Origin of the sequence: Janthinobacterium sp. CG_23.4 (assembly GCF_029892305.1) — a bacterium.
In the GTDB taxonomy this organism is placed as follows: Bacteria; Pseudomonadota; Gammaproteobacteria; order Burkholderiales; family Burkholderiaceae_D; genus Janthinobacterium; species Janthinobacterium lividum_D.
The window spans coordinates 4,769,718-4,825,532 of record NZ_JARXUX010000001.1; the positions used below are offsets into that span (position 1 = coordinate 4,769,718).

The following is a 55,815-nucleotide window of genomic DNA, read 5'->3' on the forward strand; positions in this document are numbered from 1 at the left end:
CCGCCCTCGACCAGGTCGAGCAGCGAGTGGCGGTACATGATGATGAAGTTGGGGCCGACGGCGGCGCGGATGCGGCGCACGATCTCCACCGGCAGGCGCATGCGGTTCTCGATCGTGCCGCCCCAGCGGTCCTGGCGCAGATTCGTGCGCGCACAGAGGAACTGGTTCAGCAGATAGCCCTCGCTGCCCATCACTTCGATGCCGTCGTAACCGGCCTTTTGCGCCAGGCGCGCGCAGCGCACATAGTCGCAGATGGTGCGCTCGATGCCCCGTTCGCTCAAGGGACGCGGGCGGAACGGGGAAATTGGCGATTTTTTCGCCGACGCCGAGACGACAAACGGCTGATAGCCATAGCGACCCGCATGCAGGATCTGCATGACGATCTTGCCGCCCTCCTCGTGCACGGCGCGCGTTACCTTGCGGTGATTCGGCACGTCGCCGAGGAAATTCAAGGTGCCGCCGAACGGCAGCAGCCAGCCCTGGCGGTTTGGCGAGATGCCACCTGTGACAATCAGGCCCACGCCGCCGCGTGCCCGCTCGCGGTAAAACGCGGCCAGCTTGCCATAATGATAGAAGCGGTCTTCCAGGCCCGTATGCATGGACCCCATGATGACGCGGTTGCGCAAGGTGGTGAAGCCCAGGTCGAGCGGGGCCAGCAAATGGGGATAGGCAGTCATGGTCGGTCCGATAGGTAATGGTATGCAAGCCGTACGGTAACAAGCATTGCTGGCCACCGCAGTGTATTTCTCTAGACCGGGAGTTCTAAATCGCCAGTCGCGCTCGCCGGCGATGCGTACCGCTTGTGCCGGGCGCCAGTTTCCCGTAGCCTAGGTAGCATGACGCGACTCTTCCTCTGCCTACTGATGTTATGCGCCGTCCCCGCCAGCGCGCTGGCACAGACGGTACGCCAGGAGAAGCTGAAGGTCGAGGTCAAGCGCATCGAGATCGACGGGCAGCGCATGTATGAAGTCGATGCCAGCGGCAGCGTGCAGGCGCCGCCGGCCTCCGTCTGGAAGACGCTGACCACCTATGAACGCATGCATGAATTCGTGCCCGACCTCAGCTCTTGCCGCGTGCTGTCGCGCAACGGCAATGAAGTCATCATCGAGCAGCAGGGCATGGCGCGCTTCCTATTCATGAACTACGCCATCCACCTGGTGGTGCGGGCCACGGAAACGCCATCCACCAGCATCGACATCGCCCTCATTTCCGGCGACATGCGCCATTACGAAGCACGCTGGAATGTGTATCCCGTCACCGAGACGGGCGGCACGCGCATCGTCTTTTCCAGCCGGCTGATGCCGGGTTTCTATGTGCCCGACATGCTGGGCACGAGCATGATACGCGGCGATATCGAACGCATGATGGCGGCCGTGCTGGCCCGCATCGACAGCCATCAGGGCGGAAATCAGGCTAAGTAGGTATCGCGGTCGCGGATTTCCGCAAAGTTTTCCAGGCTGCCCAGTTTTACCGTGACGGGGTTCAGGCTGGCCTGCGGCTGCATCGAGCGCCAGGCGAACAGCCATTCCTGCTCGGGCGCTTCGGCGCGCGTCTTGGTAAAGGCGGCGCCCAGGGCCGCCCGCTGGCCATACTCGACGACGCCGTCGATGCCGGCCCAACTGGGTAAGGTGCGCTGCACGGCGCGGTGCAGACGTTCGCCGAATTCTTCCGTATTGTGGATGATCAAACAGGCATCGGCCGGGGCGAATAGGTCGAACAGTTGCTTATCCCACACTTGCGAAAAGCTGAGGGTCAAGCAATTGCCCGCTGGCACCAGACGGAACTGGCCCAGGCTCAGCGCCAGTTCAAGTTCGCTGCGCTGGCCGTAGCGGTGCAGGGTGGGGGGACGTTTGTAATCGTGCATGCTGGACTCGTTCTTCAATGGTAGGGTAAACCGGCGCGCCGCTTAACGTGGCGGGCGGATATGGCGCCGGATGCGCTGGGCCGTCGCGGCCAGGTAAATTTCGCGCAGTAAGTAAATAAAACAGCCGATCAGGCAAATCACGGCCAGCACAAAGAACACGGCGATGTATTTGTCCAGGGTCAGGTTCAAAATGTCACCCAAAAACAGCATGGCGATGATGACGCAGACAAAGAAACCGCAGGCCGTGCTGAGCGAAATCGAGTAATTGATCAAATGGGTACGCCGATACAAGGTATCGAGCTCATCCATATAGAAATCGTTGTAGCCAATGTCGAGCCGGTCTTCCAGCACGCGCGTGCGGTCGATGATGCGGCCCAGGCGGTTGGTCAGCACCACCAGCATGGTGCCGATACCGGTCAGCAGGAAAACCGGCGCAATCGCCAGCTGGATGATATGGCCGATGTCGCCGATCTGTATATTCATGGATAAAAAGTCGTGGGTTCACTCCGGCGCCCGACCCTGGCGCCAGCACAGGCCATAGTGTAGCAGGTGGCGCACGCCGGCTGGCCGCTTTGCCGACCAGCAAGGTTTGACGTCATGCGAAGCCACGCCCGGGCACGAAGCGCTGAGTGGCGCGCACCAGCGCCGAAGCGATGCCATGCTCGAGCGCGCCATGGCCCGCGTCCGGGATCATTTCCAGCTGCGCGCCGGGCCAGGCTTGCTGCAGGCGGTAAGCCGACAGGGGCGGGCAGATGGCATCGTAGCGTCCCTGCACGATGACGGCCGGCAAATGCGCGATGCGCGCCATATTGCGTATCAGCTGGTCTTCCTCGAAGAAACCGAGATTGGCCATGTAATGCGATTCGAGCCGGCCCACGCCCAGGTCCAGCGCATCGTTGGGCGCCTCTTCCGGCTGCGGCATCAGATACACGCGACGGCCCTCGAAACGGCTCCAGGCGCGCGCGGCCGGCCAGTACACGGCAGGATCGCTGCTGAGGATGCGTTTCACGTAGGCCGCCAGCAGATCGCCCCGTTCTTCGAGCGGGATGGGGGCGGCAAAGGCGTCGTACAGTTCCGGATAGAACCAGCGCACGCCTTCGATGAACCAGTCGATTTCCGCCTGCGTACAGAGGAAAATGCCACGCAGCACGAAACCGAGACAGGCTTCGGGGTGCGCCTGGCCATACGCCAGCGCCAGGGTCGAGCCCCAGGAACCGCCAAACACCAGCCATTGATCGATGCCGAACTGGGTGCGCAAGCGTTCGATATCCTCGATCAGCAACTGCGTCGTATTGTTGCGCCATTCGCCCAGCGGCGTGGACTTGCCCGCGCCGCGCTGGTCGAACAGGATCACGCGATAGCGCTGCGGATCGAAAAAGCGGCGGTGCTGCGGCGACAGGCCCGCGCCGGGGCCACCATGCAGAAACAGCACGGGAATGCCGTCGGGATTGCCACACTCTTCCCAGTAAATGCTGTGGATGTCATCGACCGCCAGCATGCCGTGCCGGCGTGGCGTCAGGGCGGGAAACAGCGGCGACAGGGGCGACAGGGAGTCAGGCATGGCGGTCCTCGTAGACAGTCTGGAGGCCAGGCAGCGGCTGCCTGGCAAAGACCCAATTATAGTGCGCCGCCGGCGCCTCAGGCCAGCGGCAAGGGCAAGCGGTTTGACGACTTGATTTCGCGCATCGACAGGCTGGACTGGATTTCCGCCACGCCAGGCAGGCGGCGCAGTACGGTCGATACGAACTCGCCATACGCTTCCAGATCGCGCGCCACCACTTGCAGGAAATAATCGGCTTCGCCTGCCACATTGTGGCACGACAAGATCTCGGGTATCGTCGCAATCGCTTGCTCGAACTGCGACGGCTGCTCGCCGCCATGGTTGGCAAACACGACGCGTACAAACGCCACCAGGCCGATGCCCAGTTTCTTGCGGTTGAGCAAAGCCTGGTAGCCGGTAATAAAACCTTCCTCTTCCAGGCGACGCAAGCGGCGCCAGACGGGAGTTTCACTGAGCTTCAAACGCTCGGCCAGGCGCGCATTCGACAGCCGTCCTTCATCCTGCAGCAGCCTGAGTATCTGCAAATCGGTGGCATCGAGGCTAACTTCTGAAATTTTCATCTATTTTTTGTTTTTATAGGAGTGGAATCTACCTAAATACTAGGGCATGGAGGGCAGGAAAAGCAAGCACATTTCATCACAGCAAGAACATAATGGTGCCCGGCGAGCAAGCTGCACGGTGCGCGTGCTCCCACTTTCCTTTTCGACTGAGCCATGTCCGATTCTACCTTCCTGATGTACCTGCTGGCACTGGCTGGCGCCTTTTTATTGCCGGGCCCGGACATGGCACTGGTGCTGGCGACGGGCGCGGCGCGCGGCGTGACGACGGCGCTGGTGACGGCAGTGGGCATCGCCGGCGCCCGCGCGGTGCATGTGGCGCTGTCAGGCGCCGGCCTGGCGGCGCTGATGGTGACGCATCCGCAAGCCTTGCAATGGGTCAAATGGGCGGGTGCCGCGTATCTGTTATACCTGGCGCTGCGCCTGCTGCAGTCGGCCCTGTCGAAGAAAACGGCGCAGGAAGATGCCGCTCCCGCCACGGCGCACAGCGCCCGCGCCAGCCTGGTACGTGGTTTCCTGACAAATCTGCTCAATCCGAAGGCACTGCTGTTTTGCAGCATGTTCCTGCCGCAATTCGTCACCGGCAGCGACAGTGTCGGCATGCAGTACCTGCGCCTGGGTGCCGTCCTGGTGCTGTTGGGCCTGCTGTTCGACGCCGTGTACGCCGTGCTGGCCGCACGCCTGGCACGCCGTCTGCGCGGCAAACCTTCGCCTTACGGCAAGTTCGTGCTGCCCTCCGTCTTCGTGCTGCTGGCCGGACGGCTGGTGCTGGGCTAAGCTTCCAGCCGCAGCGATGGCGCCATGGCCCACCTCGCATGCCAGCGGCACCAGGCATGCGACACACCGAATTGCCCCCGCAAGGCCTCGCCCGGATCCTGCTACCCGGCCCGCCCGTTTTGCTTGCACCATAAAAAAAGACAGCCGCAGCTGTCTCTTTGTTGTACCTGGGTAGCGATTACGACATGTGCTGGCCGCCGTTGATCGAGATATTCGCGCCCGTGACGAACGCTGCCTCGTCGGAGGCAAGGTAGGCTACCAGGCCGGCCACTTCTTCCGGCTTGCCCAGGCGCGCCATCGGAATTTGCGGGATGATTTTGCTGTCGAGCACTTCCTGTGGAATCGCCATGACCATCTTGGTGCCGATGTAGCCTGGCGAAATGGTGTTGACGGTAACGTTCTTGCGCGCCACTTCCAGCGCCAGCGACTTGGTGAAACCGTGCATGCCCGCTTTCGCAGCCGAATAGTTGGTCTGGCCGAAGGCGCCCTTCTGGCCATTGACGGACGAGATATTGATGATGCGGCCCCAGCCGCGTTCCACCATGCCGTCACAGACGGGCTTGGTCATATTGAAGACGGAATCAAGGTTGGTGCCCATCACGGCGTCCCAGTTCGGCTTGTCCATCTTCTTGAACGTCATGTCGCGCGTGATGCCGGCGTTATTCACCAGCACGTCGACAGGACCGATTTCCGCTTGCACCGCCGCCACGCAGGCAGCGGCCGAATCGTAGTCGGCGACGTCGCACGGATACGCCTTGAAGTCATAGCCCATGTCCTTGGTCGTCGCCAGCCACTCCGCGACCTTCTGATTGCCTGGAGAATAGGTCGTGACCACGCGATAGCCGAGCGCCGCCAGCTTGAAACAAACCGCTTCGCCCAAACCGCCCATGCCACCAGTTACCAATGCAACTCTTGCCATTTTTATCCCCTCAGTATCGTTCTATTTCTAAAAAGTTAATAATTTAATTGCAGTTGTCCAGCATCGCCGCGTGATAACGGCAAACCGCAGCGAACCCCGGCGTCACGTAGCGCACGCAACGACCTGGGTTCAGCGTCAGCGATTAATCGCGTTCGATGGCTAAAGCGACGCCCATGCCGCCGCCGATGCACAGCGCAGCCAAGCCTTTCTTGGCGTCGCGGCGTATCATTTCGTGGATCAGGGTGACCAGGATGCGCGCGCCGGAGGCGCCGATAGGGTGGCCGATGGCAATCGCGCCGCCATTCACGTTGATCTTGCTGGTATCCCAGCCCATTTCCTTGTTGACGGCAATCGCTTGCGCGGCAAACGCTTCGTTAATTTCCATCAAGTCCAGTTCTTCATGCGTCCAGCCGGCTTTTTTCAAGCACAAGCGCGAAGCGGAGACGGGGCCCATGCCCATCAGGGCCGGGTCCAGGCCTGACGAAGCGTAAGCCTTGATGCGTGCCAGCGGCTTCAAGCCCAGTTCTTTCGCTTGCGTAGCGGACATCATGATGACGGCGGCGGCGCCATCGTTCAGGCCGGAAGCATTGCCGGCGGTGACGGTGCCATCCTTGGCGAACGCGGGACGCAGACCGGTCAGCGATTCCAGAGTCGAGCCGGGCTTGATGTATTCGTCGCTGTCGAAGACCACCGTGCCTTTTTTGTTGGCGATTTCCAACGGCAGGATTTCATCCTTGAACTTGCCGGCCTTTTGCGCCGCTTCCGCCTTCAGTTGCGACTGCAGCGCGAATGCATCCTGCTCGGCACGCGTGACTTCGTATTTCTTGGCGACGTTTTCAGCCGTGATGCCCATGTGATACTGGTTGTACACGTCCCACAGACCGTCGACGATCATGGTATCGATCATCTTGAAGTCGCCCATGCGGAAACCGTCGCGCGAGCCGTTCATGGCGTGCGGCGAAGCACTCATGTTCTCCTGGCCGCCGGCAATGATGATGTTGGCGTCGCCGCACTTGATCGCTTGCGCCGCCAGGTGCGTGGCCTTCAGGCCGCTGCCGCATACCTTGTTGATGGTGAATGCCGGGATGGAACTGGGCAAGCCAGCCTTGATGACAGCCTGGCGCGCGGCGTTCTGCCCAACGCCGGCCGTCAGCACCTGGCCCAGGATCGCTTCGCCGATCAGGTTCGGGTCGATGCCGGTTTGAGCCAGCAAGCCCTTGATTACATGCGCGCCCAGGTCGGACGCAGCAATCTTGGCCAGACTACCACCGAATTTGCCGACTGCGGTACGGCCGGCGGCCACGATTACGACATCATCCATTTATTTCTCCGATAAGCAGGCCACGAAGGCCAAGGTCAAGGTCAAGGTATTAATACAATCCAATGAATCCGTGAAGACATAGCAAGCTGTCATTCATTCTAGCGTGGCATGCGCCGCAGTTCCAGCGCCGCACCGCAGGCGGCGAGACAGCCGGCCTGGCGCGGCGGATAAGCGCTCACTAGCCGCAAGGCACCTGTGTTTGACGAGCGGCACACGTGTTTTTATTTTTATCATACCCTTCATCGGCGCCGCCGAAAGTGCTTTTTAGAAAATTATTAAAGGGAATAATCAGAGGCAAGGGCGTTTGCTTTACCACCTGCAGTAGCTCGCCAATTTTTTGATGCGACGCAGCAAACTCACCCTTTGTCACAGTATCGAATTTCTCTTGGGTTTCTTGGACAACATCCTTTGCCTGACGGCCATATGCGCCGATGCGTTCGATGGCCAGTTGCGACTGCGTGCGCGACAGGTGCAGCAGTGCTTGTGGGTCTTTCACGGACAACAGCTGATTGCCCGCTACCGTAGCGGCGGCCAGCGCCGCGCGGGCGGCATCGAGCTGCCAATCGAGCACGCTGGCACCGCTGTCGACTGTGGCCTCGGCATATGCTTGCACACTGATCAACTGTGCTTCCAGCACGGCCTTGCCGGCGCGTGCCCATTGTTCGGAAAATGAAAACATGTCCTTCCTCCCCAAGAGTAGACGGCGCCATGTTGCGCCGCACAGTACTCGACTGTAAGCGGTGGTTCATTACTGAACCTTGATATTTATCAAGCTTTCCTATTGGTTTGTTTCCAACTCAACGTTGATCAGGACAACAACTTGATACCGTCCAGCGAGGCCGCGCACTGCTCGCGTATCACGCTGACGAAATCGCGCACATACGCCTTGTCTTGCAACGGCTTCGGCACGGACACATACAGATCGCTCCACAAGCCGTGTTCGCCCACCGGGCGCGCCACCACATAATCGTAATCGACGTAATTCTTGATGGCCCAGTTGGGCAAGGCGGCAATGCCGCGCCGGCTCGCCACCAATTGCAGCACGGCCACCGTCAATTCGGCCGTGCGGCGCTCGAACTCGATGCCGGCGGGCTTCAGCACTTCACGGATCAGGTCGATGCGCTCTTCCGGCACCGGATAGGTGATCAGGGTCTCGCCCGTAAAGTCGGCCGCCACCAGCCGGCGCTGTGCCTGCAGCCGGTGCTTCTGCGCCATCACCACCAGCATTTCAAAGCGAAACAGCGGAAACACGGTGAAATCGGGGCCATAAGGCGAACCGATCACGAGATCGGCCTCGCCCGAGCGCAGCAAGTCCGCCGGTTCGCTGTGAAAGCCTGACACCAGGTCGATTTCCACTTCCGGCCAGCGCTGGCGGAACGCATCCATCACCGGCATGAGCCAGTCAAAGCAGGTATGGCATTCGAGCGCCACGCGCAACTGCCCCTTGTCGCCCTGCGACAGGCGCGCCACGTCGCGCTCGGCCAGCTCGATCTCGGGCAAAAGTTTATCGGCCAGCTCCAGCAGGCGGCTGCCCGTGGCAGTAAAGGCGATCGGCATCGACTTGCGCTCGAACAAGGGCGCCTGGTAACGCTCTTCGAGCAAACGGATCTGGTGCGATAGCGCCGACTGGGTCAAATTGAGCAGCTGCGCGGCGCGCACCAGGCTGCCGGAGGAACGCAAGGCACTCAGGGTGCGCAGGTGGCGAATTTCTAGCATCGGGAAATAGGGGTATGCACGTGAAATATTTTCATGTTATTCGGCAAAATGTTTCGTTTTGATTATAGATCAAGTAGCCGCACACTTTAGCGCATTCACATTAAATCTCGATGACATCATGACCATTCGTACGCACATCCTTGGCTTTCCCCGTATCGGCGCCGCGCGCGAACTGACATTGGCGCTGGAAAGTCACTGGGCTGGCGAACTATCCGAGGCTGCGCTGGAAGAGACAGGCCAGCAATTACGCGCGCGCCACTGGGCGCAGCAACGCGACGCCGGGCTCGACTACGTCAGCGTGGGCGACTTCGCTTTTTACGACCAGATGGCCAACCATATCCAGTTGCTGGGCTGCGAACCGGCGCGTTTCAATTTCGCGCCAGAGCAATCGCCGCTGTCGCGCTATTTCACGATGGCGCGCGGCCACCATCATGCACAGCATACGGACAGCGCCAGCAAGCCCGCGCTGGAAATGCGCCCCTGGTTTGACAGCAATTACCATTACCTGGTGCCCGAATTGTCGCCGCAGACCCAGTTTTCGCTCGCTTGCGAGCGCCTGCTGGCGGAAGTGGCCGAGGCGCAGGCGCTCGGCCACCAAGTCAAGGCGGCCCTGATCGGCCCCCTCACCTTCCTCTGGCTGGGCCAGGAAAAGACAGCGGGCGAGTCGGGCTTCGACCGCCTGGACTTGCTGGAACAATTGCTGCCCGTCTACGGCGCCCTGCTCGACCGCCTCAAGCAGCAAGGCGTGACGTGGGTGCAGGTGGATGAACCGATCCTGGGCCTGGACTTGCCCAACGCCTGGCGTAGCGCCTTCGAGAGCGCCTACTGGCAGTTGAACCAGGTGGGTGTCAACATCTTGCTGGCCACGTATTTCTCGCCGCTGGAAGAAAACCTCAGCTTGAGCTGCCGCCTGCCCGTGGCCGGCTTGCACGTGGACGGCATCTGCGCGGCGCATGAATTGATCAGCGTGACGGACTGGCTGCCCGCGCATAAAGTCTTGTCGATCGGCATCGTCGACGGGCGCAACATCTGGCGCACCGACCTCGACGCGGCCCTCGCCGTGCTGCAGCCGCTGGCCGCGAAACGCCAGGGCCACCTGTGGCTGGCGCCGTCGTGCTCCTTGCTGCACACACCGTTCAGCCTGGAAGCGGAAATGGCGCTCGACGGAGAAATCCGCAGCTGGCTGGCGTTTGCGACGGAAAAGCTGGTGGAACTGTCCGGGCTCAAGGGGGCACTGGCAGGCCAGTCCGACGCCGCCGCGCTAGCCGCGCTGGCAATGTCTCGTCTGGCCATCGCAGGGCGGCGCGCCAGCCCACGCGTACACCGCTCCCCGGTCACGCAGCGCCTGCAAGCGCTCACGCCCACCGTCGACCGCCGCGACTCGAGCTTCCCGCAGCGCCAGGCCGTACAGCGCGCGCGCCTGCAACTACCGGACTTTCCGACAACGAGCATCGGTGCCTTCCCACAGACGACGGCCACCCGCGCCGCCCGCGCCAGCTATCGGCGGGGCGAACTGGCAAGCGCAGAGTATACAAAGCAGATGCACGCCGACATCGCCCACGCCGTAGAGCGCCAGGAAGCGCTGGGCCTGGACCTGCTGGTGCATGGCGAAGCGGAACGCGACGATATGCTCGACTACCTCGGCGAGCAACTCGACGGGTTCGCCTTCACGCGCCTGGGCTGGGTGCAAACGTACGGCGCGCACTGCGTCAAGCCGCCCATCGTCTACGGCGACGTACAGCGCCCGGCCGCCATGACGGTAGCCTGGACGGTGCACGCGCAAAGCCTGACGCAAAAACCCGTGAAGGCCATGCTGACGGGCCCCGTCACAATCTTGCAATGGTCGTTCGTGCGCGACGACCAGCCGCGCGCCACGACGGCGCTGCAGCTGGCGCTGGCCATCCGCGACGAGGTGCAAGACCTGGAAACGGCCGGCATTGGCATCATCGAGATCGATGAGCCGGCCATCCGCGCAGGCTTGCCGCTGCGCCGCGGCAAGTGCGACGCCTACCTGGACTGGGCCACGCGCGCCTTCCGCATCGCCGCCTGCGTGGTCAGCGACACGACGCAGATCCACACGCACATCTGCCATGCGCAGCGGCACGACATCTTGCCGCAGATCGCCGCCATGGACGCCGACGTGGTCACGCTCAAAACGTGCCGCTCGGAGATGGCGTTGCTGGCAGACTTTGGCCCATTCCAGTATCGGCACGAAATTTGCCCCGGCGTCTATCACATCGACTCGCCGCGCATGCCCTCAACCGTCGACATGCTGAAATTACGGCAAAAAGCCAGCGCCGTGATGGCACCAGCGAAGTTATCGGGCTATCCCGACTGCGCCCTGAAGGCGCGCGCTCGGGTGGCAACGGAAACGGCCTTGAAAAATACGCTGGCAGCGGCACAGCAGATGCGCGCGGCTTAATCCAGGACAACAGCGTCAGGGCGCATGTCCGGCTGCTTTCAGGGCGGCGCACCGGTTTTCCGGGGCGCCGCCCTGGTTTTTTGAGAAGAAGTCACTGTTGCCCTGCGGAACAGCACACGCCAGGCCCCTGACGGTGATTTTTTTGCAGTAGAATGCAAGAAATTTACTGCTCCCCATTGTTGCCGTACGGAACAGTTGGCCTGCCGCAGTTTCACTTTGATAAATTTTTATGCCCAAAAGCCCGTCGCAGAAGCCTATCGAAATCAAGATTTCCACCGTCGTCGCTGTCTCCGCCATTGTGCATAGTGCCGATACGCAGGCACTCGATGCCGCCTTGCGCGACATGACGGGAGGCGTGGCAGACTTTTTCGAGGACGACTTGGCCGTGCTGGACGTGGCCGCCTTGCCTCCAGGCAGCGTACCGGTCGACTGGGCCGCCCTGGTGGCCCTGCTGAAAAAATACCGTTTGAATGTCGTCGCCGTGCGCAATGCGTCGGCCGAAATGCATGCCGCCATCCTGGCGCAAGGCTTGAGCCTCGACAGCGGCAAGACGCGCGACGATGCACCGCCCAAGGATGGCCTGAAGGATAGCGCCACGGCCGCCGCCCAGGCCGGTGCCGAAGCGCAAGTGATGGTGATCGACACGCCAGTGCGAGCCGGCCAGCGCATTTATGCGCGCGGCTGCGACCTGATCATCACGGCCGTCGTCAACAATGGCGCCGAAATCATCGCCGATGGCAGTATCCACGTATATTCCTCGCTGTACGGCCGCGCGCTGGCGGGCGCCTCGGGCAACGCCCAGGCACGTATCTTCGCGCTTTCCATGGAACCGGAGCTGGTCTCGATCGCCGGCGTATACCGCACGTTCGAGGATGGTTTTCCAGTAGAAATGGCGCGCGGACCATCGCAAATTCGTTTGGCTGGAGACAGAATCGATATACACTCTGTCAATCCGGTCACTCCCGTGAACCGCTCTTAAGCTGCACAATTCAAGAGATATCTGAAAAGGATTATTTGTGGCAAGAATTATTGTTGTGACGTCCGGCAAGGGCGGTGTCGGCAAGACGACCTCTAGCGCCAGTTTTTCCACTGGCCTGGCCATGCGCGGCCACAAGACAGCCGTGCTCGACTTCGACGTGGGCCTGCGCAATCTCGACCTGATCATGGGTTGCGAGCGCCGCGTCGTGTATGACCTGATCAATGTGATCAATAAAGAAGCGACCCTGAACCAGGCCTTGATCAAGGACAAGCACTGCGACAACCTGTTCATTCTGCCTGCCTCGCAGACGCGCGACAAGGATGCCTTGTCGGAAGAGGGCGTGGAACGCGTGTTGAACGACCTGATCAACATGGGCTTCGAATTCATCATCTGCGATTCGCCGGCCGGTATCGAGCATGGCGCGCTGATGGCACTGACGTTTGCCGACGAAGCCATCATCGTCACCAACCCGGAAGTGTCGTCGGTGCGCGATTCAGACCGCATCCTGGGCATCTTGCAAGCCAAGTCGCGCCGCGCGCAGACGGGCGGCGAGCCGGTCAAGGAACATTTGCTGATTACCCGCTATTCGCCGAAACGCGTGGAATCGGATGAAATGCTGTCTTACCAGGACGTGCAGGAAATCCTGCGCATCCCGTTGGTGGGCATCATTCCCGAATCGGAACAAGTGCTGGCCGCCTCGAACCAGGGCAATCCCGCCATTCATTTCAAAGGCACGGACGTGGCGCAAGCCTATGAAGACGTGGTCTCGCGTTTCCTCGGCGAAGAGGTCGAGTTGCGCTTTACCAACTATGAAAAGCCTGGATTACTTCAGCGCATTTTTGGGGCGAAGTGATATGGCCTTGCTTTCTTTCCTGTTTCCCCCCAAGCCTAAGACGGCCACCGCGGCCAAGGAACGCCTGCAAATTATCATCGCCCGCGAACGTAGCGGACGCGACGGTCCGGACTTCCTGCCCGCCCTGCACAAGGAATTGATCGCCGTCATTTCCAAGTACACCAAGGTCAATGCCGAAGACATCAAAATTTCCTTGGACCGCCAGGGTAACCTGGAGGTGCTCGACGTCAACGTGGTGCTGCCGGACGCATAAGAGCCTGTTCCAGTAGATCAATACATCCCCTGCTGGGGTAGACTCCGGGTCTACTCCGGCCTGACCGTGAGCAATTCCTGCGCCACTGCGGCGCAGGCATTCACGTGCTGGTTGCCGATCTGGCGGAACACGGCGTAGCCGATGACGGCAGCCACCGCCTGGCCGGCGAACGGCACGAAGCGCGCCACCTGCTTGCTGGCGATCTTGACGCCACTGTGCTTGAGCAGCTGGAGTATCAGTTCGCGCGACACCAGTTTTCCCACCAGCATGCCCCCCATGCCGACCGCAGCGCGGTAGGCCATCATCTTGAACTGCGGATTGAGACGCTCGATCTGCTCGGGCGTCAGGCCGAATGCATGATTGATATCGTTGATCAGCATGGAAAACAGCCCAACATCGGACATCAGGTCGATGCCGGGAATGGGAATGGCCGAAGCGCCCGCCGACAGCATGGCACGCCGCTGCACCAGGTGCCGACAACGCTCGCGCACTTGCTCGATTTCGGCGCGACTGGCCGGTATCAGGGTCCAATCGGTGCTGCTCTTGTCTGTCATGACCATTTCTCCGCGGTAAGGGCTAGGTGAAGCAGTGTAACGTAACGGGCCGGCCCTCCGATTTCACTGGACACAGTTGCAATCTCTGTTATATTTCACTTCAGCATTCCTTAACATTACGATAAGCAGATCGAACCGTCTGTTTGTTGCTACACATTCCAGCCCATTATGCGAATTGCCGTACTCGATAGCGACCATAGCCAGGCAGAACTGATCTGCCAGGTGCTCACCGCAGCCGGCCACGCTTGCCACGAGTTTCAGAGTGGCAAGGAAATGCTGGGGCAACTGCGCAAGGACAGTTGCGACATGCTCATCCTCGACTGGCATGTAAGCGATCTGGACGGTGCCGAAGTATTGCGCCGTGCCCGGGAAAAACTGGCGCCGAAGGCACCCGTGTTGTTTATGACCAACAGCTCGGGCGAAGACGATGTCGTGGCCGGTATGACGGCTGGGGCCGACGACTATATGATCAAGCCCTTGCGGCGCAGTGAGCTGACCTTGCGCACCCAGGCGCTGCTGCGCGTGGCCTACCCGGCGCAAAATGGCGCCGAGTACTTGCAATTTGGTCATTATACGTTTGAAACTCGCCCCGCCCGCCTGCTCAAGGATGGCGCAGTGCTGGACGTGACGCACAAGGAATTCGCCCTCGCGCTGCTGTTTTTCCGCAACCTGGGCCGTCCCCTGTCGCGCGCCTACATCCACGAAGCCGTGTGGCAGCGCGACACGGCCCTGCCCTCGCGCACCATGGATACTCACGTCTCGCGCGTGCGCAACAAGTTGCAGCTGAAACCGGAACACGGTTACCGCCTCGTGCCCGTCTACAGTTACGGCTATCGCCTGGAAAAACTGGGCGGCTGAAGCCCACCGAGCCGCAGCAAAACAGGCGGACTGCTCAAAGAGCGGGCACAAGGCGTTATAATGTGGCATAAGAATTCCCAACAGCCCTGAAATGCAACTGCTCGCCGTCGGCCTCAACCATACCACTGCTCCAGTGTCGCTCCGCGAACAGCTGGCGTTTGCGCCTGAGCAACTGGGCCAGGCGGTGATGGCGGCGCGTTCCTGGTTCCAGCGCATCGACCTGCGCGACAACGACGAAGCGGCCATCCTCTCGACATGCAACCGTACCGAGCTGTATGCGGCCAGCCGTGTGCCTAACCCGCTCGACGCGGGCGCGCATTTCCTGGCCGATTATCACAAGCTCAATTACAGTGAGCTGCGGCCCCATCTGTATATGCTGCCGCAGCACGATGCGGTGCGCCACACCTTCCGTGTCGCCTCCGGGCTCGACTCGATGGTGCTGGGCGAAACCCAGATCCTGGGACAAATCAAGGATGCCATCCGCACGGCCGACGAAGCGGGTGGCCTGGGCACGTATCTGCACCAATTGTTCCAGCGCAGTTTTTCCGTCGCCAAGGAAGTACGCAGCAGCACGGAAATCGGTGCCCACAGCGTTTCCATGGCGGCCGCCGCCGTGCGCCTGTCGCAGCGCATCTTCGACAAGATTGCCGAGCAGAATGTACTATTCATCGGTGCCGGCGAAATGATCGAATTATGCGCCACGCACTTTGCCGCGCAAAACCCGAAAAGCATCACCATTGCCAACCGCACCATGGAACGCGGCGAGGAACTGGCGCACCGCTTCAATGGCAAGGCCATCCGCCTGGCGGACCTGCCGGAGCAACTGCACCAGTTCGACATCGTCATCTCATGCACGGCGTCATCGTTGCCGCTACTGGGCCTGGGCCTGGTCGAGCGCGCCATCAAGGCGCGCCGCCACAAGCCCATGTTCATGGTCGACCTGGCCGTGCCGCGCGACATCGAATCGGAAGTGGGCCGCCTGAACGACGTTTTCCTGTACACGGTCGACGATCTGGGCAAGGTCGTGCAGACGGGCCTGGAAAGCCGGCAAGCGGCCGTGGCGCAAGCCGAAGCCATCATCGAGACGCGCGTGCAATCGTTCATGAGCTGGGTCGATGACCGCGCCATGGTGCCCGTCATCCAGCATTTGCATGAAAACAGCGAAGCGCTACGCCTGATGGAAGTGGAACGGGCGCGCAAGATGCTGGCCAAAGGCGCCGACATCGATGCCGTACTGGAAGCGCTGTCGAAAGGCTTGACGGCCAAGTTCCTGCACGGTCCGCAACAGGCGCTGCACCATGCGCAGGGCGACGAGCGCAAGCAACTCGTTAGCCTGCTGCCGAAACTGTTCCGCCCCCGCCGTTAGCGCAGCCCCGCTGGCCGCCCGCGCGGCCGCCCCCTGCCCGCCTGCCGGGCTTGCCGTAGCCCTACCATCCCTACACTCTTTTACCGCGAATCGCTATGAAACCATCCATGCTGGCCAAACTCGATCAACTGGCGAACCGCCTGGTCGAACTCGACGAACTGTTGATGCACCCGGACGCCACCTCGAACATGGACAGCTACCGCAAGATGACGCGCGAGCACGCCGAGCTGGGCCCGCTGGTGGCACTCTACCGTTGCTACCAGGAAGCGGGCGACGATATTACGACAGCGCAAGAGATGCTGGGCGATCCGGACATGAAGCAATTCGCGCAAGAAGAAATCGAAGCGGCGAAAGCGACCATGGCGCGCCTGGAACGCGAATTGCAAACCATGCTGCTGCCGAAGGATGTCAATGACGAACGCAATATCTTCCTGGAAATTCGCGCCGGCACGGGCGGCGACGAATCGGCCCTGTTCGCCGGCGATTTATTGCGCATGTACTCACGCTTTGCCGAGCGCAACCGCTGGCAGGTCGAACTGGTCTCGTCGTCGGACTCTGACCTGGGCGGCTATCGCGAAGTGATCGTGCGCGTGGTTGGCAATGGCGCGTATTCGAAACTGAAATTCGAGTCGGGCGGCCACCGCGTGCAGCGCGTGCCGGCCACGGAAACGCAAGGCCGCATCCACACCTCGGCCTGTACGGTGGCGGTGATGCCGGAAGCCGATGAAGTCGAAGACGTCAACATCAATCCGGCCGACTTGCGCATCGACACCTACCGCGCCTCGGGCGCGGGCGGACAGCACATCAACAAGACCGATTCGGCCGTGCGCATCACCCACTTGCCGACCGGCATCGTGGTCGAATGCCAGGATGACCGCAGCCAGCACAAGAACAAGGCGCAAGCGATGAAAGTGCTGGCCGCGCGCATCAAGGACGTGCAATTGCGCGAACAGCAGTCGAAGGAAGCGGCCACCCGCAAGAGCCTGATCGGCTCGGGCGACCGCAGCGAACGTATCCGCACTTACAACTTCCCGCAGGGTCGACTGACGGATCACCGCATCAATTTGACGTTATACAAACTTGATTTCATCATGGATGGGGATTTGACGGAATTGACGAATGCGTTGGCGGCAGAACACCAGGCGGAGCTACTTGCAGCGCTGGGCGATTAAGTAACCCAAAGCAAGGACTGGGGTCGGACCCTAAGGGTCCGACCCCGGATTCTGCCTTTGGGTTTAAGTAGCGGCTAAGCAATAAATATCCGGCCTTGTGCGAGAATGCGTAGCCCGATTCCATCCACCTCACCGTGTCGCCCATGAAAAATTCACGTACCGTCCTCCTGTTGATCGCCGCCCTGTGTTTCCTGATGCTCGGTGTGGCCATGTATTTGCAGCATGCCATGAACATGGCGCCATGCCCGCTGTGCGTGATCCAGCGCTACCTGTTCCTCGCCATCGGCATCGCCTGCCTGGCGGGCGCGGTGGCCAAGCAGCCGAAAATCGGCGCCGGCATCGGCCTGCTCGCGGCCCTGGGCGGCCTGGGCGTGGGCGCCAAGCATTTGTACGTGCTGGCCCATCCCGGCTTCTCGTGCGGCATCGACCCGGTGGAAACGGCACTCAACAAGATTTTCACGGCACAAGTCATGCCCTTCATGTTTGAAGCGTATGGCGCCTGCGAAGACGCCGGCGCGCCGTTTTTCGGCCTGTCGATCCCGCAATGGGCGTTCGTCTGGTTCGCCCTTTTTACCGTAGGCCTGCTGTGGACACTGCTGCGCCGCAAAAAATAATAGACTATTCATGCCAGAAACATTGATCCCCGCCGGCAGCACTGTCGGCGCCCTGCAAATGCGTCCGCTACTCGACCCGCTCGACAATCGCATCCTGCTGGGCCACGCGCTGGGCCTGTCGCGCGTCTCGCTGATCACGCAATCGGAGCGTGTGCTGACGAACGACGAAGCAGCATGCCTGTCGGGCTTGCTGGCGCGCCGCCTGCGCGGCGAGCCGATCGCCTACATCGTCGGCCAGCGCGAATTTTTCGGCTTGCCATTCGAAGTGAACGATGCCGTGCTGATTCCCCGTCCCGACACCGAAGTGCTGGTGGAACTGGCGCTTGAACGCCTGCCCCCTGGCGGACGGGTACTCGACATGGGCACGGGCAGCGGCGCCATCGCCGTGGCGCTCGCCTACACGCGGCCCGACGCCGTCGTCACGGCCCTGGACGTCAGCAGCACCGCCCTGGCCGTAGCGCGCCGCAACGCCAGCGCCAACGGCGTCAACGTGACCTTCATGGCCAGCGACTGGTTCGAAGCGCTGGGCACGGAAAAGTTCGACCTGATCGTCTCCAATCCCCCCTACATCGCCAGCGGCGACCATCACCTGGCCGAAGGCGACCTGCGTTTTGAACCCACCGGCGCGCTGACCGACCACGCGGACGGCCTGTCGGCCTTGCGCACCATCGTCGCTGGTGCCGCGCGCCACCTGGCGTCAGGCGCCTGGCTGCTGCTGGAACACGGCTATGACCAGGCAGTGTCCGTGCGCGGCTTGCTGGCCGAGGCCGGCTACAGCAAAGTACAAAGCTGGCGCGACTTGGCCGGCATCGAAAGAGTCAGCGGCGCCCGCCTGGGCTGACCCCCTCGACGCGCGCGTTGCTTGATCCAGCAACGCGCCAGATCTCCCGCAGTTTGTTAAAATATCAAGCGAATTCCTGACCGAAGCGCCGTCCCCGTTCACCAGGGCGAACGCTGGCAACGCGGCGTTTTTTTGGCCGGTGCCGACGCATTTGCCAAAATTCGGTTAATCTCAGCACAAATAATTTATCTGCTGCACAAGAAAGGAAGCTCCAATTGCCCAACCTGTTGACTCGCCGCCTGGCATTGCTGACTAAAGATGCCAACCGCGCGCTGCTGGGCGGCTTGCGCGGCATCGAGCGTGAAACCCTGCGCGTCGACCATGCCGGCCATCTGGCTTCCACGCCCCATCCCGCCGCCCTGGGCTCGGCGCTGACGCACCCTGAAATCACCACCGACTACGCCGAAGCGCTGCTCGAATTCATCACGCCGGCTGAAAGCGACATCGCCACGACATTAAGCAAGCTCGATACCGTGCACCGCCATGCCTACAGCCGCCTCGGCGACGAGTTGCTGTGGAGCCAGTCGATGCCTTGCCAGCTGCCGCCCGAAGCGCAGATCGCCATCGCCAACTATGGCAGCTCGAACATGGGCATGCTCAAGCACGTCTATCGGCGCGGCCTGGCCTTGCGTTACGGCAAGGCCATGCAATGCATCGCCGGCATCCACTACAACTATTCGCTCGACGAGCAGCTCTGGCAGGTATTGCACAGCAATACCGCTACCAGCGCGCAACATGGGACGGCGACGCCGAAGGATGTGCAATCAGAAAGCTACCTGGCGACGATCCGCAATTTCCGCCGCTACAGCTGGCTGCTGATGTATCTGTTCGGCGCCTCGCCGGCCCTGTCCGCCGGCTTCCTGCGTGGCCGCGCGCACAAGCTCGACACCTTGTCCGACGACACCCTGTTCCTACCCTATGCCACCAGCCTGCGCATGAGCGACCTCGGTTACCAGAACGATGCCCAGTCCGGTCTGCGCCCGCATGAAAATAGCCTGGAAGACTACGTCAACGCCCTCACGCACGCCGTCAACGACCCATACCCACCGTATGCGGCGCTGGGCACAAAGAAAGATGGCGAGTGGATACAGCTATCGAGCAACGTGCTGCAGATCGAAAATGAATACTATTCGACCATCCGCCCGAAGCGCGTGATCCGCACGGGCGAGCGGCCCATCCAGGCGCTGTGCCTGCGCGGCGTGCAATACATCGAAGTACGCTGCATGGATGTCGACCCATTCGAACCGGTCGGCATCAGCCTGGAAACAGCCCGCTTCCTCGACGCCTTTTTGCTGTTTTGCGCGCTCGACGACAGCGCGCCCATCTCGGCCGAGGAAAGCGCCTGCTACACCAATAATTTCGCCCGCACCGTCAAGGAAGGCCGCACGCCGGGCTTGCGCCTGCGCCACAATGGCGAAGACATCACCCTGCAAGCCTGGGGCGAACAATTGCTGGCGCGCATCGCACCTGTAGCGGCTTTGCTCGACGCGCGCGAGCAAGGCAGCGCACATGCGGACAGCCTGGCGGCGCAAGCGGTCAAACTGGCCGACCCGGACGCCACGCCATCGGCCAAGGTATTGGCCGAGCTGCACGCCAACGGCGGCTCGTTTGCCGCCTTCGGCCTGCGCCAGAGTGAACGCCACGCCGCCTACTTCCGCGCGCAGCCGCCGACGCAGGAACAAAGCGCGTATTTCGAGCAGTTGGCGAGCAGCTCGCTGGCCGAGCAGCATGCCATGGAAGCGGCGCCCGCCGGCAGCTTCGACGATTTCGTCGCTGCCTACCGCGCCAGCACCCTGTGCCCGCACACCTGACCTTGCGCAAAGTGCCCCGATGCTGACCTTCTACAACGAATTGCACAGCCAGCACCGGGGCCGCTACGAAATGTTTCGCGGTGCCATCGTGCCCTGCTTCGAGACGCCCGAGCGGGCCGACATGGTGGTGGCCGAGCTGGCACGGCGCAACCTGGGCCGCATCGTCACGCCGCACGGCGTGCCGCTGACGTCACTCGAACGCATCCACACGCCGCGTTACCTGCATTTTTTGCGCCACGCCTGGCACGACTGGCTGGCGCTCGACCCCGACAACGCGGGCAAGGACGCGCTGCCGTCCGTGTGGCCCGTGCGTACCTTGCGCCACGACATCGAACCGGACAACTTCACGGCCAAGCTGGGGCTGTATTCGATGGACAATGGCACGCCGCTGACGGCCGGCACCTGGACGGCAGCCAAGACGGGCGCCGACTGCGCCGTCAACGCGGCGCATGCGCTGCGCCTGGGTGAACGGGCCACGTTTGCCCTGACGCGCCCACCGGGCCACCATGCGGGCAGCGATTTCTTTGGTGGCTACTGCTTCCTGAACAACGCGGCCCTGGCGGCGCAGCATTTGCTCGACGACGGCGCCCGCAGGGTCGCCATCCTTGATATCGATTATCACCACGGCAACGGCACGCAAAGCATTTTCTATGCGCGCGACGACGTGCTGTTCGCCTCGATCCATGCCGATCCGCGCAGCGAGTACCCGTTTTACCTCGGGCACGCCGATGAAACGGGCAGCGGTGCCGGTCTTGGCTACAACGTCAACCTGCCGCTACCGGCCGGCAGTTCCACGGCCAACTGGTTCGCGGCGCTGGAAACGGCCTGCCTGCGCATCAATATGTACGCGCCGGACGCACTGGTGGTGTCGCTCGGCGTCGATACCTTCGTCGGTGATCCGCTCTCGCACTTCGCCCTGCAAAGCGGCGACTACCTGCGCGTGGGCGAACGCCTGGCCCATCTGGGCCTACCCACCGCCTTCATCCTCGAAGGGGGCTATGCTGTCAAGGAATTGGGCATCAATGTGGTAAACGTGCTCGAAGGTTTTGAGACGGCTGAGTAAGTCTGGGGTCAGAATTCTGGGGTCAGACCCTCAACACCGCTAACGTCAAGCTCAGTGCCAACACAAACGAGGGTCTGACCCCGGCTTTATTGGGGGCTGACCCCGGCTTTAGCAGCTCTACATATTGCGAAACAAACTCATGAACGGCTGGCTCACGGCGAGGATCTCCCGGCGTGTTTTCAGGCGCAAGGCACCGCGCCCCACCTCGTCGCGCGTGACCGACGCCACCATCTTCATGTTGACGATGGTGGAGCGGTGGATCTGCTTGAAAATGGCCGGATCTAGCACGTCGAGCAATTCGCGTATCGGCTTGCGCAACAGCGCCTCGCCGTCCGCCGTCATGACGGCCGTGTACTTGGTGTCGGACTGAAAGTAGGCAATATCTTCCACCATGATCAGGCGCGTATCCTTGCCGCTGCTGGCCGTCAGCCACACCAGCGGCGGCGACTTGGCCGCCGCCGGCAAGGCGCTGCGCAATTGCTGCAGCAGGCCGGCCAACGCGCCATCGCCCGCCGTCACCTTGCCGGCACGCGCCTGGACGCGCTGCAAGGTCGCTTGCAGGCGCTCGCGGCCGATAGGTTTCAATAAGTAATCGACGGCACCCTTGTCAAAGGCATCGATCGCGTACTGGTCGTAGGCGGTGACGAACACCACTTGCGTGCCGGGACTGGCCTCGAGCGCGCCGGCCGCCACTTCCAGCCCCGTCAGACCCGGCATGCGAATATCGAGGAAGGCGACATCGGGCTGCAAGGTGGCGATGGCGTCGAGTGCCGTGCCGCCATCGTCGCAAGCGGCGACGATGCGCAGCGACGGCCACGCTTCAGCCAGCAAAGCCACCAGCGCATCGCGCAACAGGGTTTCGTCTTCGGCAATGACGCAAGTCATCTCAGGCTGATGCATACGCCCCTCCTTGCGCCGTGCCGTCCGGCAACGTGATGGTCGCCGTCACGCCATCAGGGAAATTGGCAACAATGGCAAACGCGGCGGCATTGCCATAGATCAGGCGCAGGCGTTCGCGCACATTGCGCAGGCCGATGCCCGTGCCAGCGCCGTCGTCACTGAAACCCTTGCCATCGTCGGCCACCGTGACAATCACCGTGCCGTTGCCGCTGCGCGCCATGATCCACACAGTGCCGCCGCCGCTCTTCGGCTCCAGGCCATGCTTGATGGCGTTTTCCACCAAGGTTTGCAGCATCATTGGCGGCAGCTCCACCTGGCGCAGGTATGGCGGTACCTCAATTTGCAGGTTCAGGCGCGCACCCATGCGGATTTTCAAAATATCGAGGTAGGCGCGCGCCCGTTCCAGCTCCGTGCCCAGGGTCGACATGGCTTGCTCGGTGCGCGGCAGCGAGTGGCGCAGGTACAAAATCAGGTTGCCCAGCATCTCGTCGGCGCGCACCGGGTCGCTGCGCGTGAGCAACTGCGCGCTGGCCAGGGTGTTGTACAGGAAGTGCGGTTCGACCTGCGCGTGCAGCAGGCTCAGCTTGGCCACCGTGAGTTCCTTTTCCGTCACCGTCTGGCGCGCCTCGGCCTGCTCGCCGCGCCGGCGCTGCGCCACCCGGCGCGTCATCGCCCGCGTCACCGCTTCCGCATTTTCCAGGTTGCTGCCATGGTCGACGAGAAACCAGTCGGTCCACGCACTGCGCGCCGGCTCGCAGATCAGGGTCACGCTGCCCGCCTCGCCATTCGGCGTGACGGTGGCGAGGATCTGGTTCGGCCGCGGCTCGATGAATCCCAGCAAGCGCATGCGCGGCAAGCCCGTGTGCGTGTACGGCGCCGCGCGGCGCACGCAGGCCTGCACCTGCAAGCTGTCGCGCGCGCTTTCGACCACTTCGCTGCCCGGCAATTCACGGATGGCCGCGTCGATCATGTCGAACACCTCGCCCGCCTCGAACGGGATCTCGATCTGGCGCCGCTGGCGGCTCGACAAGGTGCTGGCGTTGACGGTGCCGGCGATCAGGCGCACGCGGCGTACATGCGAAAACGCATTCGTGATGACGGCGCCGGCCAGCAGCGCGCCGACGATGACAAAGAAGCCTTCCGTGTGTTGGAAGATGTGGCGCAGAAAGGTCTCCACCAGAAGGGCGGTGGCGATGATGTAGGTGAGCATCGTGACTAGGCAGATGCGCAGGATAAAGAAGAGGCTAGTCATGATTTTTCCTTGGGGTTTGAAGTGGGCCCAGCATAACCATCGCCCCCGGCGACGCTGGCCATTATGCGATGGAAGGGCAATACTGGCGACAAAGGCAAGAAAATAAAGCGCAAATATACGTCGCCTCAAAATAAAATAGCTTGCAATTAAATAGTGCGCGATATATATTGTGTACATGGACGCCGGCAATTGCTTCTACAGACGGGCATCCTGGGGCCACGGCCCACGAAACAAGTAGCACACTATTTAGTAGTCACCTATTTATCTATCTAAAGGAACCATCATGTCGATCAAACAAGTACTGTACCGCGCGCAAGCTACCGCCACCGGAGGCCGCGAAGGCCGTGCCGTGTCGTCCGACAATGTGCTGGACGTCAAGCTGACCACGCCAAAAGAACTGGGCGGCAATGGCGCCGTGGGCACCAATCCAGAACAACTGTTCGCCGCCGGCTACTCGGCCTGCTTCATCGGCGCCATGAAATTTGTCGGTGGCCGCGACAAGATCGCCTTGCCGGCGGACCTGTCCGTCGAAGGTCACGTCGGCATCGGCGCCATCGACACGGGCTTCGGCATCGAAGTGGAACTGAAAATTGCGCTGCCAGGCATGGAACGCGCCGCCGCCGAAGCGCTGGTCGCCGCCGCCCACATCGTGTGTCCGTACTCGAACGCCACGCGCGGCAACATCGACGTCACCCTGACGATCGTCTAAGAGCACCTGGCATAGGCTGTAGCGCGTCGCGCTTCGCCATCCAAACCGCACTGTCTTTATGGCAATGCGGTTTTTTGCGTGCAGCGTTAAAATAGCGTTCTTTGACTCATTTTTCGGAGCACGCATGATCGCCTGGCAATGGAACACTTTCGACGAACTCGGTCCCCGCGATTTGTACCAGGTGCTGCAATTGCGCCAGCGCGTGTTCATCATCGAACAGCAATGTATTTATCCGGACCTCGATGGCTACGACCAGCAAGCCATGCACTTGCTGGGCTGGCAGACAGTCGATGGCCAGCGCCGGTTGGTCGCGTATCTGCGCGTGTTGGCGCCGGCCGCCAAATACGTGGAAATGTCGCTGGGCCGCGTGCTGACGGCGCCCGAAGCACGCACCACGGGCGCCGGCAAGCTGCTGCTGGCGGAGGGCATCGCACGCGCCGAACGCCAGCACCCTGGACACGCCATCCGCATCGGTGCGCAGCACTACCTGGAGCGCTTCTACCAGTGCTTCGGTTTTGTCACCGTCAGCGCGCCCTACGACGAAGACGGCATAGCGCACATCGACATGCTGCGCACGGCGAAAACAACAGCATGACGACGGCCCTCATTTCCTGGAGCGGTGGCAAGGATTCCTGCCTCGCTCTGTGGCGCGCACGCAACGCCGGCATGGCCGTGCCGCTGCTGATCACGGCCATGGATGAAGATGGCCGCAAATCGCGCTCGCACGGCGTGCCGCCGGCATTGCTCGAAGCGCAGGCGGCCAGCCTGGGTGCACGCCTGCAGCGCTATCATGCCAGCTGGGCCAGCTACGAAGAGAAATTCATCGCCATGCTGCGCGCGGCGAAAGCCGAGGGTATCGCGCACGCCATCTTTGGCGACATCGATTTGCAAGCACACCGCGACTGGGAAGAAAAAGTCTGCGCTACGGCCGGCCTGACCGCCCACCTGCCCCTGTGGGGCGAAGCGCGGCGCGCGTTGGTCGACGAGTTTCTCGCCGCCGGCTTCAAGGCCATCGTCGTCTGCATCAATGGCCAGCACCTGCCACGCGATTTTTGCGGGCGCGAGTTCGATGCATCCTTCCTGGCCGACCTGCCACCCGGCGTCGATGCCTGCGGCGAAAACGGCGAATTCCACACCTTCGTCTACGACGGCCCCGCGTTCAGCGCACCGGTGGCGCTACGCCGCACGCAGGTACTGCAATATGACGCGCCAGCCACGCTGGGCGGCGCCACGTATTACTTCCAGGAACTAGCCCCGCCCGAAGCGTAAACGGCCGCCAAAGCAGCGATTCCGTGGAATCGCCCTTGGTCGCTGCGCCTTGCGCGTGCTTATTTTTTCGTCACGCCGATCAGCTTGACTTCGAACAACAAGCCGGCATAGCCGGGAATTTTCGGCGGGCTGCCCGCCTTGCCATAGGCCAGGTCATACGGAATGGCCAGCGTGCGCGTACCACCGACCTTCATGCCGACCAGACCGCGGTCCCAGCCCAGGATGACCCGGCCAATGCCCAGAACGAAATCAAAACCGGCTCCTGCCTGGCTCGCATCGAACTGCGCGCCCTTGTTGCCCGGCTTGCTGGCGTCATACAGCCAGCCCGTGTAAGTCACCAGCAGCGTATCGCCCGCTGCCGCTACCGTGCCGGTGCCATCGACTGGATTGGTAATGGTGAGCTCTTTTACCTGTGTATTCGGGTCGAGCACGACCGGCTTCTCGGTGTTGGCAGCAGCACCGCAAGCGGTCAGGGCCACGGCGCAAGCAAACGTGGCGATCAATTGAAATACCGATTTCATGGTTTCCCTTTAAATATTGGTGTATGACTCAAGCCCGTACGGTGCGGACCGGTGCGGGCTGCAGTTTAACAGGTGTCGCCGGGCGCATTTGTAAGCAGACGTAAGCCCGGCGCTCAATGCGGCAACAATACAACGTTGCCACTATAACCAAAATATCTAAATTTCCACCTGCGTGCCCAGTTCGATCACCCGATTGCTCGGGATCTGATAGTAGTCGGCCGCCGTGCGCGCATTGCGCGACATGGTGACGAACAGATGCTCGCGCCACGGCATCATGCCGGCACCCGGCGTCGAGATGATGGTCTGGCGCGCGATGAAGAACGACGTTTCCATCATTTCGATATCGAGTCCCTGCTCGGCGCAGCGGGCCAGCGCCGCCGGAATATCAGGTTCATCCTTGAAGCCGTAATGCACGTTCACCTGGTAGCACTGGTGACCGAGACCCACCACGCGCACCTGCTCGGACGGCACCACCCACGGCTCCTCATGCATGAAGACGGTGAGGAAAATGACGCGTTCATGCAACACCTTGTTGTGCAACAAGTTATGCAGCAGCGCGTGCGGCACGCCATCGGTCTCGCCGCGCAGGAAGATGGCCGTGCCGGGCACGCGCAGCGGCGGCGCGATGAATAGCGACGAGAGGAAGTCCTTGAGCGGGATCGCATGCTTCTCCAGGTTCTGGAACACCAGCTGGCGCCCCCGCTTCCAGGTCAGCATGATGGTAAACAGGATGGCGCCCAGCAGCAGCGGGAACCAGCCGCCGTGGAACAGTTTCAGGGCGCTGGCCGAGAACAGGTTGACGTCGATGATCAGGAAGAACCCGGTGGCACCCCAGCACAGCAGCAAATTCATCTTCCAGCGGTAGCGGATGACGAAGAAGGTCAGGATCGTGGTGGCCAGCATGGTGGCCGTGACGGCGATGCCGTAGGCGGCGGCCAGCTTTTCCGACGAACCGAAACCGACGACGGCCATCAGCACCACGGCCAGCTGCAGCCAGTTCACGGCAGGAATATAAATCTGCCCGATTTCACTTTCCGATGTGTGGCGCACGCGCATGCGCGGCAAAAAGCCCAGCGCGATGGCTTGCTTGGTCATCGAGAACGTGCCGGAAATGGTTGCCTGCGAAGCGATCACGGTAGCCATGGTCGACAAAATCACCAGCGGATACACGCTCCAGGCGCCCAACTGCTGGTAGAACGGATTGGAAATGGCTTCCGGGTGCGCCAGCAGCAGGCCACCCTGGCCAAGATAGTTCAGCGCCAGCGCGGGAAAGGCGATCAGGAACCAGGCCATGCGGATCGGCTTCTTGCCGAAGTGGCCCATGTCGGCGTACAGCGCCTCGGCGCCCGTCAGTGCCAGCACCACGGCGCCCAGCGACAGGAAGGCGATACGACCGTTGTCCATCAGGAAAGCGACCGCGTGCAGGGGATTGACGGCGGCCAGGATGGCTGGCGACTTGATGATATTGACCACGCCCATGCAGGCGAGCGCGACAAACCATATCAGCATGATGGGCGCGAAGAAGCGGCCGATGCCGGCCGTACCGTGTGACTGCACCGAATACAGCGCCACCAGCACGGCGATCGTCAGCCACACCACGTACGGGCTGAAGGCAGGCGTGGCCACTTCCAGACCTTCGATGGCAGAAAGCACGGAAATGGCAGGCGTGATCACGCTATCGCCATAGAACAGGGTGGCGCCAAACACGCCGATCACCATCAGCGGCACATGCCAGCGCGAGGACTTGCTGACGGACGACAGCACCAGCGCCATCAGGGCCATGATGCCGCCCTCGCCGCGGTTGTCGGCACGCAGCACCAGGGTCACGTACTTGAGCGAGACGATCAGGGTCAGGCCCCAGAAGATCAGCGAGACGATGCCCAGCAGGTTGTTATGCGTGACAGACAAGCCGTGGGCCGGGTCGAAGACCGTTTTCAGGGTATATAACGGACTAGTGCCGATATCGCCGTAGACGATGCCGACGGCAGCCAGTGTCAAGCCAACCAGGCTGCTTTTTTTATGTTCCGACGTCAAGATTGCACCCGTTTTTGTTTTGTTGCATCGCACAATATGATAGGTATTAGCAAATAGCAAGAGTATTTTTGCATGGTTCCGCAGCTGCCCCAAGGTCATGGTTTTGTGCCGCTCCGCCTTGCTGCGCGGGCTTGCGGCCATCGATTTGTTGCCATTCTACGCTTCGCTGGCGGCGCCGGGCAGCCCCCGGTGTTTTCAGCCATAATGACAGGCTGTCTACTCTCAAGCAAACCCCACCATGAATCCAGGCATGCTCTACGCCTCCCTCGCCTTCCTGTGCTGGGGTCTGTTCCCCCTGTATTTCCACGCTATTGATGAGATCGCACCGCAAGAAATCCTGGCGCACCGCATGGTCTGGTCACTGTTGTTTCTTGGCATCGTGCTGACCGTGCGCCGCCAATGGGGCTGGCTGGGCAGCCTGAAAGCACGGCCCAGGGTCGTGGCCAGCTTCGTCGCCAGTGCGTTTTTGCTATCGACCAACTGGTTCATCTATATCTGGGCCGTCAATAACGGCCATGTGGTCGACGCCAGCCTCGGCTATTTTATTACACCGCTGGTCAATGTCATGCTGGGGGTTTTGCTGCTGCACGAGCGCCTGCGCCGACTGCAGTGGCTGGCCATCAGCCTGGCCGCCTGCGGCGTAGCCTGGCTCACTTGGCAGGGTGGGCAAGTGCCCTGGATCGCCCTGCTGCTGGCGGCCACCTTTGGCGGCTATGGCTTGCTGCGCAAGACAGCCGCGCTCGGTGCACTGGAAGGCCTGTCATTCGAAACGCTGATCCTGTTCCCTCTGGCCCTGGCCTACATGCTGTGGCTGGCCTGGCACGGCCAGAGCGGCTTCGTCAATACTGACGCGTCCGCCACCCGTGCACTGCTGCTGGCGTCCGGTCCCATCACGGCCATTCCCCTGCTGCTGTTCGCCGCCGGCGCGCGCCGCCTGCCGCTCGCCGTGCTGGGCTTATTGCAATACATCGCCCCCACGGGCCAACTGCTGATCGGCGTATGGGTCTTCCACGAATCGTTCACCCCAGAGCGCATGCTGGGCTTCCTCGTCATCTGGACGGCACTGGCTCTGTACGCTGCCGAAGGGCTGTGGACGGCCCGCAAGGCGCGCGCCAGCGCCTAGTCTTGCCCCTGGCGTCCGTTTCCACAGCGCGCAGCGCTGGCCGGAAGCGGGCGTTTACCGTATCCTGTGCATCTTTGTATATCACCCGAGATTTCTAATGGCAAATTACGTCTACACCATGAATCGCGTGGGCAAAATCGTTCCGCCCAAGCGCCAGATTCTGAAAGATATTTCCCTCTCCTTCTTCCCAGGCGCGAAGATCGGCGTGCTGGGCTTGAACGGCTCCGGCAAATCGACCCTGCTGAAAATCATGGCAGGCATCGACACCGACATTCAGGGCGAAGCGGTGCCGATGCCGGGCTTGAACATCGGCTACCTGCCGCAGGAACCACAACTGGATCCGGAAAAGACCGTGCGCCAGGAAGTCGAATCAGGCCTGGGCGAAGTATTCGAAGCACAAGCCAAGCTCGAAGCCGTGTACGCCGCGTATGCCGAGGAAGACGCCGATTTCGACGCCCTGGCCACGGAACAGGCACGCCTGGAAGCGATCATCTCGACTTCCGACGGTGGCAATTTGAATTTGCAGCTGGAAATGGCCGCCGACGCACTGCGCCTGCCACCATGGGACGCCAAGGTCGGCGTGCTGTCGGGTGGTGAAAAGCGCCGCGTGGCGCTATGCAAGCTGCTGCTGTCCAAGCCTGACATGCTGCTGCTCGACGAACCGACCAACCATCTGGATGCGGAATCGGTCGACTGGCTGGAACAATTCCTGCTGCGCTTCCCCGGCACCGTGGTGGCCATCACCCATGACCGCTACTTCCTCGACAATGCGGCCGAATGGATCCTGGAGCTGGACCGCGGCAGCGGCATTCCATGGAAGGGCAATTACTCGACGTGGCTGGAACAGAAGCAAGCCCGCCTGAAGCAGGAAGAATCGACCGAATCGGCGCGCCAAAAAGCGCTGCAGAAGGAATTGGAATGGTCGCGCCAGAATCCGAAAGCGCGCCAAGCCAAGTCGAAAGCGCGCCTGGCCCGCTTCAACGAACTGTCCGAGCACGAATACCAGAAGCGCAACGAAACGCAGGAAATCTTCATTCCCGTGGCCGAACGCCTGGGCAATGATGTCATCGAGTTCAAGAACGTGTCGAAAGCGTTCGGCGACCGTTTGCTGATCGACAACCTGAGTTTTACCGTACCACCAGGCGCCATCGTCGGCATCATCGGCCCCAACGGCGCCGGTAAGTCGACCTTGTTCAAGATGATTACCGGCAAGGAACAGCCGGATAGCGGTGAAGTGGCCATCGGGCAGACAGCGCGCGTGTCCATCGTCGACCAGAATCGCGGCGACTCGCTGTCGGACAGCAAGACTGTCTTCCAGGACGTGTGTGGCGGCGCCGACATGTTGACGGTCGGCCGCTTCGAAATGCCGTCGCGCGCCTACCTGGGCCGCTTCAACTTCAAGGGCGGCGACCAGCAAAAAATCGTCGGCAATCTGTCCGGCGGTGAACGTGGCCGTCTGCACCTGGCCAAAACCCTGCTGATGGGCGGCAACGTCCTGCTGCTCGATGAACCGTCGAACGATCTGGACGTGGAAACCTTGCGCGCGCTGGAAGACGCCTTGCTGGAATTTGCCGGCAGCGTCATGGTCATTTCGCATGATCGCTGGTTCCTCGACCGTATCGCCACGCACATCCTGGCATTCGAAGGCGATTCGCAGGTCACCTTCTTTGACGGCAACTATCAGGAATACGAAGCCGACAAGAAGAAACGCCTCGGTGACGAAGGCGCGAAACCAAAACGTATCCGCTACAAGCCATTGACGACCTAAGTTTTACGGTTGTCCATGCAAAAAAGGCAGTGACCTCGCGGTGACTGCCTTTTTTTTCAGCACTTCTAAACCTTTAGAAGTTGTAGCGTGCGCCTAAGGCCAAGCCGGTAGCCTTGCGGCCCTGGTCGGCGCTCTTGCCGAAGTGTTCCACTTCCGCCGTCAGCGAGACTTTCTCGTTGAGCGCGTACTGGGCACCGACGGAAGCGTACACGCCCGTCTTGTTATTGCCGCTGATGCCAGTCGACAGGCCGGTGCCGCTCAAGCTATTGTTGACCTTGGCCACGCCGAGCTTGCCGAACACGCCCACTTTATCGCTGACGGGCATGCTGACCTTGCCGGCCAGGTAGTAGCCGTGCGAATCGCTTTTTACGGAACCGTTGCCAGCGCCCGTGACATAGCTGTAATCCTTGCTGCCGAAATCGGCGTAACCGCCCTCGACCGCCCAGGTTTTATCGAAGTCGTAACCGGCGAAGACCTTGGCCCCGGCCTTGTAGCCGCTGTGATTATCGGCGCTGGTGGCGCCGGGAATATCAAAATTGTAGCGGTTGCCCGTGATGCCGGCGCCCACATACGCGCCCTCGGCGTGTGCGGCGCTCATGCCAGTCAGTGCGGTGACGGAAGCGATCATTGCAAACAGGATTTTCTTTTTCATCATGTTCTCTTTCAATTGGTTGACGTGCCTGGATTCGCAGTTCAGGGAAGTGCGATGACTACACAATAACAGCCGAAAAAAGCCACGTCTTTCCTCATTGCGTAAGAACTGTGACAAGATGTAAGCTGAAATTGCAAAGTGCCAATAACGTCAAAATGTACGTAGTTGAAAGAACTTAAGCTAGACTTAAGAGCATTACGGCGCTGGCGAATGTGCCGGCACGTACCATTGGCTCACCCTGGAATACGCGGGCAAGGCACATGCCCTGCGCCGGCTGCAGCCGGTCGATGTCCTGCAGGCGACGCAGCCTGCGGAGCAAGGCGGTGTCAAGACTTTGCTGCGCGCCATCGATGGCGATGCGGCAGCAATGACCGTGGCGCAGGCGCGCGCACGGCGTTCTACGGTCGCCCCCGCCTCGACGCACAGGCGATGGCGCTGCGCGGCCTGGGGCCGCTATTGGCATCCATGCTGCAGGCCGCATCGCGGCCATGGCGGCACTGGGCCTGGCCAAACGTTGCGCCAGTTGCCCGTGGGCACTGCATCACATCAGCGTGAAAGCAGCTTGATACAGATTAAGCGTAGGCTTCGGCCATCGACATCACGCGCGGCGCGATCGTGATCCCATATTGCTCGAACAGGGCCGTGATGGCCGCCAGGTTCTGCGTGCACTCTTCGGTTTTCCAGCCCTTGAAGAGATCCGTGCCATCCTTCTGGAAATGCAGGTCCAGCACCTTGCCCTGATCCTTGTGCAGGTAGGGTGAACTATAGGTGTTCTCGTAGCCGAGCGCCTTCAATTGTTCCAGCAACACATGCGGCGGATGATCGGGATCAGTGGCGAGGAAAATGCCAAAGGTCTTGCCCGGTGGTTTGGCGGCGATATCAACTTCATAAATGCCGGGGGCCTTGCTGACAGACGTACTCTTTAAAAATAACATACAACACTCCCTGCGCGTAGTGTCCTGCGCCGAAAACGAGCGACAAGACAGGGGCGATGCGCAATGATTCCCATGTTTAAATCTTATTGCTAATTTGCATCTTTGTCGACAAATCGGCACTTTTATTTGGTGAGTCGTGGTTATCTTGTCGCGTTCGCCATGGAAGATTATTAATAATGCAAGTTATTATGGCGCCAATACTTGGCCTGCTGCCGACTTCCGGCTTGCTTGAAGAATGCCCTCAACCAAGCGGCTTGGGCCAAGATTCGCAGGCCCTGGTCACGACGTGCATGCGGCCTGATTCATCCGCCGCGCTTGCGCCTGGCCAGATCTTGCGTGGGCGCCACCAGCGCCCGGTACATTTCGCCCGTGGCGGCATCCCAGCTTTGCACCGCCTGCTGCTGGCGTTGCACGGTGGCCACATCGCCGCGTGCGATAGGGCCGGAAAGCGCGGGCGCGGCGCCCAGACGGAATACATTGGCCACCGCTTCCGTCACCAGGGGCTGCGCCAATTCGCGCGCCACCGCCTCGGGAATGCCAGCAGCCTGATAAGCGCGCAGGGCGGCATCGAGCACGGTCACCAGATAATTGCTGGCAAACACGGCAGCGGCGTGATACAGGGTCTTGGCAGCCGGATCGATGGGCACCGGACGCGCACCGATGGCGCTCAAGGCGGGCATCAGGAAGGCCAGCGCCAGCGGAGCGCCTTCGACGCCGCAAAACGTGCCCTCAAAGGTGGCGGCCACCTGTTGCGGGTCGGCAAAGCTGCGAATCGGATGCGCGCTGGCCACCGAGGCGCCGGCTTGCGTCGCGGCCAGCAGCACGTTCGACGCCAGCGCGCCGCTACAGTGAAACACGATGGCGCCCGCCTGCCGTCCTTCGGCCACCAGTGCCGCGCAGGCCGGGCCGATCTGGTCGTCCGCCACGGCCAGCATGGTGACGTCGGCGCCGCGCAAGGCCGCATAGCTGGCGACGGCGGTGCCGGCACCCATAAAATCGACCGCTGCCTGCGCCGACGCCATCGAGCGCGTCAGCACATCTTGCAGCACGATGCCATCGACACCGGCGAACAGGCGGCCCAGTACGCGACCGACATGGCCGGCGCCGATAATATTGAAGGTCAGGTTCATGGCAAACTAAAAACTCGATCCTGGCTGGCGCAGGAATTCAAGCTCTTCCGGCGTGGAGGGCCGGCCGAGATTGGCGTTGCGGTGGGGGAAGCGGCCGAAGCGGGCGATCACTTCCTGGTGCCGCTGGGCATAATCGAGCATGCTCTCAAAACCGGGCTGCGTCTGCGATAGCAGCTGGAATAGCTCGACGGCGCGCGCCTGCATGGCCAGCTCTTCGGCATGTTCGAATGGCAGGTAGGCGAAGGCGCGCAGCATGGGCGGCAACTGCTGGTCCTGCCCTGCTTGCGTCAAGGACACTGCCAGCGCCAGTGCCAAGGCGTCGCCGGCAAAAGCACGCGGCGTGCCGCGGTAGACATTGCGCGTGAACTGATCGAGCACGATGAGGTGCGCCAGCGCACCGTGCGGCGTCGCGTTCCACGCGCGCAAGCCACCGTCGATGGCGGTATCGATCAGCGCACCGAAACGCGCGCGTATGCGCGCATCAAAGGCATCGTCCTTGCGGAACCATTCCATGCGCGATTGAGCATGGCCACGGTGATCGGGCGGCAGGAACCAGAAATCGAGTACGTCTTGGGCCTGTGCATCCATGTCCATCCTTTTCAGTTGCGTGCGTGCGACAGCTGGAAGCCGGCGATGCCTTCAAAGGCGGCCAGTTCGGCCGACATGGTCGACAGGCTGGCGCCCGTGTTCTTGCCATGCGCGATGGCGACAAAGCGCCACTCCTGCATGCCGTCGGTACTGCCGATGGAAAGCGAGCCACCGGCGATGTCGTAGCCGCGCTTGGCGGCCATGCGCCGCAGTGCCTCTTCGCGCGGAACAAATCCTGGCTTGAAGCGCATGGTGATCGCCACCGCGTGGCGCGACGGCAGCCAATTCTCCAATTTCGACAGAAAAATCATCGCCATTGCGCACAGGAAAGCCAGGCCCATGGCCGACAGATAAAAGCCGATACCGACCATGACGCCGATCACGGACGAAGCCCAGATCGAGGCAGCCGTCGTCAGACCGCTGATATTGAAGCCCTCGCGCATGATGACGCCGGCGCCCAGAAAGCCCACGCCCGTGACAATACCCTGGATAACGCGCGTGGGGTCGCTGCCGACGATGGCGCCATGGCCGCCGTACCAAAACTCCGGATAGCCGCCCAGCACCGTCAGCGCGGCCGAAGCCATGCAGACCAGGCTGTAGGTGCGCATGCCCGCCGCGCGCCCGTGATACGAACGCTCGTAGCCCACCAATAGACCCAGCAGCAGCGCGCCGAGCAGGTTCAACAGGATCACGCCATTCGTTGCCAGCTCGGCCGGCGACCAATAGGCACGCAGGAAGTCTATGGTCGGCATCTAGGGCTTTTTCGTCAGCTGCTTTTCAAACGCCACATCGAGCTTGCTGACGCGGCGTGCCTTTTGCGGTCCCAGCCCATTGACGAAGGCGACAAAGGCATCGAGTTCCAGTGGCGCGCACAGGGGCGGCAAGCCCGGGCCTTCGGTGAGGAAGAACAGTTCATCGCCGGTGCGCGCCATCGTGTAGAGACGATGGCCGGTGCGTTCCTTGAGCCGCTCGATGGCGGAGGTGGCGCGGGTCGAGCGCATCAGATGGCTCCCGTGCGCTGTTCCAGCCACGCCAGCGCATCACCCGCCAAGTGCGGCGCCAGACGCGCGCGCACGCTGGCGTGGTAGTCGTTGAGCCAGGCCGCCTCGTCGTCGCGCAGCAGCGAGCGCTCCACGCAGCGCGTGTCGATCGGGCACAGGGTCAAGGTTTCGAAGCGCAAGAAATCACCGAACTGCGTCGTCCCTGCGGGAACCGCTGGCACATTCAGCACCAGGTTTTCGATGCGGATACCCCACTGGCCGGGACGGTAGATGCCCGGCTCGATGGAAGTGATCATGCCGACCTCCATCGCTGTCTGCGGCTCCGGCATGGCGGACTGCGAAATCGATTGCGGGCCTTCATGGACATTCAGGAAAAAGCCTACGCCGTGTCCCGTGCCATGGCCAAAGTCGATGCCCTCGGCCCACAGCGGTGCGCGGGCGATAGCGTCCAACATGGGTGACTTCACGCCGCGCGGGAACTGCGCGCGCGACAGGGCGATCATGCTGCGCAAGACCAGGGTGAAATCGCGCCTGTGTTCAGCCGTGATCGTGCCGACGGGGACCACACGCGTGATATCGGTGGTGCCGCCAAAGTACTGGCCGCCCGAATCGATCAACAGCAAGCCATCGCCTTCAATGGTCGCTTGCGTATCCGCATGGGCGTGGTAATGCATGATGGCGCCATGTGCGTTGAAACCGGCGATGGTGCCAAAACTGGGGCTAACAAAACCGGCGCGACGCGCGCGCGCGGCAGTCAGGTGTTCGTCGACGCCGATTTCCGTCAGTGGCGCGCGCTGCGGGTCGGCCAGGGTGCGCTCTAACCAGCTGAAAAACTCGCACAGGGCGGCGCCATCGTGCTCCATGGCGGCGCGCACATGCGCCGCTTCGCTATCCGTCTTGCGCGACTTGGCCAGGGTGGTCGGATTGATCGCTTCCACCACCGGCACCGATTCAGGCACGGCCTGGCGCGTGCCGAACGTGATGCGGCGTGGGTCCAGCAGCAAGGTGGCGCTATCAGGCAGGGCGGCCAGCATGCTGCCGGCGCCGTCATACGCGGCCACGTCCACGCCTTGGCTCTCGAGCGTGGCGCGCAGGGAAGCGGACAGCTTGCCATCGGCCACGAACAGGGTGGCGCGCTGCGGGCCAACCAGCGCATGCGCGAGGAAGACGGGGTTATAGCTCACATCGGCGCCACGCAGGTTGAACAGCCAGGCGATATCGTCGAGGGTGGAAATGACGTGATGGCTGGCGCCGTGCGCAGCCATGCTGGCGCGCAGGGCCGCCAGTTTTTCCATGCGCGACAGGGCCGGATACGCCGCCGCATGTTCAAACACGGGGGCGGCAGGCATGGCAGGACGCTGCGACCACACGGCTTGCAGCAAATCGATATCGGTGCGCAGGGTCACCTGCGCGCCCAGCGCCTGCTGCAGCAGGCGTGCATTGGCCAGGCCCAGCACGGCGCCATCGACGGCCACCGTCTGCCCCGACTGCATGGTCTCGCCCAGCCAGTCGATAAACAGCACGCTGGCGCCGGACGGGATTTTTTTCAGGACGATGCCGCTGCCGGCCAGTTCCGTTTCCGCCTGCTCCCAGTAGCGGCCATCGGTCCATACGCCGGCGAAATCGTGCGTCACGACCAAGGTGCCGACCGAGCCCGTAAAACCGGACAGCCACTCGCGTCCCTGCCAGCGCGCCGGCAGGTATTCGGACAGGTGCGGGTCGGCCGATGGCACGATGCAGGCGTCGATGTGCTGCGCGCGCATGGCGCTGCGCAGTTGCGACAAACGGGAGGCGGGAGTGGATTGGTCAGGTGTCTGCATGGGGCCGAAAAGAGCGGTGCTGGGAAGCGCCTATGATACCGCGATTAGCCTGCGGACGGCGCTGCCATCCCGTCGTGCCCTGGCCATGCGCGCCTGGCCAGGACGTTTTCGCCGATTTCAGCTTGCGTCAGCGTTTTTTCCTGGTGCCCGCGTGGCGCAGCTGATACGCTACCGTGCAGCGAGCTTGCCAACGCCGGCAAAAACAATTGCTGGTGCTGCTGCGTCCAGTACCGCACGTCGTCCATCGCCACATCATTCGCCATCATCAGCCTCGTAGCGACGCAAGCCTTCCAGGTCCAGCACGCGGATGCCGCCATAATCGAGGCGCAGCAAGCCCTTTTTTTCAAGCACCTGCAAGGCCTGGTTGGCGCGCTGGCGCGAAGAGCCTGACAACAGACCGATTTCTTCCTGCGACAGCTGCACCAGCGTATCGACGCCAGGATACAAATGCGAATTGAACATCGAGGCCAGGCAGCGCGCCACGCGCGTATTGAGGTCGAGCAGACGTTCGTTTTCCACCATGCCGATGAACTGGCCCAGACGCTCATTGAGTTGCATCAGCAAAAAGCGCGTGAACGGCAAGCTCGTTTCCAGCAGCCAATGGAAGGTGGCACCAGGCAGGCGCGCGACGCGCGTATCGCGCAGCGCCATGGTGTCGTATTTACGGATTTCGTTTTTCAGCAGCGAGCCTTCGCCAAACCAGCTGCCGGGCGGCACGCCGATAAAGGTCATGGCCTTGCCCGAGGCGGAAAAATTATTCATCTTGACCATGCCGCTGATGACGCCGATCCAGTTATCCACCGGCTCGCCCTTACGGCAGACAAAGCCGCCTTTCGGCACCGACGTTTCAAACACATCCGCCTCGACCCTGGCCATTTGCACGGGATCGAGCAACTGCGCCCAGTTGGCCGCGCGCACGGCATCCTTCAGACTGATATCAGGGTAGGTCATTGTGCGATGCACCATCGAAAAGTGGGTAAATGTCCCCGAAAAGACAACTCGGCAAACTAACGCAAGCTACTATCATTGCACAAACGCCTCACACATAAAAACACAGAGCGCCATCCAACGAGGTGGTACCTGAGACAAGCAACAGGGAGACACTGGTGCAAACGACTACCGCAACGACGATGCCGACTTTTCCACGGCGCTTATTGCAACACGGGGCAGTACGACCCGACAAGCCCGCATTCCGCGAAAAGCACCTGGGCATCTGGCAAACCTGGACCTGGTCCCAGGTCAACGACGAGGTGCGCGCCCTGGCCTGCGGCTTGGCAGCCATCGGCTTCCAGCGCGGCATGAACCTGGCCATCATCGGCGACAACCGTCCCCGCCTGTACTGGGCCATGCTGGCCGCGCAAAGTCTGGGCGGCGTACCCGTGCCACTGTACCAGGACGCGCCAGCCGCTGACATGGCCTACGTGCTGGAGGATGCGCAAATCCGCTACGCCATCGTCGAAGACCAGGAACAGGTCGACAAACTGCTCGAACTTAAAGCTGTGTATCCGCACCTCACCCACATCGCTTACGACGATGAACGTGGCATGCGCCATTATCGCCAGCCGGAGTTGATGTCCTTTGCCGCCCTGCAGGTACTCGGCAGGGCCTACGATCGCGAACATCCGGGCTTTTTTGATGCCGCCGTGGCAGCGGGCCAAGGCAGCGACTCGGCCGTCATCCTGTACACCTCGGGCACCACGGGCAAGCCGAAGGGCGTGTGCCAAAGCCATACGGCGCTGCTGGCCGCCGGCGTTGGCGGCGTGGCCTTCGACAAGCTGACCGACGCCGAAGACATCCTGTCCTACCTGCCCATGGCGTGGGTGGGCGACTGCCTGTTTTCGCTGGCGCAAGCCATGGTGGCCGGCTTCACCGTGAATTGTCCCGAATCGGGCGACACGGTAATGATCGACATGCGCGAAATCGGCCCCACCTGCTACTTTGCGCCGCCGCGCGTGTTCGAAAACATGCTCACCAGCGTGATGATACGCATGGAAGACGCCAGCAGCATCAAGCGCCACATGTTCAGCCATTTCATGGACGTGGCCAAACGCTGCGGCGCGCAGATTTTGGATGGCAAGCCCGTGTCGCTGGCGGATCGCCTCAGCTACAAGCTGGGCGAGCTGCTGGTCTACGCTCCCCTGAAAAACGTGCTGGGCCTGTCACGCGTGCGCGTCGCCTATACGGCCGGCGCCGCCATCGGCCCCGACCTGTTTCGCTTCTACCGCTCCATCGGCGTCAACCTCAAGCAATTGTATGGTTCCACCGAAACTTGCGCCTATGTGTGCCTGCAGCCGGACGGCAATATCAAGTTCGACAGCGTGGGCTTGCCGGCACCCGGCGTGGAAGTCAAACTGGCGGCCAATGGCGAAGTGCTGGTCAAGTCGCCGGCCACCATGAGCGCTTACTTCAAGCGTCCCGACGCCACCGCCGAAGTGATCGATGCCGACGGCTACTTCCATACCGGTGACGCGGGCGTATTCGACAGCGAAGGTCATTTGAAAATCATCGACCGCGCGGCCGACGTCGGCAAGCTGACGTGCGGCGCCATCTTCGCGCCCAACTACATCGAAAACAAGCTCAAATTCTTCCCCTTCATCAAGGAAGTGGTGGCCTTCGGCCATGCACGCGACCAGGTCTGCGCCTTCATCAACATCGATATCGAAGCGGTGGGCAACTGGTCCGAGCGGCGTGGCATCGCGTATGCCGGCTACACCGACCTGGCGGCACGCGCCGAAACCTATGGCCTGATCCGCGACTGCATCGAGCAAGTCAACGCGGAACTGGCGACCGACCCACTGATGGAGCGCACTCAGGTACACCGCTTTTTGGTGCTGCACAAGGAACTCGACCCCGACGACGACGAACTGACGCGCACGCGCAAGGTGCGCCGCAAATTCATCGCCGAAAAGTACGCGGTGCTCATTTCCGCGCTGTACGAGGGCAAGACAACGCAATACATCGAGACCCAGGTGAAATTCGAGGATGGCCGCCTTGGCTCGACCAGCGCCGACCTGCAGATCTGGGACAGCAAAACGTATCGGCCCCAAGGCCTGGCCGCATGATGGAGCACAGCACGATGCAAATGAACGAACCCGACGCCCATTTTGGCACGGCCCGCAAGACCGGTCCCGTGATCCTCGACCTGAAGAACATCTCGCTGTCGTTCGGCGGCGTGAAAGCGCTGACCGACATCTCGTTTGACGTCAAGCAGCATGAAATCCGCGCCATCATCGGCCCGAACGGCGCGGGTAAAAGCTCGATGCTGAACGTGATCAATGGCGTGTACCGCCCGCAGCAAGGCGAGATCATTTATCGGGGCGAACACCGGCGCGGCATGGATTGCTATGCGGCCGCCAAGTCCGGCATCGCGCGCACCTTCCAGAACATCGCCCTGTTCAAGGGCATGACGGTGTTAGATAACATCATGACCGGGCGTAACCTGAAGATGAAGTCGAATTTTCTCCTGCAGGCGCTGTATTGGGGCCCGGCCCGGCGCGAGGAAATCGAGCACCGCAAAAAGGCCGAAGAAATCATCGACTTCCTGGAAATCCAGGCCATCCGCAAGACGCCTGTGGGGCGTCTGCCCTACGGCTTGCAAAAGCGCGTCGAACTGGGTCGCGCGCTGGTGGCCGAACCGGAAATTTTGCTGCTCGATGAACCGATGGCCGGCATGAACGTGGAAGAAAAACAGGACATGTGCCGCTTCATCCTCGACGTCAACGACCAACTGGGCACGACCATCGTGCTGATCGAGCACGACATGGGCGTGGTGATGGATATCTCCGACAGGGTGGTGGTGCTCGACTACGGCAAAAAGATCGGCGACGGCACGCCCGACGAGGTGCGCAGCAACCAGGATGTCATCAACGCGTATTTGGGTGTCGCGCACTAGCACCAGACAAGGGATAGCAATGAATATCAATTTTTTCTTTGAAGTGCTGATCGGCGGTCTGCTGTCGGGCGTCATGTACGCGCTGGTGGCGATCGGTTTTGTCCTGATCTACAAGGCTTCGGGCGTGTTCAATTTTGCGCAGGGAGCGATGGTGTTTTTCGCCGCCCTCACCTGCGTCGGCATCATGGACAAGTTCGGCCTGTCGCTGTGGCTGGCCATCCCGCTGACGATGCTCACCATGATCGTCTTGGGTATCGCCATCGAACGGGTAGTCTTGCGGCCCCTCGTCAACCAGCCGGAAATCACGCTCTTCATGGCCACCATCGGCCTGACTTTTTTCATCGAAGGCCTGGCGCAGCTGATGTGGGGCTCGCAAGTACACAAGCTGGACTTGCCCATCGAAGACGTGCCGATGCAGTTCTTGATGGACCGCTTTGACATCAACATCTCGCAGTTCGACCTGATGGCGGCCGGCATCTGCGCGCTGCTGGTGATCTGCCTGGCCCTGCTGTTCTCGAAAACCAAGGTGGGCCGCGCCCTGCGCGCGGTCGCAGACGACCATCAGGCGGCACTGGCGGTTGGCATCCCGCTGCAGCGCATCTGGGCCGTGGTGTGGGGCGTGGCGGGCTTGGTGGCGATGGTGGCCGGCTTGCTCTGGGGGGCGCGTAACGGGGTGCAGTTCGCCCTCACCTTCATCGCCTTGAAAGCGCTGCCAGTGCTGATACTGGGCGGCTTTACTTCCGTGCCCGGCGCCATCGTCGGCGGCCTGATCATCGGCGCCTCGGAAAAGCTGGCCGAAGTCTACCTGGGCCCCATGGTGGGCGGCGGCATCGAAGGCTGGTTCCCGTATGTACTGGCGCTGCTGTTCCTGCTGGTGCGCCCGGAAGGCCTGTTCGGCGAAAAGATCATCCGGCGTATTTGATATTGCATGACTTTTTTACCCCAAAAACAAACCCCGGGGTCGGACCCCGACCCCAGTATTGAAGCCGTTGGGTTGACGCTCAACAGCCAGCAAAGGACACGCCATGATTTACCGTGAAGCAGGACAATTCAAGACCAGCTATCAGGCTGACAGCCAGATTTTTCCGATCCGCCAAGACCGCCTGGCGCTGACAGCCACGCTCCTCGTCGCCGTCTTCCTCCTGCCATATTTTGCCTCGCCCTACATGTTGTCAGCGATCCTGATCCCCTTCCTGATCTTCGCGCTGGCGGCACTGGGCCTGAACATCCTGACCGGCTACGCCGGCCAGCTGTCGCTGGGTACGGCCGCCTTCATGGCCGTGGGCGCGTTTGCCTCGTATAACTTCATGGCTCGCCTGCCAGGACTACCACTGCTGGTGTCGTTCATCCTGGGCGGCCTGTGCGCGGCCATGGTGGGCATCGCCTTCGGCCTGCCCTCCTTGCGTATCCGCGGCTTTTATCTGGCCGCCTCCACGCTGGCGACGCAGTTTTTTGTCGTCTGGTGCCTGACCAAAATCCCGTACCTGACCAACTACAGCTCCTCGGGCGTGATCACGGTGCAGAAAATGAGCATCCTGGGCTACCAGTTCGATACGCCGCAAAGCAAATACCTGCTGGTACTGGCCATCGTGGCCGGCATGGCATTAATGGCCAAGAACATGATCCGCTCGAACGTCGGTCGCTCGTGGATGGCCGTGCGCGACATGGACATGGCGGCCGAGGTGATCGGTTTTCGCCTGATGCGCACCAAGCTGCTGGCGTTCGCCGTCAGCTCGTTCTACTGCGGCGTGGCAGGTGCGCTGTATGCCTATGCCTACCTGGGCACGGTGGAACCGGAAGCATACAACCTGGACCTGTCCTTCCGTATCCTGTTCATGATCATCATCGGCGGCGTCGGTTCGATTTTGGGTTCCTTCTTGGGTGCGGCCTTCATCGTACTGCTGCCCGTGTTCCTGAACACGATTGCGCATGGCCTGGCATTGCCGACCAGCGTGGCCTCGAACCTGGAACTGATGGTGTTCGGCGCCCTGATCATCTTCTTCCTGATCGTCGAACCGCACGGCCTGGCAAGGCTGTGGCAGATCGCGAAAGAGAAATTACGCCTGTGGCCTTTCCCGCACTAGGAATTTGTACCTTGCAGTCTGATGTCGCTTGACTTGAAATCAAATAAACAAGAGGAGACACACAATGAAACACATCAAATCGCTCATGCTGGCCGCCGCTATCGCCAGTGCCGCACTCACCATGGCCGGCAGCGCGCAGGGTCAGGAAAAAAGCCAGGACAAGGAACAGTACATCGCCCTGCCGTCCTACCGCGTAGGTCCTTACGCGGCCGGCGGCTCCGGTTTCTACGGCGGCATCATCGATTACTTCAACCTGGTCAACCAGGCTGGCGGCGTGAATGGCGTGAAAATCAGCTGGGAAGAATGCGAAACCGAATACAACCCATCGCGCGGCGTCGAATGCTATGAACGTCTGAAAACCAAGCAGGGCGGCGCCACCCTGGTCGAAACCCTGTCCACCGGCGTCGCCTACGGCATTCTGGACCGTGTGGCACAAGACAAGATCCCGATGACGATGATCGGCTACGGCCGCTCGGACGCCGCCAACGGCAAGGTCTTCCCGTATGTCTATCCGCTGATCTCCAGCTACTGGAGCCAGGCCGCCGCCATGATCAAGTACCTGGGCGACAAGGATGGCGGCATGGACAAGCTGAAAGGCAAGAAGATCGTCCACCTGTACCACGACTCGGCCTTCGGCAAGGAGCCGCTGCCGGTACTCGAAGCCCTGTCGAAACAGTACGGCTTTGAACTGGTGAAAATTCCCGTCGCACCGCCCGGTAGCGAGCAGCAATCGCAATGGCTGCAAATCCGCCAGGCCAAGCCGGACCATGTGATCCTGTGGGGCTGGGGCGTGATGAACTCCGTTGCCATTAAAACGGCGCAGCGCAATGGCTTCCCACGCGACAAAATGCTGGGCGTCTGGTGGGCTGGCTCCGAGGAAGACACGATTCCATCGGGCGATGCAGCCAAGGGCTACACGGCGATGACTTTCAATACACCGGGCAACTACCCCGTACTCGACGACATCCGTAAAAAACTCTACAGCACCGGCAAGGGCAACCTGTCAGACCAGTCGCGCATCGGCTCCGTCTACCACATGCGCGGCGTGACGGCCGGCATCCTGTGGGTGGAAGCGATCCGCGTGGCGCAGGAAAAATTCGGCAAGGGCAAGCCGGTCACGGGCGAGCAGATGCGCTGGGGCCTGGAAAACCTGAACGTCGACGATGCGCGCCAGAAGGCCATCGGCGCACTGGGTATGTTCCCCAGCGTGAAGACCAGTTGCGATGACCATGAAGGCTCGGGCGCCGTGAAAGTCCAGCAGTGGGATGGCAGGAAATGGACCGCCATCACGCCGACGTGGATCGTCGGCGACAGAGCCCTGGTACGCAAGCTGGTCGAGGAATCCTCAGGCAAGTACGCCGAGGAGAAGAAGATCACGCCGGCGTGCATGAAGTAAGCAACTAGAACCGGACCGGTGCCAGCGCGCCGGTCCCGTGTTTAACATTTTAAAGAAGCAGCCATGAGCCACACTGCCACGCAATCCACGATCAAGACCGAGGCGCCGCCGCCCTACCTATCGGTCAACAATATCGAAGTCATTTACGACCATGTGATCCTGGTCCTGAAGGGTGTGTCGCTGCAAGTCCCGCAGGGAAAGATCGTGGCGCTCTTGGGCGCCAACGGCGCCGGCAAGTCGACCACCTTGAAAACCATTTCGACCCTGCTGCGCGGCGAACGCGGTGACGTTACCAAAGGTGAAGTCCAGTTCAAGGGCGAACGCGTGGATCAATTGACGCCAAATGAACTGGTCAAGCGGGGCCTGTCACAAGTGATGGAAGGGCGTCACTGTTTTGGCCACCTCACCATCGAGGAAAATCTCTTGACCGGAGCCTACACGCGCAGCCTGTCGCGCAGCGAACTGAAAGACGCGCTGGAGAAGGTGTATCACTATTTTCCGCGCCTGAAAACGCGACGCAGCAGCCAGGCCGGCTATACCTCCGGCGGCGAACAGCAGATGTGCGCCATCGGCCGCGCGCTGATGGCCAAGCCGTCGATGATTTTATTGGACGAACCGTCGATGGGGATCGCGCCGCAGATCGTCGAAGAGATCTTCGGCATCGTCAAAGACCTGAACCACAAGGAAAACGTATCTTTCCTGCTGGCCGAGCAAAATACCAACGTGGCACTGCGCTACGCCGACTTCGGCTACATCCTGGAAAACGGCCGCGTCGTGATGGAAGGGCAAGCCCAGGAACTGGCCAGCAATGAAGACGTCAAAGAGTTTTATCTGGGCGTCTCCAGCGCCGGGCGCAAGAGCTTCCGCGACATGAAGTTCTACCGCCGCCGCAAACGCTGGCTGGCCTGACACAGGAGCAGACGTGATGGACATGGAGCGAGCGAAGCAGGTGTGCCGTGCCTTTCCCGGTGCGACAGAAGACATCAAGTGGACGAACGTACTGGCGTTTTCCGTCGGTGGCCGCCTGTTCGCGCTGTGCAGCGCCGAAGCGCACAACACGCGCGGCATGAGCTTCAAAGTCGATGCGGAACGCTTCCTGGAATTGACTGACCGTCCCGGCATCGTCCCGGCGCCCTACCTGGCGCGGGCCAAGTGGGTGCATATCGCCAGCCCCGACGCGCTCGACGACAAGGAAATGGCGACCCTGCTGCACCGCTCATACAGCCTGATTTTTGCCAGGCTGACGAAAAAACTGCAACGTGACATTGGAGAACCAGCAACATGACCGATACGCTCGACAGTCTGGAAGCACGCGCCCCCGAAGAACGCGAACGCGAATTGATGGCCGGCCTGCCGCAGTTGATCGCGCACGCGCAGACGGCGCCGGGCTGGGCCCGCATTCTCGATGGCGTCAACGCAAGCGATATCAACAGCCGCGCCGCGCTGGCGCAACTGCCGGTGACGCGCAAGTCCGACCTCAAGCAATTGCAGCATGCACAACTGCCGTTCGGCGGCTTGAATACGACGCCAAAAAACGCCCTGTCGCGCGTCTTCGTCTCGCCCGGCCCGATCTTCGACCCAGAAGGCCGCGGCCCCGACTGGTGGCGCTTTGCGCGCCCCATGTATGCCGCCGGCGTACGTGCCGGCGGCTTGCTGCAAAACTGCTTTTCGTATCACTTCACACCGGCCGCTTTCATGGTCGAAGGCGGCGCCGCTCGCATCGGCTGCAGCGTCATCCCGGCCGGCATCGGCCAGACGGAAATGCAGGTACAGGCGATGGTCGATCTGAAGCCCGATACGTATATCGGCACGCCGTCATTCCTGAAATTGATCATCGAAAAAGCGCGCGAGATGGGCGCCGACATCAGCAGCGTCACCCGGGCCTTAATGGGCGCGGAAGCCTTGCCTGAATCCTTGCGCAGGTGGTTTGCCGAAAACGGCGTGCCGCATGTGTTCCAGACCTACGCCTCCGCCGATATTGGCAGCATCGCCTATGAAACGGCCAGCAATGGCAAGCTCAATCCGGGCATGGTCATCGACGAAAACGTGCTGCTCGAAATCGTCCACCCGGGCAGCGGCATTCCCGTCGCAGCAGGCGAAGTGGGTGAAGTCGTGGTCACTGTCTTCAATGCAGACTACCCACTGATCCGCTTCGCCACGGGCGATTTATCGGCCGTGCTGATGGACGCGCCGAATTCGCCGTGCGGGCGCACGAATACGCGCATCCGCGGCTGGATGGGACGCGCAGACCAGACCACAAAGGTGCGTGCCATGTTCGTGCATCCATCGCAAGTGCATGAAATCACGCGCCGCCACCCGCAGATCAAGAAAGCGCGGTTGGTGGTATCGGGACGCATGGCCAACGACGAGATGGCCTTGCATTGCGAAGTCGATGATCCGAAGGATGCCAGCAATATCGAGGCCATCATTGGCTCGATCCGCGAACTGACCAAATTGCGTAGCGATGTGGTGCTGGTGGCCGTCGGCAGCCTGGCGCAAGATGGCAAGGTGATTGACGACATGCGCGATTACAAATAAGGCCGATTTGCGGGATAATACTGGCATTGACCATCAGCCTATTCATCGCCATGCAAGAGTCCATGCAAGAATTTCACCATAACCGTGCCCGTGACCTGATCAAGAACGCGGAACTGCTATTCGACCAAGATAGCGTGCAGGCGTCGATCACACGCATGGCCGATGTACTGAACACGCGCTTCAACGCCAAGGACTCGAAAGAGTTCCCGCTGGTGCTGGGCGTGATGGGCGGCGCCGTCGTCTTTACGGGCAATCTGCTGCCGCAACTGAGCTTTCCGCTCGAATTCGACTACATCCATGTGAGCCGCTACGGCGACGACGACAAGGGCGGCGAAGTGGTGTGGAAAGTCATCCCTCGTTCCAACGTGGCGGGCCGCACCGTCATCGTGCTCGACGATATTCTCGACGAAGGCGAAACCTTGGCGCACGTCAAACAACGCTTGCTCGACATGGGCGCTTCGGAAGTGATCCTGGCCGTATTTGCCGACAAGGCCATCGGCAAGACAAAGCCCGTGCAGGCGGACATCGTCGGCCTGGTGATCCCGAACCGCTTCGTCGTCGGCTTCGGCATGGATGCGTACGGCTACTGGCGCAATCTGCCAGGCCTGTGGGCCATCAAGCCTGAGGATTTGAAGCAGGAGTGATTGTGGTGTTGTCGGATTACGCGCTGCGCGCTAATCCGACCTACCCATGGTTGACGCGGCAGGTCGTACGTAGGTCGGATTAGCGCAGCGTAATCCGACACCACCACCGCAGCACCCGCGTTACAGCTTCAGCCGCGCGCGCGCCGCATCGTATTCGGCCTTCAGGCGCGCCACCATCTCTTCTACGCTTGGCACGTCGTCCATCAAACCCACGCCCTGGCCAGCACCCCAGATATCGCGCCAGGCCTTGGCGCTGCCCGAGCCAAAGTTCATCGAACTCTTGTCCGCTTCGGGCAAGGCTTCCGGATCAAGTCCTGCAGCGACGATCGATTTTTTCAGGTAGTTGCCGTGCACGCCCGTAAACAAATTCGTATAGACGATGTCCGCAGCGCTTGAATCCACAATGGCGTCGCGGTAACCGTCGCTGACGTTCGATTCCTTGGTCGCCAGCCAACGCGAGCCTATGTAGGCAAAGTCGGCACCCATGGCTTGTGCTGCCAGCACGGCGTCGCCCGTGGCGATGGAGCCGGACAGCGCCAGCGGACCGTCAAAGAATTTGCGCACTTCGCCCACCAGCGCGAATGGCGACAAGGTGCCTGCATGGCCGCCAGCGCCGGTGGCCACCAGTATCAAGCCGTCGACACCGGCCTCCAGCGCCTTTTTTGCGTGGCGGATCGAAATCACATCATGCAGCACGATGCCGCCATAGCTGTGGATGGCGTCGAGCATTTCTTTGGGCGGCGCACGCAGCGACGAAATGATGATGGGAATCTGGTGTTTCACGCACACTTCCACGTCATGTGCCAGGCGGTCGTTCGACTGGTGCACGATCTGGTTGACAGCAATCGGCCCCACTTTTTTGTCGGGATTGGCGGCCTGGAAGGCTGCCAGCTCGACTCGCAAATCCGTGAGCCAGGTGTCGAGCAATTCAGCGGGACGCGCGTTCAGCGCCGGGAAGGAACCGACGATGCCGGCCTTGCACTGTGCCGCGACGAGGGCCGGGCCGCTGGCGATAAACATCGGCGAGGCGATAACGGGTAAGGAAAGGTTTTGCAACGCAACAGGCAATGCCATGGCGGACTCGCTGGAAAGTTGATCGGGATGAAAGACACACTGAACGTTAATTATAGTGCAGAAAAAGTACGGTCGTGCTGAATTTGTTAGCTATCCGTGTCTAGGCTCATTGAGCAAGTACTCACCCTCGACATGTGCCGCGCAAGCTCTGCATAGCTGCGCGACAGCCCACTCGGCCAACGCAACCGTCTCCTGGCGCAGGAAGCGCCGGTTGGCCTCTTCGAAGATGGGCATGCCGCGCAACAGCGCGGGTATCGTGGCGATGGCGATGCGCTGACGCTCGAGCAGCAAAAATTTCAGCAGCACCTTGACCGCATTCTGCGCATTGCGCACGGGGTCCGACGACAGGTAGTCGAGGCGCGAATAGGCGCGCTGCAGGGCCCCGGCGGCATCCTGGAACGGCCGCCCGTGGCCGGGGATGACGACGCGCACGTCCAGGCTGGCGATCAGGTCCAGCGTGGCGCGCGCCTCGCTAAAACCGGAGCGGCCGTCGAGTTCGGGGAAGATCACGCCAAAACCGTTTTCCCACAGGGCGTCGGCGGAAATGAGGATGCCCTCGTCGGCGCAGTAAAAAATCAGCGAGTGCGGGTCGTGACCCGGTGCACCCAGCGCCTGCCAGGCCATATCGGCCAAGGTCAAGGTGTCACCGGGAGAAATGGTGGCATCAAAGCCGAAGCGCGGGCATTGCTGGCCCGTGGCCTGGAAGCTGAGCGCATCGACATCCCACACTCGCACCTTGTCCGCTTCGGCTACCGGAATGGCGGTGTGGCAGCCATATTGGGCTTGCAACAGTGCGTTGCCGCCGCAATGGTCGGAGTGCAAATGGGTGTTGAACAAGCGCTCCAGCGGGCGCCCATGCAAGCTATGGCGCAGCAAGGCCAGCGTTTGCGGCGCATGCGTGACATAACCGCTGTCGATCAGGGCCGTGTCATCCTTGCCCTTGAACAGGATGTTGTTCGACGATAGCCAGCCGCGTTCGAACACCTGAATAGCATCGGGGAACAACGCTGGCGATCGCGGCATGGGTTTCCTCAGTAATCGGGCTCGAAATCGAGCAGGGATACACGGCCCGGCAACTGGGCCAACACGGCGCGCTTGAAGTCGTCATCTGCCTTGCTCCAGGCGATGATCTCGTCGAGCGTGCGCATACAGCCTTCGCACAAAGCGCTGTTGGGATTGATCTTGCACAGGCTGACACAGGGCGAAGGCACCGGTGACGGCAGGGGGAGCGGAACGGCTGGCGGAGGTGGGGTAGCGACCATCATGGAGCGGCATCGGTAAACGTCGAGGCTTTCATTATGCCGCGAAACCAACCTGGCGAGGCGATGGCATCGCCATGCAATGTTTCTGTAAATATATTGACAAGAAAAATCATATCAAAAAATCATCCTCCGGAAATTTTTTACAGTCCATACTCACTCTACGGGTATCCGTCCTACAACACGATCAGGCCAAATCCTGCTTGACTTAAGATATTTCATAACTATACTACCATCCATACAGATGGCAAATGGATGCCGCGGAGAGTTTTTGGAGACTTATGGCCAAGCAAGACAGCAAACCCAAAATTGGGGAATCCGAAAAAATCACGATCAACCTCGGTTTGATCGACCTGGGGCAGATCGATTTGCTGGTCCAGGAGGGTTTTTATTCCAACCGCACGGATCTGATCCGGACGGCGATCCGCAACCAGCTGGGCGCCCACGCCGACGTGGTCAAGCAAACCGTCGCCCGTAAAAGCCTGGTACTGGGCATGCAGCATTATTCGCGCGCCGACCTGGAAGCGATCCAGGCAGCCGGCCAGCGCCTGCAAATCCAGGTTCTGGGACTGGCCAGCATCGCCAGCGACGTCTCCGTGGAACTGGCACTGGCCACCATCGAGTCGATTTTCGTATTAGGTGCCCTGCATGCCAGCAGCGTCGTCAAGACCGCGCTCGCAGGGCGAATTCACTAGCGTATTGGTTCGTGGCGATGCCCCGACCGATGCGCAGCACCGTTAAGGATAGTCATGAAACTCCCTCTCAACATGTTGGCGCAGATGCGCGCCGCAAGCCGTAATCTGATGGGCCAAAGTCCCGCCGCCGCCGCAGCCATCGAGCAGGCGCTGGCTGCGGCTGGCCTGGTGCCGCAGGCAGCGCCCAAACAGCAGCCGTCACCACAGCCCATGCGCGATATTAATCAGCCACCTGCGCCATCACCGGCACCAGCATCAGCGCAGGCCCGAGCCGCGCAGCCGCAAGCCGATGCTACGCCGGAAACGGCTGCCGTGCCACCCACGCCCGCGCAGGTGGCCCAGGAGTTCGCACAAGATTTCATGGCGCGTCTGGGCGTGCCGGCAGGCCTGAGACAGCATAGCTTCGACATGCCCACCTTCGAGCTGCCGAATTTCCATCCGCCCGGTTTCAATGCGCCAGCGAGCACGCCGGCGCAGATGCCCGCTGGCGCGCAGTTCATCGACGGCGTATACCGCAACCATGCGGGTACGCGCTCCTACAAACTGTACATTCCCAGCAGCTATCATGGCCAAGCCATGCCGCTGATCGTGATGCTGCATGGCTGCACGCAAAATCCCGACGATTTCGCGGCAGGCACCCAAATGAATGCGCTGGCCGAAGAAAATGAATGTTTTGTCGTCTACCCGGCGCAAACACAGGGAGCCAACAGTTCGCGCTGCTGGAACTGGTTCAATGCCATCGACCAGCAGCGCGACCAGGGCGAACCGTCGCTGATCGCCGGTATCGCGCGGCAAGTGATCGACGACTACCCGGTGAATGAACGCGAAGTGTTCGTCGCCGGCCTGTCGGCGGGCGGCGCCATGGCCGTCATTGTCGGCACCTTGTACCCGGATTTGTTCGCCGCCGTCGGCGTGCATTCGGGCCTGCCGTTCGCCTCGGCACAGGACTTGCCGTCGGCGCTGGCCGCCATGAAAGGCGGCGCCATGCCCAATGCCCAGCGCAAGGCACCGGCAGGCGGCGTGCCCATCATCGTTTTCCATGGCGACCGCGACACCACCGTCAACCCGCGCAATGGCGATGAACTGATTGCCCAGGGCGTACGCAGCCAAGCTGGCGGCAAGGCTGCCAAGGCCGCTTCCATCGATGGCAGCGTACCAAATGGCCACCGCTACACGCGCACCACGCATAGCCAGGCAGATGGCTCACCGCTGGGGGAACACTGGGTCATCCACGGCGCCGGCCATGCCTGGTCCGGCGGCAGCGGCAACGGTAGTTATACAGACGGCAAAGGCCCGGACGCCAGCAGAGAGATGCTGCGCTTCTTCAAGACCGTCAGCTGATGTTTTCGACGAACGGCGCGATTTGCCGCTGCTTGTCGGCGATCTCGCAGATACCGTCAGCATAGCGGCTGGAGATGGCGATGAACTGGTCCTGAATTTCCAGGAAAGCATCGACGATCTCGGCGTCAAAGTGCGAACCGCGACCCTCGATGATGATCTGCACGGCCTGCGCATGCTCCATGCCCTGCTTGTAGATGCGTCGGCTGATCAAGGCGTCATAGACGTCGGCCAGCGCCATCAGGCGTGCCGAAATCGGAATTTCTTCGCCTGCGAGTCCTTGCGGGTAGCCGCTGCCATCCCATTTTTCATGGTGGCTATAGGCGATCTCCTTGGCGTACTTGAGGAAATCGACTTCGATGCCCAGCTCTTGCTCGGCTGCCAGGATGGCGTCGCGCCCCAGCGTGGTGTGCGTCTTCATGATGGCCATTTCATGCGGTTCAAAACGCCCCGGCTTGAGCAAAATATGGTCGGGGATGCCCACCTTGCCGATATCGTGCAGCGGCGCAGTCTTGAACAGCAGTTCGATATTCTTGTCCGTCAAAAAAGCCCGGAAACGTGGCAAGCCGCGTACCTTCTCTGCCAGCGCTTTCAGGTAGTGCGAGGTGCGGCGGATATGGTTACCCGTTTCGCTGTCGCGCGTCTCGGCCAGGGAAGCCATGGCGTGGATGGTGACATCCTGCAGCGCCTTGACTTCCTGCACCCGTCGCTCCACTTCCGTTTCCAGATACTGGTTCTGGTCGCGCAAGAAATCCTGCATCTGCTTCATCGCCAACTGCGTCTTGATGCGCGCCAGTACGATGGGCGACGAAATCGGCTTGGTGATGTAGTCGACGGCGCCCAAAGCCAGGCCCAGCTGCTCGTCGGCTACCTCGCTCATGGCAGTCACAAACATGACGGGTATGCCAGCCGTGACGGGATCGGCCTTCAGCGCGCGGCACACATCGTAGCCGCTCATGCCCGGCATCATGATGTCGAGCAGAATCAGGTCCGGCTGGTCGCCGCCAGCGGCGATCTTCAGTGCGCGCTCGCCATTGACGGCAATCTTGGTCCGGTAATCGTCTTCCAGCACCGCACGCAACAGGTCGATATTGTCTGGCGTGTCGTCGACCACCAGGATGGTTGGCTTGCTTGCTGGCGCTTTCATATCTGTCCTTCGTTCTGCATATCTATACCTGTCACAGTGTCAGCTCCAGCGCCTCGGCTACCTCACCGAGCTGCGCCAGCGCACCTTCGAAATCGTATTGTCCGAGCATGCGCTTCAACTGGCGCGCATGTTCCGCCTGCCCGGCCGCGGCCAGCACGGGAGCGATACCGTCAAGATGCCTGACGGCCTGCGCATCGTCCTGCTGCAGCAGCTGTGACAGTTCGCGCAAGCCCGCCTCCAAGTGTGCCCGCTCCACTGGTGCCACGACAGCGTTGCCTGGCTCGGCCACATTGCTGCGCGACTGCATGGCCAACACAATCTTCGGCACCAGTTCGTCGAGCGCCAGGGTGCAGGCCGCAAGCGCCTGCGGCAAACCGTCATGCGATCCCAGACTAAGTAAATGCTCGACCCGCGCCGCGCTGTCGGCCAGGCCACCGGCACCGATATTGCCAGCCAGGCCCTTGAGGGTATGCGCTTCTCGGATTGCCGTCTCGAGCTGGTTGTTCTCGATGGCGGTGACGATGCGCTGCATGGCATCGAACTGTGTTTCCACAAAACGCTCCAGCAGTTTTCGCATCAAAGGAATATTACCGCCCACGCGCCGTATGGTCTCCGCCATCTTCAGGCCGGCGATCACAGGCAGCTCCGCTTCAGGCTGCGGCTGCGGCTGCGGCTGCGGCTGCGCCGCCGTCGCCTCCTGAGGCGCAGCCGGCGTGATCCAGCGCGCCAGCGTACCGAACAGCTGCGCCACGTTGATCGGCTTGGCGATGAAATCGTTCATGCCGGCGTCCAGGCATTTTTCCTTATCGCCAACCATGGCATTGGCCGTCATGGCGATCACGGGCAAATTCGAATGGCGGGGATCCTGGCGCAGCTTGCGGGTAGCCTGGTAACCATCCATCACCGGCATCTGGCAATCCATCAGCACACCGTCATAGGCATTTTCCTCGATCTTCGCCAACGCGATGGCGCCATTGCTCGCGATGTCAACACGAATACCGGCGTCGTTGAGAATTTTCTGTGCCACTTCCTGATTAACCTCATTGTCTTCAACCAGCAGCAGCCAGGCGCCGCGCAGGGCGCGCTCGTCATCGCGGTAGCTGCTCTGGCGCTGCGTCTTGCGGCTTTGCCCTGTCACGCCGCCAAACACGAACGATATCTGGTCAAGCAAGGTCGAGGCGCTGACCGGCTTGTTCAATACGCCATCGAGCGGCAATTCGCGCTGGCGTGCCGCCTCCAGCAGCGCTTCGCGATGGAAGGCCGTGACCATGATGCAGGCCGGCGTCGCATGGATGCCGGCGGCATCGGCGCGGATACCAGCCAGCGTATCGAGGCCATTCATGCCTGGCATTTTCCAGTCCATCAGCACCAGCCCGTACGGGCGCCCCTCGGCACGCGCCTGCGCCACGGCGCCGATGGCTAGCACGCCGCTAAACACCGCACGCGCCTCGAAACCGAGCGCTGTCAGCATGCTGACGAAGATTTCCCGTGCGCTGGGGTTGTCGTCAACCACCAGCACACGCAGGCCCTGGAACTGCGGCACCACTGGCAGGCTGTCGCGTGGCACGGCGGCCAGGCCGAAACGCGCCGTAAAGAAAAAAGTACTGCCCCTACCCGCTTCGCTGACCAGGTCAATCTCGCCTTCCATCATTTCCACCAGGCGCTTGCTGATGGTCAGCCCCAGGCCGGTGCCGCCATGGTGGCGCGTAGTCGACGTGTCGGCCTGGGTAAATGCCTGGAACAATTTGCTGCGCTGGGGCGGAGTCAGGCCGATGCCGGTGTCACGCACGTCCACGCGCAAGACGGCCGCATGTTCCTCAAGCTGTTGCAGACGGATGCTGACGACGATCTCACCCTTGTCCGTAAACTTGATAGCGTTATTGGTCAGGTTGATCAGTACCTGGCCCAGGCGCAGCGGGTCACCCTGCAATGCATTTGGTACGTCGGGGGCGATGTCGAACAGCAGCTCGAGCCCCTTGTCCTGCGCACGCATCACGGACAGGTCGGCGATCTGCGCCAGCACGTCCTCGAGAAAAAAATCGACTTTTTCAAAGGCCATCTTGCCCGCCTCGATCTTCGAGAAATCGAGGATATCGTCGATGATGGCCAGCAGGTTCTTCGAAGCCGACTCGACCTTCTCGAGGTAGTTGCGCTGGGTCGAGGTGAGCTCGGTCTGCAGCGCCAGGTGGGTCATGCCGATGATGCCGTTCATCGGCGTGCGGATCTCGTGCGACATATTGGCCAGGAAGTCCGACTTCATCTTGGTCGCATCTTCGGCCACTTCGACGGCATGGCGCAGGTCCTGCTCAACGGCCAGGTTGGTGCTCATTTTTTTCAGCGCCTGCAGCAATTCGCCCGTCTCGTCGCGCGACGTCACTTCAGTGACGGAACTGAAGTCGCCATCGGCCACGCGCGTGGCGATCGCCACCGCCTCGCCCAGCGGGCGCGTAATCGAGCGCGCCGACCAGGCAAAGGCCAGGCCTATCAGCAGGGCTACCAGCCCGATGCCGCCCATCAGCATCAGCGACGTATCGATATCGTTGCG

Annotated in this window: 57 protein-coding genes (2 of these 57 running past the window's edge); 29 read left to right on the forward strand and 28 right to left on the reverse strand. The window is 61.4% G+C overall.

Annotated elements, in window-relative coordinates; translation table 11 throughout:
- Positions 1-677, reverse strand: the start of a protein-coding gene (locus H4V96_RS21320; protein ID WP_010393601.1) for an NADPH-dependent 2,4-dienoyl-CoA reductase. The gene continues 1,369 nt to the left of window position 1, outside the view; the window shows 677 of its 2,046 coding nt (coding positions 1-677); the start codon lies at positions 675-677; the stop codon falls past the left edge of the window.
- A gap of 159 nt (positions 678-836) precedes the next feature.
- Between H4V96_RS21320 and H4V96_RS21325 the strand changes: the two genes are divergently transcribed.
- The gene (locus H4V96_RS21325; RefSeq protein ID WP_334686025.1) at positions 837-1,421 is read left to right on the forward strand and encodes an SRPBCC family protein; all 585 of its coding nucleotides are present in this window, start codon (positions 837-839) and stop codon (positions 1,419-1,421) included.
- On the opposite strand, the gene H4V96_RS21330 is transcribed toward H4V96_RS21325, so the two are convergent.
- The 4 genes from H4V96_RS21330 to H4V96_RS21345 form a co-directional block, all read right to left on the reverse strand.
- Positions 1,409-1,864, reverse strand: a complete 456-nt coding sequence (locus H4V96_RS21330) for a hypothetical protein (protein ID WP_010393605.1) — start codon at positions 1,862-1,864, stop codon at positions 1,409-1,411. The genes H4V96_RS21325 and H4V96_RS21330 overlap by 13 nt on opposite strands.
- Positions 1,865-1,906: 42 nt before the next feature.
- A complete protein-coding gene (locus H4V96_RS21335; protein WP_010393607.1) occupies positions 1,907-2,347 on the reverse strand; it encodes a DUF2721 domain-containing protein in 441 nt (146 codons plus the stop codon).
- 112 nt (positions 2,348-2,459) lie between these two features.
- Entirely contained in the window at positions 2,460-3,425 is a 966-nt protein-coding gene (pip, locus tag H4V96_RS21340; RefSeq protein WP_010393608.1) for a prolyl aminopeptidase, read from the reverse strand.
- A 77-nt stretch (positions 3,426-3,502) separates the two neighbouring features.
- Positions 3,503-3,985, reverse strand: coding sequence for an Lrp/AsnC family transcriptional regulator (locus tag H4V96_RS21345; RefSeq protein WP_010393611.1), 483 nt, complete (start codon positions 3,983-3,985; stop codon positions 3,503-3,505).
- A gap of 153 nt (positions 3,986-4,138) precedes the next feature.
- Here H4V96_RS21345 and H4V96_RS21350 point away from each other — a divergent pair, with 153 nt between their 5' ends.
- Entirely contained in the window at positions 4,139-4,759 is a 621-nt protein-coding gene (locus H4V96_RS21350) for a LysE family translocator (protein WP_029496071.1), read from the forward strand.
- Between the two features lie 178 nt (positions 4,760-4,937).
- On the opposite strand, the gene phbB is transcribed toward H4V96_RS21350, so the two are convergent.
- The 4 genes from phbB to H4V96_RS21370 all read right to left on the reverse strand — a co-directional run bounded on the left by phbB (position 4,938) and on the right by H4V96_RS21370 (position 8,715).
- Complete coding sequence (gene phbB, locus H4V96_RS21355) at positions 4,938-5,678, reverse strand: acetoacetyl-CoA reductase (RefSeq protein ID WP_010393616.1); 741 nt, start codon at positions 5,676-5,678, stop codon at positions 4,938-4,940.
- A 142-nt stretch (positions 5,679-5,820) separates the two neighbouring features.
- Complete coding sequence (locus H4V96_RS21360) at positions 5,821-6,999, reverse strand: acetyl-CoA C-acetyltransferase (RefSeq protein WP_280721148.1); 1,179 nt, start codon at positions 6,997-6,999, stop codon at positions 5,821-5,823.
- A gap of 178 nt (positions 7,000-7,177) precedes the next feature.
- Positions 7,178-7,678, reverse strand: coding sequence for a phasin family protein (locus H4V96_RS21365; protein WP_280721149.1), 501 nt, complete (start codon positions 7,676-7,678; stop codon positions 7,178-7,180).
- 128 nt (positions 7,679-7,806) lie between these two features.
- Complete coding sequence (locus H4V96_RS21370) at positions 7,807-8,715, reverse strand: LysR family transcriptional regulator (RefSeq protein WP_010393622.1); 909 nt, start codon at positions 8,713-8,715, stop codon at positions 7,807-7,809.
- Positions 8,716-8,833: 118 nt separating this feature from the next.
- On the opposite strand from H4V96_RS21370, the gene metE reads away from it, so the two are divergent.
- From metE to minE, 4 genes are all read left to right on the forward strand, one after another.
- Entirely contained in the window at positions 8,834-11,137 is a 2,304-nt protein-coding gene (gene metE, locus H4V96_RS21375; RefSeq protein ID WP_196856194.1) for a 5-methyltetrahydropteroyltriglutamate--homocysteine S-methyltransferase, read from the forward strand.
- Positions 11,138-11,366: 229 nt separating this feature from the next.
- Complete coding sequence (minC, locus tag H4V96_RS21380) at positions 11,367-12,116, forward strand: septum site-determining protein MinC (RefSeq protein ID WP_196856193.1); 750 nt, start codon at positions 11,367-11,369, stop codon at positions 12,114-12,116.
- A gap of 37 nt (positions 12,117-12,153) precedes the next feature.
- Positions 12,154-12,969, forward strand: coding sequence for a septum site-determining protein MinD (gene minD / locus H4V96_RS21385; RefSeq protein WP_010393629.1), 816 nt, complete (start codon positions 12,154-12,156; stop codon positions 12,967-12,969).
- Between the two features lies 1 nt (position 12,970).
- Entirely contained in the window at positions 12,971-13,222 is a 252-nt protein-coding gene (gene minE / locus H4V96_RS21390; RefSeq protein ID WP_010393631.1) for a cell division topological specificity factor MinE, read from the forward strand.
- Between the two features lie 50 nt (positions 13,223-13,272).
- Here the strand turns inward: minE and H4V96_RS21395 are convergent, their stop codons facing one another.
- Positions 13,273-13,776, reverse strand: coding sequence for a hypothetical protein (locus H4V96_RS21395; protein WP_010393632.1), 504 nt, complete (start codon positions 13,774-13,776; stop codon positions 13,273-13,275).
- A gap of 168 nt (positions 13,777-13,944) precedes the next feature.
- Here H4V96_RS21395 and H4V96_RS21400 point away from each other — a divergent pair, with 168 nt between their 5' ends.
- The 7 genes from H4V96_RS21400 to H4V96_RS21430 all read left to right on the forward strand — a co-directional run bounded on the left by H4V96_RS21400 (position 13,945) and on the right by H4V96_RS21430 (position 21,501).
- Entirely contained in the window at positions 13,945-14,634 is a 690-nt protein-coding gene (locus H4V96_RS21400; protein ID WP_070346018.1) for a response regulator transcription factor, read from the forward strand.
- A 91-nt stretch (positions 14,635-14,725) separates the two neighbouring features.
- Positions 14,726-16,000 (forward strand): glutamyl-tRNA reductase, encoded by a 1,275-nt coding sequence (hemA, locus tag H4V96_RS21405; protein ID WP_010393637.1) that lies wholly within the window; start codon positions 14,726-14,728, stop codon positions 15,998-16,000.
- 95 nt (positions 16,001-16,095) lie between these two features.
- Positions 16,096-17,172, forward strand: coding sequence for a peptide chain release factor 1 (gene prfA, locus H4V96_RS21410; protein WP_010393639.1), 1,077 nt, complete (start codon positions 16,096-16,098; stop codon positions 17,170-17,172).
- Positions 17,173-17,315: 143 nt separating this feature from the next.
- Positions 17,316-17,786: a disulfide bond formation protein B gene (locus tag H4V96_RS21415; RefSeq protein ID WP_196856192.1), complete on the forward strand. Its 471-nt coding sequence runs from the start codon at positions 17,316-17,318 to the stop codon at positions 17,784-17,786.
- Between the two features lie 10 nt (positions 17,787-17,796).
- Positions 17,797-18,627 carry a peptide chain release factor N(5)-glutamine methyltransferase gene (prmC, locus tag H4V96_RS21420; RefSeq protein ID WP_196856191.1) on the forward strand — a complete coding sequence of 277 codons (831 nt, stop codon included), beginning with the start codon at positions 17,797-17,799 and terminating at the stop codon, positions 18,625-18,627.
- A gap of 215 nt (positions 18,628-18,842) precedes the next feature.
- Positions 18,843-20,438: a glutamate--cysteine ligase gene (gshA, locus tag H4V96_RS21425; RefSeq protein ID WP_196856190.1), complete on the forward strand. Its 1,596-nt coding sequence runs from the start codon at positions 18,843-18,845 to the stop codon at positions 20,436-20,438.
- A 19-nt stretch (positions 20,439-20,457) separates the two neighbouring features.
- Positions 20,458-21,501 carry a histone deacetylase family protein gene (locus tag H4V96_RS21430; protein WP_196856189.1) on the forward strand — a complete coding sequence of 348 codons (1,044 nt, stop codon included), beginning with the start codon at positions 20,458-20,460 and terminating at the stop codon, positions 21,499-21,501.
- Between the two features lie 117 nt (positions 21,502-21,618).
- Here H4V96_RS21430 and H4V96_RS21435 read toward each other — a convergent pair whose 3' ends face one another.
- Positions 21,619-22,401 carry a LytTR family DNA-binding domain-containing protein gene (locus H4V96_RS21435; RefSeq protein WP_010393652.1) on the reverse strand — a complete coding sequence of 261 codons (783 nt, stop codon included), beginning with the start codon at positions 22,399-22,401 and terminating at the stop codon, positions 21,619-21,621.
- Positions 22,388-23,653, reverse strand: coding sequence for a histidine kinase (locus H4V96_RS21440; protein WP_196856188.1), 1,266 nt, complete (start codon positions 23,651-23,653; stop codon positions 22,388-22,390). Before H4V96_RS21440 ends, H4V96_RS21435 begins: the two co-directional genes overlap by 14 nt.
- Positions 23,654-23,936: 283 nt before the next feature.
- Between H4V96_RS21440 and H4V96_RS21445 the strand changes: the two genes are divergently transcribed.
- The 3 genes from H4V96_RS21445 to H4V96_RS21455 all read left to right on the forward strand — a co-directional run bounded on the left by H4V96_RS21445 (position 23,937) and on the right by H4V96_RS21455 (position 25,631).
- Positions 23,937-24,362, forward strand: coding sequence for an organic hydroperoxide resistance protein (locus H4V96_RS21445; RefSeq protein WP_070346014.1), 426 nt, complete (start codon positions 23,937-23,939; stop codon positions 24,360-24,362).
- A gap of 124 nt (positions 24,363-24,486) precedes the next feature.
- Complete coding sequence (locus H4V96_RS21450; RefSeq protein ID WP_010393659.1) at positions 24,487-24,957, forward strand: GNAT family N-acetyltransferase; 471 nt, start codon at positions 24,487-24,489, stop codon at positions 24,955-24,957.
- A complete protein-coding gene (locus H4V96_RS21455) occupies positions 24,954-25,631 on the forward strand; it encodes a diphthine--ammonia ligase (protein ID WP_010393661.1) in 678 nt (225 codons plus the stop codon). Before H4V96_RS21450 ends, H4V96_RS21455 begins: the two co-directional genes overlap by 4 nt.
- Positions 25,632-25,690: 59 nt before the next feature.
- Here H4V96_RS21455 and H4V96_RS21460 read toward each other — a convergent pair whose 3' ends face one another.
- Together H4V96_RS21460 and H4V96_RS21465 are read right to left on the reverse strand one after the other, a co-directional pair.
- Entirely contained in the window at positions 25,691-26,152 is a 462-nt protein-coding gene (locus H4V96_RS21460; RefSeq protein ID WP_010393663.1) for an FKBP-type peptidyl-prolyl cis-trans isomerase, read from the reverse strand.
- A gap of 156 nt (positions 26,153-26,308) precedes the next feature.
- A complete protein-coding gene (locus H4V96_RS21465; protein WP_029496073.1) occupies positions 26,309-28,186 on the reverse strand; it encodes a potassium transporter Kup in 1,878 nt (625 codons plus the stop codon).
- Positions 28,187-28,424: 238 nt separating this feature from the next.
- Here H4V96_RS21465 and rarD point away from each other — a divergent pair, with 238 nt between their 5' ends.
- Complete coding sequence (rarD, locus tag H4V96_RS21470; RefSeq protein ID WP_196856187.1) at positions 28,425-29,309, forward strand: EamA family transporter RarD; 885 nt, start codon at positions 28,425-28,427, stop codon at positions 29,307-29,309.
- 97 nt (positions 29,310-29,406) lie between these two features.
- Positions 29,407-31,077, forward strand: a complete 1,671-nt coding sequence (ettA, locus tag H4V96_RS21475; RefSeq protein ID WP_010393671.1) for an energy-dependent translational throttle protein EttA — start codon at positions 29,407-29,409, stop codon at positions 31,075-31,077.
- Between the two features lie 73 nt (positions 31,078-31,150).
- Here ettA and H4V96_RS21480 read toward each other — a convergent pair whose 3' ends face one another.
- The 9 genes from H4V96_RS21480 to H4V96_RS21520 form a co-directional block, all read right to left on the reverse strand.
- On the reverse strand, positions 31,151-31,729 hold the full coding sequence (locus H4V96_RS21480; protein ID WP_142303262.1) for a porin family protein: 579 nt from the start codon (positions 31,727-31,729) through the stop codon (positions 31,151-31,153).
- 572 nt (positions 31,730-32,301) lie between these two features.
- Positions 32,302-32,664: a hypothetical protein gene (locus tag H4V96_RS21485; protein WP_010393675.1), complete on the reverse strand. Its 363-nt coding sequence runs from the start codon at positions 32,662-32,664 to the stop codon at positions 32,302-32,304.
- Between the two features lie 302 nt (positions 32,665-32,966).
- Positions 32,967-33,794, reverse strand: coding sequence for a Rossmann-like and DUF2520 domain-containing protein (locus H4V96_RS21490; protein ID WP_010393677.1), 828 nt, complete (start codon positions 33,792-33,794; stop codon positions 32,967-32,969).
- 6 nt (positions 33,795-33,800) lie between these two features.
- A complete protein-coding gene (locus tag H4V96_RS21495; protein ID WP_334686024.1) occupies positions 33,801-34,382 on the reverse strand; it encodes a DUF924 family protein in 582 nt (193 codons plus the stop codon).
- A gap of 11 nt (positions 34,383-34,393) precedes the next feature.
- A complete protein-coding gene (locus H4V96_RS21500; RefSeq protein ID WP_010393680.1) occupies positions 34,394-35,134 on the reverse strand; it encodes an MgtC/SapB family protein in 741 nt (246 codons plus the stop codon).
- Positions 35,135-35,383 (reverse strand): hypothetical protein, encoded by a 249-nt coding sequence (locus tag H4V96_RS21505; RefSeq protein ID WP_010393683.1) that lies wholly within the window; start codon positions 35,381-35,383, stop codon positions 35,135-35,137. It abuts the gene before it with no gap.
- Positions 35,383-37,203, reverse strand: a complete 1,821-nt coding sequence (locus H4V96_RS21510) for an aminopeptidase P family protein (RefSeq protein WP_029496074.1) — start codon at positions 37,201-37,203, stop codon at positions 35,383-35,385. Before H4V96_RS21510 ends, H4V96_RS21505 begins: the two co-directional genes overlap by 1 nt.
- Positions 37,204-37,247: 44 nt before the next feature.
- A complete protein-coding gene (locus H4V96_RS21515; protein ID WP_196856186.1) occupies positions 37,248-37,469 on the reverse strand; it encodes a hypothetical protein in 222 nt (73 codons plus the stop codon).
- Positions 37,456-38,079: a Crp/Fnr family transcriptional regulator gene (locus H4V96_RS21520; protein ID WP_128089232.1), complete on the reverse strand. Its 624-nt coding sequence runs from the start codon at positions 38,077-38,079 to the stop codon at positions 37,456-37,458. The genes H4V96_RS21515 and H4V96_RS21520 overlap by 14 nt, the downstream gene beginning before the upstream one ends.
- A 254-nt stretch (positions 38,080-38,333) precedes the next feature.
- Here H4V96_RS21520 and H4V96_RS21525 point away from each other — a divergent pair, with 254 nt between their 5' ends.
- The 9 genes from H4V96_RS21525 (at position 38,334) to H4V96_RS21565 (ending at position 47,757) form a co-directional block, all read left to right on the forward strand.
- Positions 38,334-40,265 carry an AMP-binding protein gene (locus H4V96_RS21525; RefSeq protein WP_196856208.1) on the forward strand — a complete coding sequence of 644 codons (1,932 nt, stop codon included), beginning with the start codon at positions 38,334-38,336 and terminating at the stop codon, positions 40,263-40,265.
- A gap of 14 nt (positions 40,266-40,279) precedes the next feature.
- Positions 40,280-41,095 carry an ABC transporter ATP-binding protein gene (locus tag H4V96_RS21530; protein ID WP_029496076.1) on the forward strand — a complete coding sequence of 272 codons (816 nt, stop codon included), beginning with the start codon at positions 40,280-40,282 and terminating at the stop codon, positions 41,093-41,095.
- A gap of 25 nt (positions 41,096-41,120) precedes the next feature.
- Positions 41,121-42,017, forward strand: coding sequence for a branched-chain amino acid ABC transporter permease (locus H4V96_RS21535; RefSeq protein ID WP_196856207.1), 897 nt, complete (start codon positions 41,121-41,123; stop codon positions 42,015-42,017).
- A gap of 103 nt (positions 42,018-42,120) precedes the next feature.
- Positions 42,121-43,179 carry a branched-chain amino acid ABC transporter permease gene (locus tag H4V96_RS21540; RefSeq protein ID WP_010393700.1) on the forward strand — a complete coding sequence of 353 codons (1,059 nt, stop codon included), beginning with the start codon at positions 42,121-42,123 and terminating at the stop codon, positions 43,177-43,179.
- A 64-nt stretch (positions 43,180-43,243) separates the two neighbouring features.
- Entirely contained in the window at positions 43,244-44,575 is a 1,332-nt protein-coding gene (locus H4V96_RS21545) for an ABC transporter substrate-binding protein (protein ID WP_280721150.1), read from the forward strand.
- A 63-nt stretch (positions 44,576-44,638) separates the two neighbouring features.
- On the forward strand, positions 44,639-45,484 hold the full coding sequence (locus tag H4V96_RS21550; RefSeq protein ID WP_010393704.1) for an ABC transporter ATP-binding protein: 846 nt from the start codon (positions 44,639-44,641) through the stop codon (positions 45,482-45,484).
- Between the two features lie 16 nt (positions 45,485-45,500).
- Positions 45,501-45,860, forward strand: a complete 360-nt coding sequence (locus tag H4V96_RS21555; RefSeq protein ID WP_010393706.1) for an MmcQ/YjbR family DNA-binding protein — start codon at positions 45,501-45,503, stop codon at positions 45,858-45,860.
- Entirely contained in the window at positions 45,857-47,113 is a 1,257-nt protein-coding gene (locus H4V96_RS21560; RefSeq protein WP_196856184.1) for an AMP-binding protein, read from the forward strand. The genes H4V96_RS21555 and H4V96_RS21560 overlap by 4 nt, the downstream gene beginning before the upstream one ends.
- Before the next feature lie 62 nt (positions 47,114-47,175).
- Positions 47,176-47,757, forward strand: a complete 582-nt coding sequence (locus H4V96_RS21565; RefSeq protein WP_196856183.1) for a hypoxanthine-guanine phosphoribosyltransferase — start codon at positions 47,176-47,178, stop codon at positions 47,755-47,757.
- Between the two features lie 120 nt (positions 47,758-47,877).
- On the opposite strand, the gene H4V96_RS21570 is transcribed toward H4V96_RS21565, so the two are convergent.
- The 3 genes from H4V96_RS21570 to H4V96_RS21580 form a co-directional block, all read right to left on the reverse strand.
- A complete protein-coding gene (locus tag H4V96_RS21570; RefSeq protein ID WP_010393712.1) occupies positions 47,878-48,831 on the reverse strand; it encodes a nitronate monooxygenase family protein in 954 nt (317 codons plus the stop codon).
- Positions 48,832-48,921: 90 nt separating this feature from the next.
- Positions 48,922-49,854, reverse strand: a complete 933-nt coding sequence (locus tag H4V96_RS21575; protein WP_010393714.1) for an MBL fold metallo-hydrolase — start codon at positions 49,852-49,854, stop codon at positions 48,922-48,924.
- Positions 49,855-49,862: 8 nt separating this feature from the next.
- The gene (locus H4V96_RS21580; RefSeq protein WP_010393717.1) at positions 49,863-49,979 is read right to left on the reverse strand and encodes a DUF1289 domain-containing protein; all 117 of its coding nucleotides are present in this window, start codon (positions 49,977-49,979) and stop codon (positions 49,863-49,865) included.
- Positions 49,980-50,371: 392 nt separating this feature from the next.
- On the opposite strand from H4V96_RS21580, the gene H4V96_RS21585 reads away from it, so the two are divergent.
- A complete protein-coding gene (locus H4V96_RS21585; protein ID WP_010393719.1) occupies positions 50,372-50,785 on the forward strand; it encodes a CopG family transcriptional regulator in 414 nt (137 codons plus the stop codon).
- A 54-nt stretch (positions 50,786-50,839) separates the two neighbouring features.
- Positions 50,840-52,126, forward strand: a complete 1,287-nt coding sequence (locus tag H4V96_RS21590) for a PHB depolymerase family esterase (RefSeq protein ID WP_280721151.1) — start codon at positions 50,840-50,842, stop codon at positions 52,124-52,126.
- Here the strand turns inward: H4V96_RS21590 and H4V96_RS21595 are convergent.
- The gene (locus H4V96_RS21595; RefSeq protein WP_010393724.1) at positions 52,119-53,270 is read right to left on the reverse strand and encodes a two-component system response regulator; all 1,152 of its coding nucleotides are present in this window, start codon (positions 53,268-53,270) and stop codon (positions 52,119-52,121) included. The two genes, H4V96_RS21590 and H4V96_RS21595, sit on opposite strands and share 8 nt — an antisense overlap.
- A 31-nt stretch (positions 53,271-53,301) precedes the next feature.
- Positions 53,302-55,815: the 3' portion of a response regulator gene (locus H4V96_RS21600; RefSeq protein WP_280721152.1), read on the reverse strand. Its footprint extends 543 nt past the window's final position; the window shows 2,514 of its 3,057 coding nt (coding positions 544-3,057); the start codon falls outside the window, past its right edge — the gene reads right to left on this strand; it ends in the stop codon at positions 53,302-53,304.

What these genes read in the sequence shown, in the direction of transcription:
- H4V96_RS21360 (WP_280721148.1), bottom strand. Translation starts at nt 6,999, where the DNA reads ATGGATGATGTCGTAATCGTGGCCGCCGGCCGTACCGCAGTCGGCAAA.
- H4V96_RS21365 (WP_280721149.1), bottom strand. Translation starts at nt 7,678, where the DNA reads ATGTTTTCATTTTCCGAACAATGGGCACGCGCCGGCAAGGCCGTGCTG.
- H4V96_RS21455 (WP_010393661.1), top strand. Translation starts at nt 24,954, where the DNA reads ATGACGACGGCCCTCATTTCCTGGAGCGGTGGCAAGGATTCCTGCCTC.
- H4V96_RS21445 (WP_070346014.1), top strand. Translation starts at nt 23,937, where the DNA reads ATGTCGATCAAACAAGTACTGTACCGCGCGCAAGCTACCGCCACCGGA.
- H4V96_RS21395 (WP_010393632.1), bottom strand. Translation starts at nt 13,776, where the DNA reads ATGACAGACAAGAGCAGCACCGATTGGACCCTGATACCGGCCAGTCGC.
- H4V96_RS21325 (WP_334686025.1), top strand. Translation starts at nt 837, where the DNA reads ATGACGCGACTCTTCCTCTGCCTACTGATGTTATGCGCCGTCCCCGCC.
- H4V96_RS21440 (WP_196856188.1), bottom strand. Translation starts at nt 23,653, where the DNA reads ATGACTAGCCTCTTCTTTATCCTGCGCATCTGCCTAGTCACGATGCTC.
- phbB (WP_010393616.1), bottom strand. Translation starts at nt 5,678, where the DNA reads ATGGCAAGAGTTGCATTGGTAACTGGTGGCATGGGCGGTTTGGGCGAA.
- H4V96_RS21550 (WP_010393704.1), top strand. Translation starts at nt 44,639, where the DNA reads ATGAGCCACACTGCCACGCAATCCACGATCAAGACCGAGGCGCCGCCG.
- H4V96_RS21530 (WP_029496076.1), top strand. Translation starts at nt 40,280, where the DNA reads ATGCAAATGAACGAACCCGACGCCCATTTTGGCACGGCCCGCAAGACC.
- H4V96_RS21450 (WP_010393659.1), top strand. Translation starts at nt 24,487, where the DNA reads ATGATCGCCTGGCAATGGAACACTTTCGACGAACTCGGTCCCCGCGAT.
- H4V96_RS21520 (WP_128089232.1), bottom strand. Translation starts at nt 38,079, where the DNA reads ATGGCCAGGGTCGAGGCGGATGTGTTTGAAACGTCGGTGCCGAAAGGC.
- pip (WP_010393608.1), bottom strand. Translation starts at nt 3,425, where the DNA reads ATGCCTGACTCCCTGTCGCCCCTGTCGCCGCTGTTTCCCGCCCTGACG.
- H4V96_RS21515 (WP_196856186.1), bottom strand. Translation starts at nt 37,469, where the DNA reads ATGATGGCGAATGATGTGGCGATGGACGACGTGCGGTACTGGACGCAG.
- minC (WP_196856193.1), top strand. Translation starts at nt 11,367, where the DNA reads ATGCCCAAAAGCCCGTCGCAGAAGCCTATCGAAATCAAGATTTCCACC.
- H4V96_RS21415 (WP_196856192.1), top strand. Translation starts at nt 17,316, where the DNA reads ATGAAAAATTCACGTACCGTCCTCCTGTTGATCGCCGCCCTGTGTTTC.
- rarD (WP_196856187.1), top strand. Translation starts at nt 28,425, where the DNA reads ATGAATCCAGGCATGCTCTACGCCTCCCTCGCCTTCCTGTGCTGGGGT.
- H4V96_RS21565 (WP_196856183.1), top strand. Translation starts at nt 47,176, where the DNA reads ATGCAAGAATTTCACCATAACCGTGCCCGTGACCTGATCAAGAACGCG.
- H4V96_RS21495 (WP_334686024.1), bottom strand. Translation starts at nt 34,382, where the DNA reads ATGGATGCACAGGCCCAAGACGTACTCGATTTCTGGTTCCTGCCGCCC.
- H4V96_RS21460 (WP_010393663.1), bottom strand. Translation starts at nt 26,152, where the DNA reads ATGAAATCGGTATTTCAATTGATCGCCACGTTTGCTTGCGCCGTGGCC.
- H4V96_RS21505 (WP_010393683.1), bottom strand. Translation starts at nt 35,383, where the DNA reads ATGCGCTCGACCCGCGCCACCTCCGCCATCGAGCGGCTCAAGGAACGC.
- H4V96_RS21560 (WP_196856184.1), top strand. Translation starts at nt 45,857, where the DNA reads ATGACCGATACGCTCGACAGTCTGGAAGCACGCGCCCCCGAAGAACGC.
- H4V96_RS21335 (WP_010393607.1), bottom strand. Translation starts at nt 2,347, where the DNA reads ATGAATATACAGATCGGCGACATCGGCCATATCATCCAGCTGGCGATT.
- H4V96_RS21435 (WP_010393652.1), bottom strand. Translation starts at nt 22,401, where the DNA reads ATGCATCAGCCTGAGATGACTTGCGTCATTGCCGAAGACGAAACCCTG.
- H4V96_RS21570 (WP_010393712.1), bottom strand. Translation starts at nt 48,831, where the DNA reads ATGGCATTGCCTGTTGCGTTGCAAAACCTTTCCTTACCCGTTATCGCC.
- H4V96_RS21555 (WP_010393706.1), top strand. Translation starts at nt 45,501, where the DNA reads ATGGACATGGAGCGAGCGAAGCAGGTGTGCCGTGCCTTTCCCGGTGCG.
- H4V96_RS21540 (WP_010393700.1), top strand. Translation starts at nt 42,121, where the DNA reads ATGATTTACCGTGAAGCAGGACAATTCAAGACCAGCTATCAGGCTGAC.
- H4V96_RS21590 (WP_280721151.1), top strand. Translation starts at nt 50,840, where the DNA reads ATGAAACTCCCTCTCAACATGTTGGCGCAGATGCGCGCCGCAAGCCGT.
- H4V96_RS21330 (WP_010393605.1), bottom strand. Translation starts at nt 1,864, where the DNA reads ATGCACGATTACAAACGTCCCCCCACCCTGCACCGCTACGGCCAGCGC.
- H4V96_RS21490 (WP_010393677.1), bottom strand. Translation starts at nt 33,794, where the DNA reads ATGAACCTGACCTTCAATATTATCGGCGCCGGCCATGTCGGTCGCGTA.
- metE (WP_196856194.1), top strand. Translation starts at nt 8,834, where the DNA reads ATGACCATTCGTACGCACATCCTTGGCTTTCCCCGTATCGGCGCCGCG.
- prmC (WP_196856191.1), top strand. Translation starts at nt 17,797, where the DNA reads ATGCCAGAAACATTGATCCCCGCCGGCAGCACTGTCGGCGCCCTGCAA.
- H4V96_RS21575 (WP_010393714.1), bottom strand. Translation starts at nt 49,854, where the DNA reads ATGCCGCGATCGCCAGCGTTGTTCCCCGATGCTATTCAGGTGTTCGAA.
- H4V96_RS21545 (WP_280721150.1), top strand. Translation starts at nt 43,244, where the DNA reads ATGAAACACATCAAATCGCTCATGCTGGCCGCCGCTATCGCCAGTGCC.
- H4V96_RS21500 (WP_010393680.1), bottom strand. Translation starts at nt 35,134, where the DNA reads ATGCCGACCATAGACTTCCTGCGTGCCTATTGGTCGCCGGCCGAGCTG.
- H4V96_RS21485 (WP_010393675.1), bottom strand. Translation starts at nt 32,664, where the DNA reads ATGTTATTTTTAAAGAGTACGTCTGTCAGCAAGGCCCCCGGCATTTAT.
- H4V96_RS21595 (WP_010393724.1), bottom strand. Translation starts at nt 53,270, where the DNA reads ATGAAAGCGCCAGCAAGCAAGCCAACCATCCTGGTGGTCGACGACACG.
- H4V96_RS21480 (WP_142303262.1), bottom strand. Translation starts at nt 31,729, where the DNA reads ATGAAAAAGAAAATCCTGTTTGCAATGATCGCTTCCGTCACCGCACTG.
- H4V96_RS21580 (WP_010393717.1), bottom strand. Translation starts at nt 49,979, where the DNA reads ATGCGCACGCTCGACGAGATCATCGCCTGGAGCAAGGCAGATGACGAC.
- H4V96_RS21585 (WP_010393719.1), top strand. Translation starts at nt 50,372, where the DNA reads ATGGCCAAGCAAGACAGCAAACCCAAAATTGGGGAATCCGAAAAAATC.
- H4V96_RS21370 (WP_010393622.1), bottom strand. Translation starts at nt 8,715, where the DNA reads ATGCTAGAAATTCGCCACCTGCGCACCCTGAGTGCCTTGCGTTCCTCC.
- H4V96_RS21400 (WP_070346018.1), top strand. Translation starts at nt 13,945, where the DNA reads ATGCGAATTGCCGTACTCGATAGCGACCATAGCCAGGCAGAACTGATC.
- H4V96_RS21350 (WP_029496071.1), top strand. Translation starts at nt 4,139, where the DNA reads ATGTCCGATTCTACCTTCCTGATGTACCTGCTGGCACTGGCTGGCGCC.
- H4V96_RS21525 (WP_196856208.1), top strand. Translation starts at nt 38,334, where the DNA reads ATGCCGACTTTTCCACGGCGCTTATTGCAACACGGGGCAGTACGACCC.
- H4V96_RS21510 (WP_029496074.1), bottom strand. Translation starts at nt 37,203, where the DNA reads ATGCAGACACCTGACCAATCCACTCCCGCCTCCCGTTTGTCGCAACTG.
- prfA (WP_010393639.1), top strand. Translation starts at nt 16,096, where the DNA reads ATGAAACCATCCATGCTGGCCAAACTCGATCAACTGGCGAACCGCCTG.
- H4V96_RS21345 (WP_010393611.1), bottom strand. Translation starts at nt 3,985, where the DNA reads ATGAAAATTTCAGAAGTTAGCCTCGATGCCACCGATTTGCAGATACTC.
- hemA (WP_010393637.1), top strand. Translation starts at nt 14,726, where the DNA reads ATGCAACTGCTCGCCGTCGGCCTCAACCATACCACTGCTCCAGTGTCG.
- minE (WP_010393631.1), top strand. Translation starts at nt 12,971, where the DNA reads ATGGCCTTGCTTTCTTTCCTGTTTCCCCCCAAGCCTAAGACGGCCACC.
- ettA (WP_010393671.1), top strand. Translation starts at nt 29,407, where the DNA reads ATGGCAAATTACGTCTACACCATGAATCGCGTGGGCAAAATCGTTCCG.
- H4V96_RS21430 (WP_196856189.1), top strand. Translation starts at nt 20,458, where the DNA reads ATGCTGACCTTCTACAACGAATTGCACAGCCAGCACCGGGGCCGCTAC.